General features: G+C 43.0%; 41 protein-coding genes and 1 pseudogene (1 of these 42 cut by a window edge). 25 read left to right on the top strand and 17 right to left on the bottom strand.

All coding sequences use genetic code 11. From position 1 onward, the window contains the following. The 3 genes from pnp to menD form a co-directional block, all read left to right on the top strand. Positions 1 to 896: the final stretch of a polyribonucleotide nucleotidyltransferase gene (gene pnp, locus M1L62_RS14415; RefSeq protein ID WP_254560287.1), read on the top strand. It extends 1,240 nt beyond the left edge of the window; 896 of the gene's 2,136 nt are visible here — the last part of the coding sequence; the start codon falls outside the window, past its left edge; its stop codon occupies positions 894 to 896. A 68-nt stretch (positions 897 to 964) separates the two neighbouring features. Then, positions 965 to 1,828, top strand: coding sequence for a sigma-70 family RNA polymerase sigma factor (locus tag M1L62_RS14410; RefSeq protein ID WP_015810559.1), 864 nt, complete (start codon positions 965 to 967; stop codon positions 1,826 to 1,828). Positions 1,829 to 1,941: 113 nt separating this feature from the next. Then, positions 1,942 to 3,663: a 2-succinyl-5-enolpyruvyl-6-hydroxy-3-cyclohexene-1-carboxylic-acid synthase gene (menD, locus tag M1L62_RS14405; protein ID WP_254560286.1), complete on the top strand. Its 1,722-nt coding sequence runs from the start codon at positions 1,942 to 1,944 to the stop codon at positions 3,661 to 3,663. Between the two features lies 1 nt (position 3,664). On the opposite strand, the gene M1L62_RS14400 is transcribed toward menD, so the two are convergent. Beyond that, positions 3,665 to 4,657: a tetratricopeptide repeat protein gene (locus M1L62_RS14400; protein WP_254560285.1), complete on the bottom strand. Its 993-nt coding sequence runs from the start codon at positions 4,655 to 4,657 to the stop codon at positions 3,665 to 3,667. A gap of 81 nt (positions 4,658 to 4,738) precedes the next feature. On the opposite strand from M1L62_RS14400, the gene M1L62_RS14395 reads away from it, so the two are divergent. The 7 genes from M1L62_RS14395 (at position 4,739) to trmB (ending at position 14,044) form a co-directional block, all read left to right on the top strand. Further along, the gene (locus M1L62_RS14395) at positions 4,739 to 4,990 is read left to right on the top strand and encodes a hypothetical protein (RefSeq protein ID WP_254560284.1); all 252 of its coding nucleotides are present in this window, start codon (positions 4,739 to 4,741) and stop codon (positions 4,988 to 4,990) included. A 168-nt stretch (positions 4,991 to 5,158) separates the two neighbouring features. Next, positions 5,159 to 8,176, top strand: a complete 3,018-nt coding sequence (locus M1L62_RS14390; RefSeq protein WP_254560283.1) for a tetratricopeptide repeat protein — start codon at positions 5,159 to 5,161, stop codon at positions 8,174 to 8,176. 38 nt (positions 8,177 to 8,214) lie between these two features. Beyond that, positions 8,215 to 9,885 carry a TonB-dependent receptor gene (locus M1L62_RS14385; RefSeq protein ID WP_254560282.1) on the top strand — a complete coding sequence of 557 codons (1,671 nt, stop codon included), beginning with the start codon at positions 8,215 to 8,217 and terminating at the stop codon, positions 9,883 to 9,885. 30 nt (positions 9,886 to 9,915) lie between these two features. Continuing rightward, positions 9,916 to 11,013, top strand: a complete 1,098-nt coding sequence (locus M1L62_RS14380) for an HU domain-containing protein (protein WP_254560281.1) — start codon at positions 9,916 to 9,918, stop codon at positions 11,011 to 11,013. A 114-nt stretch (positions 11,014 to 11,127) separates the two neighbouring features. Next, entirely contained in the window at positions 11,128 to 12,054 is a 927-nt protein-coding gene (locus M1L62_RS14375) for a hypothetical protein (RefSeq protein ID WP_254560280.1), read from the top strand. A 6-nt stretch (positions 12,055 to 12,060) separates the two neighbouring features. Beyond that, entirely contained in the window at positions 12,061 to 13,362 is a 1,302-nt protein-coding gene (locus M1L62_RS14370; RefSeq protein ID WP_254560279.1) for a bifunctional folylpolyglutamate synthase/dihydrofolate synthase, read from the top strand. 19 nt (positions 13,363 to 13,381) lie between these two features. Beyond that, complete coding sequence (gene trmB / locus M1L62_RS14365) at positions 13,382 to 14,044, top strand: tRNA (guanosine(46)-N7)-methyltransferase TrmB (RefSeq protein ID WP_254560278.1); 663 nt, start codon at positions 13,382 to 13,384, stop codon at positions 14,042 to 14,044. Between the two features lie 126 nt (positions 14,045 to 14,170). On the opposite strand, the gene gap is transcribed toward trmB, so the two are convergent. Then, positions 14,171 to 15,184, bottom strand: coding sequence for a type I glyceraldehyde-3-phosphate dehydrogenase (gene gap / locus M1L62_RS14360; RefSeq protein ID WP_254560277.1), 1,014 nt, complete (start codon positions 15,182 to 15,184; stop codon positions 14,171 to 14,173). 438 nt (positions 15,185 to 15,622) lie between these two features. On the opposite strand from gap, the gene M1L62_RS14355 reads away from it, so the two are divergent. Then, positions 15,623 to 16,438 carry a 2,3,4,5-tetrahydropyridine-2,6-dicarboxylate N-succinyltransferase gene (locus M1L62_RS14355; RefSeq protein WP_254560276.1) on the top strand — a complete coding sequence of 272 codons (816 nt, stop codon included), beginning with the start codon at positions 15,623 to 15,625 and terminating at the stop codon, positions 16,436 to 16,438. 295 nt (positions 16,439 to 16,733) lie between these two features. Then, positions 16,734 to 17,165, top strand: coding sequence for a helix-turn-helix transcriptional regulator (locus M1L62_RS14350; protein WP_254560275.1), 432 nt, complete (start codon positions 16,734 to 16,736; stop codon positions 17,163 to 17,165). Positions 17,166 to 17,229: 64 nt separating this feature from the next. On the opposite strand, the gene M1L62_RS14345 is transcribed toward M1L62_RS14350, so the two are convergent. After that, positions 17,230 to 17,787 carry a hypothetical protein gene (locus M1L62_RS14345; protein ID WP_254560274.1) on the bottom strand — a complete coding sequence of 186 codons (558 nt, stop codon included), beginning with the start codon at positions 17,785 to 17,787 and terminating at the stop codon, positions 17,230 to 17,232. A 117-nt stretch (positions 17,788 to 17,904) separates the two neighbouring features. Here M1L62_RS14345 and M1L62_RS14340 point away from each other — a divergent pair, with 117 nt between their 5' ends. The 13 genes from M1L62_RS14340 (at position 17,905) to M1L62_RS14280 (ending at position 41,780) form a co-directional block, all read left to right on the top strand. Beyond that, the gene (locus tag M1L62_RS14340; protein WP_254560273.1) at positions 17,905 to 18,783 is read left to right on the top strand and encodes a LysR substrate-binding domain-containing protein; all 879 of its coding nucleotides are present in this window, start codon (positions 17,905 to 17,907) and stop codon (positions 18,781 to 18,783) included. 865 nt (positions 18,784 to 19,648) lie between these two features. Further along, a complete protein-coding gene (locus M1L62_RS14335) occupies positions 19,649 to 22,885 on the top strand; it encodes a SusC/RagA family TonB-linked outer membrane protein (protein ID WP_310589975.1) in 3,237 nt (1,078 codons plus the stop codon). Between the two features lie 11 nt (positions 22,886 to 22,896). After that, a complete protein-coding gene (locus M1L62_RS14330; protein ID WP_254560272.1) occupies positions 22,897 to 24,405 on the top strand; it encodes a RagB/SusD family nutrient uptake outer membrane protein in 1,509 nt (502 codons plus the stop codon). Positions 24,406 to 24,649: 244 nt separating this feature from the next. Further along, positions 24,650 to 26,947 (top strand): DUF1549 domain-containing protein, encoded by a 2,298-nt coding sequence (locus M1L62_RS14325; RefSeq protein WP_254560496.1) that lies wholly within the window; start codon positions 24,650 to 24,652, stop codon positions 26,945 to 26,947. A 352-nt stretch (positions 26,948 to 27,299) separates the two neighbouring features. Then, on the top strand, positions 27,300 to 28,727 hold the full coding sequence (locus tag M1L62_RS14320; protein ID WP_254560271.1) for a DUF1501 domain-containing protein: 1,428 nt from the start codon (positions 27,300 to 27,302) through the stop codon (positions 28,725 to 28,727). A 174-nt stretch (positions 28,728 to 28,901) separates the two neighbouring features. Next, the gene (locus tag M1L62_RS14315) at positions 28,902 to 29,483 is read left to right on the top strand and encodes an RNA polymerase sigma-70 factor (RefSeq protein WP_254560270.1); all 582 of its coding nucleotides are present in this window, start codon (positions 28,902 to 28,904) and stop codon (positions 29,481 to 29,483) included. 123 nt (positions 29,484 to 29,606) lie between these two features. Continuing rightward, complete coding sequence (locus M1L62_RS14310) at positions 29,607 to 30,659, top strand: FecR family protein (protein ID WP_254560269.1); 1,053 nt, start codon at positions 29,607 to 29,609, stop codon at positions 30,657 to 30,659. A 576-nt stretch (positions 30,660 to 31,235) separates the two neighbouring features. Further along, positions 31,236 to 34,316: a SusC/RagA family TonB-linked outer membrane protein gene (locus M1L62_RS14305; protein ID WP_254560495.1), complete on the top strand. Its 3,081-nt coding sequence runs from the start codon at positions 31,236 to 31,238 to the stop codon at positions 34,314 to 34,316. Between the two features lie 41 nt (positions 34,317 to 34,357). After that, positions 34,358 to 35,866: a RagB/SusD family nutrient uptake outer membrane protein gene (locus M1L62_RS14300; RefSeq protein ID WP_254560494.1), complete on the top strand. Its 1,509-nt coding sequence runs from the start codon at positions 34,358 to 34,360 to the stop codon at positions 35,864 to 35,866. A 331-nt stretch (positions 35,867 to 36,197) separates the two neighbouring features. Continuing rightward, positions 36,198 to 38,897: a PQQ-dependent sugar dehydrogenase gene (locus M1L62_RS14295; protein ID WP_254560268.1), complete on the top strand. Its 2,700-nt coding sequence runs from the start codon at positions 36,198 to 36,200 to the stop codon at positions 38,895 to 38,897. A 124-nt stretch (positions 38,898 to 39,021) separates the two neighbouring features. Further along, positions 39,022 to 39,930: a ThuA domain-containing protein gene (locus tag M1L62_RS14290; RefSeq protein WP_254560267.1), complete on the top strand. Its 909-nt coding sequence runs from the start codon at positions 39,022 to 39,024 to the stop codon at positions 39,928 to 39,930. A gap of 43 nt (positions 39,931 to 39,973) precedes the next feature. Then, positions 39,974 to 40,870, top strand: coding sequence for a hydroxypyruvate isomerase family protein (locus tag M1L62_RS14285; protein ID WP_254560266.1), 897 nt, complete (start codon positions 39,974 to 39,976; stop codon positions 40,868 to 40,870). Between the two features lie 58 nt (positions 40,871 to 40,928). Then, a complete protein-coding gene (locus tag M1L62_RS14280; RefSeq protein WP_254560265.1) occupies positions 40,929 to 41,780 on the top strand; it encodes a hydroxypyruvate isomerase family protein in 852 nt (283 codons plus the stop codon). A gap of 372 nt (positions 41,781 to 42,152) precedes the next feature. Here the strand turns inward: M1L62_RS14280 and M1L62_RS14275 are convergent, their stop codons facing one another. From M1L62_RS14275 to gyrA, 14 genes and pseudogenes are all read right to left on the bottom strand, one after another. After that, the gene (locus tag M1L62_RS14275) at positions 42,153 to 42,743 is read right to left on the bottom strand and encodes a hypothetical protein (protein ID WP_254560264.1); all 591 of its coding nucleotides are present in this window, start codon (positions 42,741 to 42,743) and stop codon (positions 42,153 to 42,155) included. A gap of 315 nt (positions 42,744 to 43,058) precedes the next feature. After that, positions 43,059 to 43,427 (bottom strand): annotated as a pseudogene (locus M1L62_RS14270) (efflux RND transporter permease subunit); the annotation flags it as partial. Between the two features lie 23 nt (positions 43,428 to 43,450). After that, positions 43,451 to 43,744 carry a type II toxin-antitoxin system RelE/ParE family toxin gene (locus tag M1L62_RS14265; protein WP_254560262.1) on the bottom strand — a complete coding sequence of 98 codons (294 nt, stop codon included), beginning with the start codon at positions 43,742 to 43,744 and terminating at the stop codon, positions 43,451 to 43,453. Then, positions 43,737 to 43,988 (bottom strand): type II toxin-antitoxin system ParD family antitoxin, encoded by a 252-nt coding sequence (locus tag M1L62_RS14260; RefSeq protein WP_254560261.1) that lies wholly within the window; start codon positions 43,986 to 43,988, stop codon positions 43,737 to 43,739. The genes M1L62_RS14265 and M1L62_RS14260 overlap by 8 nt, the downstream gene beginning before the upstream one ends. Before the next feature lie 15 nt (positions 43,989 to 44,003). After that, positions 44,004 to 44,231: a hypothetical protein gene (locus M1L62_RS14255; protein WP_254560260.1), complete on the bottom strand. Its 228-nt coding sequence runs from the start codon at positions 44,229 to 44,231 to the stop codon at positions 44,004 to 44,006. A 16-nt stretch (positions 44,232 to 44,247) separates the two neighbouring features. After that, a complete protein-coding gene (locus M1L62_RS14250; protein WP_254560259.1) occupies positions 44,248 to 47,394 on the bottom strand; it encodes an efflux RND transporter permease subunit in 3,147 nt (1,048 codons plus the stop codon). Continuing rightward, complete coding sequence (locus tag M1L62_RS14245) at positions 47,395 to 47,697, bottom strand: DUF190 domain-containing protein (RefSeq protein ID WP_254560258.1); 303 nt, start codon at positions 47,695 to 47,697, stop codon at positions 47,395 to 47,397. Between the two features lie 15 nt (positions 47,698 to 47,712). Beyond that, the gene (locus M1L62_RS14240) at positions 47,713 to 48,723 is read right to left on the bottom strand and encodes an efflux RND transporter periplasmic adaptor subunit (protein WP_254560257.1); all 1,011 of its coding nucleotides are present in this window, start codon (positions 48,721 to 48,723) and stop codon (positions 47,713 to 47,715) included. A gap of 4 nt (positions 48,724 to 48,727) precedes the next feature. Further along, complete coding sequence (locus tag M1L62_RS14235; protein WP_254560256.1) at positions 48,728 to 49,987, bottom strand: TolC family protein; 1,260 nt, start codon at positions 49,985 to 49,987, stop codon at positions 48,728 to 48,730. A gap of 163 nt (positions 49,988 to 50,150) precedes the next feature. Continuing rightward, positions 50,151 to 51,518 (bottom strand): HAMP domain-containing sensor histidine kinase, encoded by a 1,368-nt coding sequence (locus M1L62_RS14230; RefSeq protein WP_254560255.1) that lies wholly within the window; start codon positions 51,516 to 51,518, stop codon positions 50,151 to 50,153. A 3-nt stretch (positions 51,519 to 51,521) separates the two neighbouring features. After that, the gene (locus M1L62_RS14225) at positions 51,522 to 52,262 is read right to left on the bottom strand and encodes a carbon-nitrogen hydrolase family protein (RefSeq protein WP_254560254.1); all 741 of its coding nucleotides are present in this window, start codon (positions 52,260 to 52,262) and stop codon (positions 51,522 to 51,524) included. Between the two features lie 16 nt (positions 52,263 to 52,278). Further along, a complete protein-coding gene (locus M1L62_RS14220) occupies positions 52,279 to 52,965 on the bottom strand; it encodes a response regulator transcription factor (protein WP_254560253.1) in 687 nt (228 codons plus the stop codon). 434 nt (positions 52,966 to 53,399) lie between these two features. After that, positions 53,400 to 54,839 carry a tetratricopeptide repeat protein gene (locus M1L62_RS14215; RefSeq protein ID WP_254560252.1) on the bottom strand — a complete coding sequence of 480 codons (1,440 nt, stop codon included), beginning with the start codon at positions 54,837 to 54,839 and terminating at the stop codon, positions 53,400 to 53,402. Between the two features lie 70 nt (positions 54,840 to 54,909). Further along, positions 54,910 to 57,537, bottom strand: coding sequence for a DNA gyrase subunit A (gyrA, locus tag M1L62_RS14210; RefSeq protein WP_254560251.1), 2,628 nt, complete (start codon positions 57,535 to 57,537; stop codon positions 54,910 to 54,912). Positions 57,538 to 57,671 lie beyond the last annotated feature (134 nt).

Genomic DNA, 57,671 nt, shown 5'->3' with positions numbered 1-57,671 from the left:
CTTTGAAAAAAGTATTGCCTGGAGCAGAAGACAATCCATACACAATCCGTATCGTTTCTGATATCCTTGAATCAAATGGTTCGTCATCTATGGCAACGGTTTGTGCGGGTTCTTTGGCCCTTATGGACTCAGGATTGAAAATTAAGGCTCCTGTGTCAGGAATTGCAATGGGATTGATCTCGGATGAAAAAACAGGTCAGTATGCCGTTCTTTCGGATATCCTTGGGGATGAAGATCACCTGGGTGACATGGATTTCAAGGTTACGGGTACTGAAAACGGTATCACGGCCTGTCAAATGGATATTAAAGTAAATGGTCTTTCGTTTGAAGTGTTGTCAGAAGCGTTGTTACAGGCCAAAGCCGGACGTCTGCACATCCTTGGCGAAATGAATAAAACGATTAAAGAATCACGTGCTGACCTGAAACCACACACACCTCGCGCTGTCATTATCAAAATTGACCGTGAGATGATTGGTGCTGTAATCGGGCCGGGCGGTAAGGTTGTTCAGGATATTCAGAAAGAATCCGGTGCCACTGTTTCTATTGAAGAAAAAGATGGTGCAGGATATGTAAGTATATTTTCGGCAGACAAGACTTCCATGGATAAAGCGGTTGCAAGAATTCGCGGAATTATCCTTGTTCCTGAAATTGGCGAGGTTTATTCAGGAAAAGTGAAGTCCATTATGCCGTTTGGTGCGTTCGTAGAATTTTTACCAGGTAAAGACGGATTGCTTCATATTTCGGAGATCAAGTGGGAGCGTATTGAAAATATGGATGGTGTTCTCGAAGTTGGAGAGGAAGTTCAGGTAAAATTGGTTGAAGTTGACAAGAAAACAGGTAAGTACCGCTTGTCACGCAAAGTATTACTTCCAAAACCAGAGAACAAAAACGCATAAAAATGTGTTTTCATCAACAAGGGCATTTGTAAATGTCGTTATTTATACATATTAATATTTGAATTTAGATGAGACAGCTAAAGATCAGTAAGCAAATTACCAACCGTGAAAGTCAGTCGTTAGATAAATACTTGCAGGAAATCGGGAAGGTAGATTTGTTAACGCCGGATGAGGAAGTGACGTTAGCTCAGAAAATACGGGACGGTGACCAACTTGCGTTGGAAAGGTTGACAAAGGCGAACTTGCGTTTTGTGGTTTCGGTTGCGAAACAGTATCAGAATCAAGGGCTTTCTTTGGGTGACCTGATCAATGAAGGTAACCTGGGTTTGATTAAAGCTGCGCAGCGTTTCGACGAAACGCGTGGTTTTAAGTTCATTTCCTATGCCGTGTGGTGGATTCGCCAGTCTATTCTTCAGGCGCTTGCTGAGCAGTCACGTATTGTACGTCTTCCGTTAAACCGTGTAGGTTCTTTAAATAAAATATCAAAGACTTTCTCTGAACTTGAACAGCGTTTCGAGCGTGAGCCTTCTCCTGAGGAGCTTGCCGAAGTGCTTGAAATCTCATCTTCTGAGGTTGTTGATACCATGAAAATCTCGGGACGTCACGTATCCATGGATGCGCCTTTCGTTCAGGGAGAAGAAAACAGCTTGCTTGACGTTCTTGAAAATGATCTGGAAGACAAACCTGACTCCGGTTTGGTTAACGAATCATTACGTAAAGAGGTACAGCGTGCACTTTGCACTTTGACGCAGAGAGAAGCAGACGTTATCGCCCTTTATTTCGGCCTAAATGGCGAGCATGCGATGACTTTGGAAGAGATTGGGGAGAAGTTCAACCTAACCCGTGAACGCGTGCGTCAGATCAAAGAAAAGGCTATTCGCAGATTACGTCATGTATCAAGAAGCAAGGCTTTGAAAACTTATTTAGGATAAGTTAAAGAAAGTTAAAAGTGAATACCGGGATTATCATCTGTTTTGAAAATCACCGCTTATATCAGAAAATTTAAAATGGCCTCTTTTTGAGGCTATTTTTGTATACAAACGAAATGGCATTATTACAGCCCTTAACAGATTTAGCCGAAATATGCTACGCCCATGGCATGCGGCACGTAGTGATATCCCCCGGATCCCGAAGTGCGGCGTTAACGCTCGCTTTTGTGCGCCATGACGGCTTTAAAAAGCACGTGGTGATGGATGAGAGGTCTGCGGGTTTTATAGCCCTTGGAATGGCTCAGCAATTGAATATGCCGGTGGTGTTGATCTGCACTTCCGGAAGTGCGGCCTATAACTATGCGCCGGCAGTTGCCGAAGCGTTTTTTCAGCAAATTTCTTTACTGATATTAACCGCCGATCGCCCTTCGGAATGGATCCATCAGCTGGATGGACAGACGATTTATCAGGCCGATATTTATGGGAAACATGTCAAGAAATCCTTTACATTTTCGTCCGATTATACGCACCAGGATGCCCGTTGGATGATCAACCGGACCGGCAATGAAGCTGCAATTCTTGCGCAGTCAAAACCTTTCGGTCCGGTACATATCAACGTACCGATACGCGAGCCTTTTTATCCCTCAGGGGAGGAAATAATTTCGGTTTCTCAGGAAGTAAGGGTGGTCAGAAAAACGGAATCGGAAGCGACTTTGTCCGTTGAAACCTGGCACGATTTATTAAATGCCTGGGATAGTTTTGACAGGATTTTAATAGCCGGCGGACAGCACCGAAGCAGCGAAAGGCTTAGTCATGCACTGGCCAAAATCTCTGAAGAGCTGGATGTTCCGGTGCTGGGCGACAGTCTGACCAATCAAAAGGGATATCAGGACTTTTTAACTTATCAAGATGTCTTTTTGCCCCATGCTAACACTGATAAGTTACGACCGGATTTGCTCATTACCTACGGGTTGTCTTTCATCTCCAAGGCCTTCAAACAATTTTTGCAGAAAAATCCGGCTATTCAGCACTGGCATATCAGTGAAGATAGCCATTTGGTTGATACATTTTACTCCCTGAACCGTCAAATTCCCGTTTCTGCTGAATATTTTTTCGAGAATTTGTTTGAGAAGATTGATTATCAGCTGTTTGTCCAGGGCTCGGATCCTGAAAACGATACCTCTTATAAGGCGCACTGGAAAGCAAATGATTCGAACGCAGGCGTTATTTTAAGGCAATATCTCGATAATCTATCAGTGTTAAATGATCTAACATCTGTTAATTTACTCATTAATTCAATTCCGGAAGGAGCTCAGCTTCACATTGCCAACAGTATGCCGATCAGGTATGTTAATGCATTGGGAAATCATGTTTCTCACGTCGAAATTTTTGCAAATCGTGGGACAAGTGGTATTGATGGCTGCGTAAGTACGGCCATTGGTGCGGCCATGGTAACCGCTAAACCGGTATTTTTACTGGTCGGTGACGTTGCATTTTTATATGACCGGAACGGGTTGTTGATCCAGCCGTTACCAGACAATTTAAAGATTGTTGTGCTCAACAATAGTGGCGGTAATATATTCAGGATGATCGACGGTCCGGCCGCTCTGCCTGAGCTTGAAAATTACTTTGAAACGAGACATAATTTTACCGCAAAACGCACGTCTGAAGATTCCCATATTACCTACTTCGAAGCAGATAATATGGAAACATTAAAGGACGTATTAAGTGTCTTTTTGCAAACGGATAAAACAAGTCTGCTGGAAGTATTTACAGACCCGGTTGAGAACGCGAAAACCTGGAAAGGACTAAAATCCTACGTAGGTGAAAATTGGTAAATTAATTGCAGTTTTTAGCCAGTTCTTGTATCGCAACTGAGTCTTTAAGTACTACCCCTTTTTTCCATATCTCACAGGCCTTGGTCTTGTTATTCTGACTGTAATAAAGGCGCCCTGTAAAGCCATAGAGCAACTCCACCGGTTCGGCGAGCTCTATGGCTTTATTCATTTCGACAAGGGCCTTCTCTGGCTCGTTGCTGGCCTGGTAATAAAGCCCCAGATTACGCAGCGCATAGCCATTATCAGGCTGGGCTTCCAATGTCCTGTCTATGAGCTTTTTTGCCTCGTTTAAGGCGCCCGTTTGAATCAGGACGTACCCTTTGTTATTTAACGCCAAAGGATCGGCAGGATTGAAATTCAGGATCCTGTCAAAATAGAAAACCGCATCTTTCCAGTTCCTGTTGTTTGTGGCAATCAGACCAAGGTTATTGAGGGCTTCCGGCTGAGCAGGGTTAAGTTTAATCGCAGCTACAAAATCCTCCTTCGCCAGTGGATAGGAGTGGAGCTTGTAATAGACCGCACCCCGGTTTACAAATGCCTCGACATTTTTCGGATCAAGCGAAATGGATTTGTCAAAATCTGCAAGTGCTTCCGATGTCCGGCTGACGGCGTCCATGAGATTGCCCCGGATCAGAAAATATTTTGACGAGTCGGCGTAATCTTTCGTAATCTTTTTCAAATCTTCTTCCGCCCCTTTAAAATCGCCCAAACGGAGCAAAGATTCGGATCTGACGAGATTTGCCTGTACAAGTGTAGGATCAAGGTTAATTGCTTCTGTCAAAACCTCGCGGGCATCACTTATTTTGCCTATTTTCATTAATGCGATGCCTTTGTTTAGGTAAGCATCCGGGAAATCGTGATTTTTGGCAATGGCTTCATCGTAGAGTCGAATGGCCTCGGTATAATTGTTTTGTTTTAAAGCTACATTCGCTTTTAAAAAAAAGTCTGCCGAATCTTTTTTATCCTGACCACCGCAAGATAAAAATATTAGCACTATATAAATTAGTAAACTATGTTTTAGCAATGAATTCATCCCAATTTTCTATTGATTACTTTTGCAAAAATTTTTTTACCTATGAGATATATTAAAGATATTCCCCATCAACAATTCAAGATCAGTATTTACCAATGGAACAATAAGTACATTATCAAGATCGAAGCCGGTATGTTCGAGCAAACTTACAAAATCGATGAATACGAGATTACAAACCTCGAAGAAATCGAAAAGTGTATGGATGTCCCGTTTCTCGAGAAAGTCTCCGGCAGATTTGAGGCTATGCAAGGCGATTTTGGTGATACATTGCAGCGTAATGATGTTGTATTCTAGTCGTTACAGCGCCGGAGAAAATATCATTTAACATCAACTATACGGTTTTTAAGCCCTTTACGTTAAGTACCAAATAATATCAGCAGGTAACAGCCGAAGGGCTTTGTCTTTACATTATTTATGATTAAACAGATTAAATCACCTCAGAAATCCACAAAACTAACCCCTATGCTTTTAAAACATGGCACTTACGCGCTCGGTTTAGGCTTATGTGTGGGTTCGTATTCGGTTAATGCTCAGAGCACATTGAGTTATACGGAACCGGAAGCGCACTTTCGCAATGGTCTTGAATATTATGAAAAATCAAATTTCGTCGCTGCCAGACAGGAATTCGGAGAATATCTGAATACTAATGATAAACTCCTTAGTACCAGTGATTATAACAAAGTCACGGCAGAATATTACGTGGCGGTCACCGGCTTGTACCTTAATTATCCGGAAGCGGAAGTTCAGGTAGACCGTTTTGTAAGAAACCATGCAGAACATCCGAAGGCGCAGCAAATCTACGGAGACCTTGGCCGTTATTATTACGAGGCAGGGCAGTATGATAAAGCGATCACTTATCTTGAAAAGGCTGTAAAGCTGCCTGGTAACGGCGGCAGAAAGATGGAGAGCACTTATCAGCTTGCCATGGCCTATTACAATACCAAACAGCTGGACGCCGCTTTACCGCTGTTTAACGAGGTTAAAAAAGATCCATCCTTTGCCAACTCAGGAGACGCGGCATACTACGCCGGGGTGATCAACTATCAGAAAAACAATTTTGAAGAAGCCTATCAGGATTTTTTACAGGTAGAAAACCATCCCTATTACAAAGAGGAAGCGCCAAACTGGATCATTTCTTCTCTGTATCAGTTAAAACAATACGATAAGTTACTGGCATACGGTGAGAAAATTCTTGCACAACAACGGGGTGGAACGAAAATTGCCGAAGTAGCATTGTATGTAGCAGAAGTCTACTATGAAAAAGGAGACTACGCTGCGGCTGTAAAAGCATACGAGCGATATAATAAAATGAAAGCCGGATCTGTTCCTCCATCCGTTGCTTTACACTACGGACACTCTTTGTTTCGTACAAACAATTATCAGGGAACAATTTCCACACTTAAGGGAGTTTCTGCTGGCAAAGATTCTGTATCGCAGTACTCTTCATATCTATTAGGAATCAGCTACTTAAAGACTAGTAATTTAAGTTATGCTTTAACAGCATTGGACAACGCAGCGCGGTTGGATTTCAACCAGGTGGTGAAAGAAGAAGCTGCTTACAATCATGCGAAAGTGCAATTGGATCTTGGCAACAATAATGACGCTGTAAAAGAATTCAACGCATTCATTGCTAAATACCCCAATAGCAAACACCAGGAGGAAGCGTCAGAGCTTGTTGCGGAAGGTTATTCAGGAGCAAGCAATAATCTTGGCGCGATCACGTACATCGAAGGCCTTTCAAAGAGGAACACGAAAATCAACACCACCTATCAGCGGTTAACTTTTAACCAGGGTGTTGTCGAGTTTAATCAGGAACGCTTCGAACAGGCGCTGGCTCTTTTCAATAAGTCGATCAAATTCCCGATTGATGAAGACATTTTCCTGGCAGCAACTTTTTACAAGGCAGAAGCGAATACCGGATTGAAGAAAATGGATGATGCGGTTTCCATTTACACGCAGCTCTCTAAAAATCCGAAAGCGGGTATTTATGCAAGAAAGAGTTTGTACGCGTTAGGATATGTTTACTACAATCAGAAGAAATACAGCCAGGCGCTGGGTTATTTCAAGGATTTTGTGAGTAACACTGAAGGGATGGAGGCAAGCATTATCGAAGACGCTCACGTTCGTCTGGCCGACTGTTACCTGGCTGCCAAAAATTACAATGAGGCGATCAGTGTGTATGACAAGGTTTCAGCGAAAGGGAAAATCGATAAGGACTATGCATTGTTCCAGAAAGCGCGTGCCTATGTGTACATGAACAAGGAGCAGGATGCACGCCGTCAGTTTGAGCAGATGATCAGCCAGTATCCTGGTTCGCGTTATCTGGACGACGCTTATTTCCAACTGGCCGATATCGATTTCAAAAACGGAAGTTATTCGGCTGCTGTAAAGGGCTTTACCCGTATGATCAACGAAAAACCGAAGAGTTACCTGATCCCGGCCGCTCTTTTACGTCGTGCGCAGTCTTACTATAACCTGCAGGTTTACGAGCAGGCGATTGTCGATTTCCGCAAAATACTTTCTGAATACTCTGATTCGCCATCGGCAAGCAGTGCACTGGAAGGTATCCAGGAAAGTTACACTGCGGTAGGCCGTCCGGAGGAATTTACGCAGGTCCTTGGCGTTGTCAGAAAAAATAATCCTGGTAACGACAAACTCGAAGAAGTTGAATTCGATAACGTTCGGAACCTCTATTATGCTGAGAAATACGAAAATGCAAAACAGGCGTTGCTTGAATTCCTGAACAGTTATCCTTCCAGCAAACATCAGTATGACGCCCGTTATTTTGTAGCTGCGTCCTTCGATAAAACCGGAAATGTGGCCGAAGCTTTGCAGTATTACGGCAAGGTGGTTCAGGAAAACCGTTCACAATATGTAGCAGCAGCCGCGCAGCGTTCGGCGGAACTGGAAATCGGACGTGGCAACTTTAACAACGCCGTTACCAATTTCAGAGTGCTTTTGCGCAATTCTGAAAACAAGAAAGAACAGGCGCAGGCATGGATCGGTCTGATGGATACCTACTACAACTTAAAAAGCTACGATTCAACATTGTATTATGCCAAAGAAGTTGTGAATGCAGGAAATGTCGTTCCGGGCGGACTGGGTAAGGCGCAGCTTTATCTGGGCAAGGTTCCTTATGAAAAAGGAGATCTGAACAAAGCATCGGAGGAATTCAAAAAATTGGCCAGTACTTCAAAAGATGAGTACGGAGCCGAAGCGAATTACATGGTTGCGACGATTTTATTTAAAAATAAGAAATATAAAGAGGCCGAAACAGCTATTCTGGATATGAGCAAGACCTTCGAAGGTTTTGACTTCTGGCGGGTTCGTTCGTTTATATTGCTTGCGGATGTTTACATGGGTATGAAAGAAGTTGGACAGGCAAAGGCAACGCTGACCTCCATTATTGAAAATTCAGATGATCAGGAGGCTGTGACACTTGCAAAAGCGAAACTGGCCCAGTTTGAAAAACAAAAATGATAAAATCCTGTCGAAGCAAACAGCAAAAAATATTTCTTATGACGCATTCAAGAACCATTCGTACATCCATATTTTTATTGACACTGGGTTTTTCCGGTCATCTGGCAATGGCCCAGAGAGGAGAAATCGAGAGCCAGACTTATGAAATCGTAAAGGAAAAGAGCATTGAGTTTGCCCCCGCAAACCGCCTTTTTGATAAAGTGCAGCCTTTTCCCGGGACTACAAAAGAGAAAAAAGTTAACTATCAGATCCTGGATCCGCAGATTAACATCGCTTCGCCGAAGCTGACACCGACTGTGGCCACGTCATCCGATGAAAAGGAGCGTCAGGATAAGCCTGATGTTTTGAACAATTACATCAAGCTGGGTGCTGGCAATTATGGCCGGTTTCTGGGCGAAGCTTTCGTAAGCGGTAAGCGCGCGGAAGATCTCGTTTTCACAGGGCAGGTGAAACATCTTTCGGCTGGCAACGGTCCGGTAGACGGTAAAAATTCTGCGAATGCGGCCACGAATATCAAGGTGGGAGGGAAATATATCATGAGCACCTACAAAGTGGACGGATCGCTCGAGTATGACCGTAAAAACTATTACTTCTACGGGTATAAGCCACAGCCGGAATCATACGTGGTGAACCGGGACAGTCTGCGCCAGACGATCAACCAGTTTGGTTTTAGTCTGGGTTTTGAAAATACAGACCCTTCGGTTGCTGTGGATTATTCGGTAAAGACGAGCCTGAATACGCTGAAAGACCGCTATGATGCGTCTGAGCTTGACTGGGGAACAACGCTGAATGCCTCTGTTCCGATCTCAGAGTCATTTTATGCGCAACTCGAAGCTGGCGCGTTTATTTCACAAAGGGTGGATGCTTTAACATACAACCGGAATTTATACCGTGTTAAACCGACCTTTAAATATACTTCTGATGTATTTACTGTAACGGCCGGGGTAAACGCTGTGAACCAAACGGACAATCAGCTGAACATTAACAAGACGAAAGCATATCCGGTACTGAACATCGATGTAAACCCGATCAGCGGGGTACATATCTTCGGGGGCTGGAATGGTGATGTAGTCCGGAATACGTTAAAGAGTATGCTCGGAGAGAATCAATGGCTGGGGTCTAACGTGTTGATTGTAAACACCGAAAAAACGGCTGATTTGTTTGCCGGTGTAAAAGGAGAAGTTGCCGGAGGATTTAATTATGAGGGCAAGGTATCTTATACGCATTACCGTAATTTTTACAACTTTAACAACGCGTTGGTCGACACCTCCAAGTTCTCAATCATTTACGATCCTGCTAAGACAAAGGTGTTAAATATTTCAGGACAAGCAGGTTATGCTTTCAATGATTTGTTCAAAAGTTCGTTGAAGATTAATTACTATGACTATGCGATGGGTTCTGTGGAAGAAGCATGGCACCGTCCGGACCTTACGTTAAACTGGTTTAACGCTTTGACGATTAGCAAAAAATTATTCGTCACTGCCGATTTTTATATGCTGAGAGGAATAAAAGCGAAAAATTTTCAGACGGGAGTTGTTACAAAATTGCCTGTCATTGCCGACCTGAATTTGAAGATTGATTATCTGTTAACCAGGAACTTCTCCGCCTTTGTAGCCATCAATAACCTCTTTGGAAAGGAGTACCAGCGTTACCAGTACTACCCGCAGCAGGGTTTGAACTTTGTTGGAGGATTGTCTTTTTCTTTTTAACTTCGCTGTGTTCATCACAAAATACTCTTCATGATCGCTGTTGAAACTGTAATAAGAAAATTGGTAAGTGACTACGAATTCGTAATCATACCAGGCTTTGGGGCGCTGCTTTCGCACCAGGCTCAGGCATTTTATAATGCCGAGACGGGTGTATTCTCTCCTCCTAACAAGAGGTTGGCATTCAACGAGTTCCTTAAACTGGATGATGGATTACTTGCTAATTTTATCTCCCGTCACGAGCAGATCACGCACTCAGAAGCGGTGGCTCATGTAAGGAATTATACAGATAGACTTCGTACTTCTTTGCAGGCAACGGAACGTGCGATCATTGAAGGCATCGGTGAATTCAGGATGAACATCGAAGGTAAACTGGTTTTCGAGCCTAATACTGAAAAGTACTTTAAGGACGAATGGTACGGTTTCAGAAGCACAACAGCGAAATTTGCTGAGAAAAAGGCTTCTGTTATAACCATGCCGGTTGTCGATGTACACGATGATCACGTTGAAGTACTGGAAGAAGAAGAAGTTAAGCCATTCAGGACGAACTGGATAGGGTGGGCTTCTGCCGCGATGATTGCGGGTATCATGTGTTATTTCAGTCTGTTCTTTGTTTCATCGAATGGTGAAAACAAGAGTACGTTAAACCCTTTTACGAGCTTGTTTGAAAAGATGAGCTACACTTCCGCGGAGAAAACGGTGAAAAAAGCCGCTCCGGTTGTCGAACGTAAAGTGGTGTATGTGGTTAAGAAAGCTCCTGTTCAACCTGTCGTTGTGGAAGAGACTCCGGCAGTGAAGGAGCCCGTAGCCGCCGAGAAAACAGCACCGGCGGTTGAAATTAAAAAAGAAACCGTGGCACCGATCGCAGCAGCTGCGCCGGTTGTTTCTGCCAGCAAGCAGTATTTTCTGATCGCCGGAACTTTCAAGGGAAGCAAACAAGCCAATGTGTTGCTGGAAGATTTGAAGAAAAAGGGATTTACCGAGGCAGTGGTGATCGATGCTGATAAGTACAGCAACAAGTACAAAGTTGCTGTTGAAGGTTTCGAACGCGAAGGTGATGCTTACCGCGCTTCCTCAAAACTGAAAAAGGTGATTGGAGAAGAGGGCTGGGTTTTCAGAAAGAGACAGTAAAAATTGACGATAGAAAATAGAAAGAAGGAGCCCCGAAAAGGCTCCTTCTTTTGTTATTATACGAAAATGACATAAATTTACGTTCAACAGAAAATCACAAACGAATCAAAATCAATGTTTGAATTACAAGCAGAAGATCGTCAGCGAATAGCAATATCCTGGGCTATGTCTTTTGGTATCACCATTGCTTTGCTGGGTATATTTTTCTTTATACGCCTGAGCAGCTCGGTACCCAAGGTTGAGCCAATGGAGCTTTTTGTTGAAGTTAATTATGGTACCAGTAAAGTGGGAAAAGGGGATATCCAGACCTACAACAAACCGAGCAATTCCAAGGTGCGGGAAAATATGCGTGCGGAAGCGGAAGAGACAAAGGAAAGAAAATCTGTCGCTACGCCAAAGCCAACCCCTCCGACACCACCCAAAATAGAGTCTGTTAAGCCTACCAAAACGGTTGCTGAAAAACCTGCGATCACATCAAAAGTGGAAAGCCCGGTGGAAGCGCCTGAAAAAACAGATGTTAAAAAATCAACAGGAAGTGTGTCCTCCTCGACACCTGTGGCCAAGCCTGCGCCTGAAAAAGCTGTTAACAAAGACGCTCTTTTTACGAAATCTTCCGGAAGTAAATCTGGCAGTAATGGTACCAATGGGACTAAAAGTGGGGTGGGCGGAAACAACAACGGTGACGATGCAGAAGGCCTTGGTGATAAAGGAGCGAAATCAGGCAGTTTATTTGCAAAAACATACAAAGGTGAAGGCGGCGGTGGCGGAACGGCTGTGGGGCTAAGTTTATCGGGCTGGAAGTGGTCCAGACGTCCGGTTGTGAATGACAAATCTGACGCAACAGGATCAATCACTTTTAAAATCACGGTTGACAAAAATGGCCGGGTTAAAAATATCATCACGCAAAGCACCACAGTGACTGACTATGCGGTGGTCAACCAATACCGTAGTGCAGTTCGTGAGCTTACATTTATTTCCCAATCATCTAATGTTCCGGAAGAGTCAACAGGAACGATCACTTTCAAAATCAGTTCGCAGTAATAAGTAATGAATTATCAGGAAACAATCGACTATCTGTATAGTCGTTTACCAGTCTTTCAAAATATCGGGGCCCGTGCTTTTAAGCCGGGCCTTCATACTACCCTCCAACTCTGTAAACATCTGGGAGATCCACAGGAAAAGTACAAAACGATTCATGTGGGCGGTACCAATGGCAAGGGCAGCACATCCCATATGCTGGCTTCGGTTTTGCAGGAAGCCGGTTATAAGGTCGGTTTGTACACATCCCCTCATTTAAAGTCATTTACCGAACGTATAAAGGTCAACGGGACTCGTGTCGATGAAGATTTTATTTGCGAATTTACCGCTGTTAATAAATCTTACATTGAGAGTTTAAGTCCGTCTTTTTTCGAGGTAACGGTGGCAATGGCTTTCGCTTATTTCGAAAAGTGCAATGTAGACATTGCAGTGATTGAGGTAGGGATGGGCGGAAGATTGGATTCGACCAACGTAATTACACCGGTTTTATCCGTGATCACCAACGTCAGTTATGACCATACCCAGTTCCTGGGAGATACGCTTGGTAAAATTGCTTTTGAAAAATCGGGAATTATTAAACCCGATGTACGAGCGGTGATCAGTGAGCGTCAGGATAAAGAGATCACAGACGTATTTGATCAGGCTTCTTCGGAAAGAAATGCGGGAATTCGTTACGGATCTGATTTATTCGAAACCGTTAATGCCCGTCATGACAATGGAAAACTTTCTTTGGATATCCGGGACAGAGCGACAAATGTGACGGTATATGAAGATCTGAAACTGGATCTGGCTGGGATTTACCAACTCAAAAATATTTGTGGGGTCATTACAGCTATCGATTCATTGCGGAAGACTGGTCTTCAAATTTCGAAGGAAGCTGTTTTCCAGGGTTTGTCTTCGGTGGTGGCCAATACAGGGTTAAAGGGGCGCTGGCAAAAATTGAGTGACAGTCCGCTGGCGTATTGTGACACTGCGCACAATTATGCAGGTGTAAGTTATACCATGCAGCAGTTTAAGAGCATCCCGTCAAATCAGAAAAGGTTTGTAATCGGTTTTGTGGCCGACAAGGATATTTCGGCTATTTTAAAACTGTTTCCAACGGACGGGAAATATTATTTCTGCCAGCCGTCCAATATGCGTGCATTAAATGCGTCAGATTTGCAACAGGAAGCACTTAAAGTGGGTTTGTATGGGTCAGTTTACCCCGACGTTAATATCGCCCTGGAGACCGCAATTTTAGAATCAAATCCGGATGATACGATCTACGTGGGTGGGAGCACTTTCGTGGTGGCAGATCTGAATCAGTTATAGTTTGTTGAATTAATTTAAGATGTCGAGAAGAAAATTACACCATTACGAGTTCAGTGCCCAGGCAGTCAATGTCATTGAAAAAGGGAAACCGTTATATACTTCGGTTAAAGGTAAGTGGAATGAATTGTACTTTAACAACGAAAATCCGATCGTACTCGAACTAGCTTGTGGAAAAGGAGAGTACACGATTGGGCTTGGTCAGGTTTTTCCGGATAAGAATTTTATCGGGATGGATATCAAGGGAGACCGCATTGCCAGAGGAAGCCAGTCGGCCAGTGAAGCAGGGTTAACCAATGTAGCTTTTTTAAGGGCAGGAATTCAGTATTCAGACGAGTTTTTTGAGGAAAATGAGCTTGATGAGATCTGGCTTATTCACCCGGACCCGCAGGTTCGTGACAGGGATGAAGCGAAACGATTGACAAATCCTGACTTTTTAAGCAATTATGCGAAGTACTTAAAGAAGGATGGGTTATTTTGTCTGAAAACGGACAGTACTTTTTTGTACGAATATAGTCTGGAAACGATAAGTAATTCGGGGAAATACGAAATTGTAGAACATACAGATGACTTATATCATTCTCCGCTTCTCGAAGAGCACCACGGTGTGAAGACGCATTACGAAAAGATCTTCGTCGCGAAAGGGTATACGATCAAATTCATTAAGTCTGTTATGATCGCTTAGCATGTACGTTCATGATCCTGGAAATTGAACGTGCGGATCATTTTTAGGGGTAATAAGTTCTGAGGCAAAAAAAATCCCGGATTGTCATGACGACGATCCGGGATTTTTAGTATTTAGCAATACTAATTACTTACTCAAAAGAGTAGCAAAGTAGTTTACAGTACGAACCAATTGTGAAACGTATGACATTTCGTTATCATACCAGCTTACAGTTCTTACCAATTGAGTATCGCCGATTTTCTGAACTTTCGTTTGTGTTGCATCGAATAGAGAACCGTAGCTGATACCGATAATATCGCTGCTCACGATCTCATCTTCTGTATATCCGTAACTTTCGTTCGCAGCAGCCTTCATAGCAGCGTTGATCTCTTCTACGCTTGTTTCTTTACCCAGGATTACTGTTAATTCAGTAAGAGAACCTGTAAGAGTTGGTACACGTTGTGCTGATCCGTCCAATTTACCTTTCAATGAAGGCAATACAAGACCGATTGCTTTTGCAGCACCAGTACTGTTAGGTACAATGTTTTGCGCAGCAGCACGTGCTCTTCTCAAATCACCTTTTGGGTGTGGAGAATCTTGTGTATTCTGATCGTTTGTATAAGCGTGGATTGTTGTCATCAACCCGTTCACGATACCAAATTTATCTTCAAGAACCTGTGCCATTGGAGCAAGACAGTTCGTTGTACAAGATGCTGCACTGATAATTGTCTCAGAACCGTCCAAAATGTCATGGTTAACATTAAATACGATTGTTTTAAGATCACCCGTTGCAGGAGCAGAAATAACAACTTTCTTAGCGCCAGCCTTGATGTGTCCTTCTGCTGATTCTTTGCTTGTAAAGAATCCTGTACATTCAAGAACTACGTCAACATCATGAGATCCCCATGGAATTAGGGTAGGGTCTTTCTGAGCATATATTACTACGTTTTCACCGTTTATAACGATAGAATTTTCCGTAGAAGTTACTTCTGCATTGAATCTGCCTTGTGCTGTATCGTATTTAAGTAGGTGAGCTAATACTTTAGGGCTAGTTAGGTCATTGATGGCTACGATATCGATGCCTTCCATGTTATAGATTTGGCGATAAACAAGACGGCCAATACGTCCAAAACCATTGATTGCAACTTTAACTTTTGACATGTGCTTATAAGGATTATGTTATTACAGGGCAATATTAAGAAAAATGAGCGCGGATTTAAAGGATTTTCGAGAATAATTGGAAAATCGTAAAGTATTAAAGATAGTCTATTCACAGTAGTTAAGTTAAAGATATTAACTACTTAATTTAGTAAATTACTAATCTAATTATTTTAGTAATTTCGATTAATTGCTAATTTATGTAGTTAGTATTGCCGATACTTATTAGTTTTCCTATTTAATTCTCTGATGAATTTTCATTTTATTTACTGCCTGTAATCCTATATATTTGTCGGTAGTCATTGCGATTGGACCTGTGTTTCTCTTCATGCTATTGTTTAATTATTTATATTCAATAGGAGGGAGTGAAAATTTCTAAACAAATCGTAACTATCTATATTACAATACTTTAAATACTTTTAATTAATTAATTACTTTAACATGAGCCTTAACACTCAAATTGAACAGTTCTGGTCGAACCGCGAATTATTGAAAGACCCAGCTAACATTGAGATCATTAAAAACATTATAGAAGAAGTTGACAAGGGGAGGCTTCGTGTCGCAGAACCACAGGAAGACGGCTCGTGGTTAGTAAACGAAGCGTTGAAAAAAGCCATCATCTTGTATTTCCCAATCCAGCAGATGGAAGTAAGTGAAGTTGGTATTTTTGAATATCACGACAAAATGAAACTTAAAACAGGTTATGATAAGCTGGGTGTTCGCGTTGTGCCGCCAGCAGTTGCCCGTTATGGCGCATATATTTCAAAGGGAGTTGTATTGATGCCATCTTACGTAAACATCGGTGCGTACATAGATGAAGGAACGATGGTTGATACCTGGGCTACGGTGGGTAGTTGTGCGCAGATTGGAAAGAATGTACACCTAAGCGGCGGCGTAGGAATAGGCGGCGTTTTAGAGCCGGTACAGGCTGCTCCGGTAATCATCGAGGACGGTGCATTTATTGGTTCTCGCTGTATCGTTGTGGAAGGTGCTCACATTGGTAAAAGGGCCGTTCTCGGCGCTGGTGTAACCATCACAGGCAGCTCTAAAATCATTGATGTAACAGGTCCTGAACCTGTCGAATATAAGGGTTTTGTCCCTGCTGATTCTGTTGTTATTCCGGGAACATTGCCTAAGCAGTTTGCGGCTGGAACCTACAATGTTCCATGTGCATTGATCATTGGAAAGCGTAAAGCGAGCACAGATTTGAAGACTTCTTTAAACGAAGCACTTCGCGAAAACAACGTTACAGTTTAACTTTCTGTATAATATTAATACCATAGTTAACATCCAGGTATTTAATTTATTAAAGTGCGATATCCGTCAAGGGTATCGCACTTTTTTTATTTACTTAATTAACTCTGAGATTAAATACATAAAATACACGTAATCAACAAGTTTACAATTGTAAATAGTAATGTAAATTCACAATTGTGTTCGTAATTTACATTCTTAAATTATAAAATTTACTTTTGTATTGTTTACAAAAGTAAATTTATTTATTTTTGTAAGTAGTGATTTACAAATGTGCAGCTGTTTAATATTGTATACTATGGATTTGAACGAGAAAATAAAGCAAATACTGGTTGACAAAAATATATCACCTTCTCACTTTGCTGATGAGATCGGAATACAGCGATCAAGCATTTCTCACATCATTGCCGGTAGGAATAAACCAAGTTTGGACATTGTTCAGAAAATCATACGAAGATTCCCGGATTTGGGTATTAATTGGATTTTGGAAGACGAAGATTTACCGGAATCTATCAGTGAAATAAAACCTTTTAAAGCAGATAATTACACCCTTTTTAACGGTCAGAAAAGTGGTATTTCCAGCCACTCAGAATCCCGTAGAAATAACGGCGCCCATCAGATTCCCACACATGAAAATCTCAGAGGAGACAAATACCCGGCTCCGGAAGAAAAAAAAGTCGAGCGGATTCTGATCTTCTATTCCGACGGAACATTTCAGGAATTCAAGTAGAGCCGCCCAATTGATCCCGGATATTTATCTTATCTCTTAATCTGACAAAGCCATAACACCAGGGTTAAAATGGCTGATTGTATTTTCCGGTCAATGCTTTGTTTTCAATACTTTTGGCGAACAAGGGAGTTTCTTCGCGATTATGTTCGTCGGAGGCCAGTTGCCTTGATTCTTGTGCTTTTCCCAAACTGATGTTGTGCTCTTTGATGAAATCGAAAAATTCAGGGGTGGCTGTTGCATGAATTGTATTGCTGTATTCACAGGTATCTTCATCAATTTTTGTAGCACGAAGTTCCCATAAAACCTGCACCTTGGTTCTCCCGTTTGAGCTGATCGCGTCAGATACCGACAACATTTTACAATAATCAGGCTGATGTACCAGGGCAACATAATGCTGCACCATCAATGCGTCTCCAATTGTTTCAACATTAAGCGAAACAGGCTGGCCGTCGAAAGTTGCCGAAATTGCCGCGCCAATGTGTTTAGTAGAACAACGCTGATACTCGGCATCGGGAAGGTTTAGCAACCAATCGGCAATATTTACTTTCTCGATTGGGGCGTTGATAATCGCTTTTACCTCTGATTGGGAGAGTGCATTTTCTAGTGTTTGTATGATTTCCATAAAGTTTTGTTTTTGTTTCTCCAAAAGTCCGAATGAAAAATCAATCGTCTAAACTCTTTTTTTCGATTAGATTGATCGAAATTTCCGATAACAAGTATATTTTCGCTACATTCGAAAATGGAATTAAGACAACTTAAGTATTTTATCAAGGCAGCAGAGCGGTCGAATTTTACCGAAGCTGCGGCAATTTTGAACATCAGCCAGAGCACACTGTCGCAGCAGATTAAACAATTGGAAGATGAATTAGGGATTCCACTTTTTGATAGGATTGCTAAACGGGTATTTTTGACAGAAGCGGGCAGATTATTTTTGCCACACGCAATTCATACCGTGCGTAAGTCGGAAGACGGGCGGGCAATGATCAGGGAACTTAGTGATATTCAGGCCGGTTCCTTAACGATCGGGCTGACTTATGGCCTTTCTCCATTGCTCACCCGAGCCTTAATTCGTTTTTCCGAAAAATACCCTAAAATTAAAATCACTATTGAATTTGGTACTTCAGATGCGCTGCTAAGATTAATTTCGGAGTCGAAACTGGACTTCGCATTGTCTTTTGTATCAGTCCGACAGACCCAAAGTTATGTTTCTTATCCGCTTTTTAAATCCGTGTTATCTCTGATCGCCCATCAGGATCATCCTTGTGCCGCCCACCAAACCACGACTATCGCTGATTTGGCTAAACTACCACTTGTTCTGCCGGTTAAAGGATATAGTATTCGTGCATTTTTAGATAAAGCACTTTCGGAGGTGAATGTAATTCCTGATATCGTTATGGAAATGAACGATATCGACATGCTGCTGAAACTTGTAGATACAGGAAAGTGGTGTACGGTTTTGATGAAAACTTCTTTATTCAATTATCCTTCGCTTGTTGCAGTTCCGATCATTGGGGACGAAATGGAAAGACAGGCGACAATTACCTGGCCAACTGATGTTTACAGAAAAAAGTCAGCAATCGAATTTGCCGCTTTTTTGGAAATGGCAGCTCTCTCTTAATTGAAAATACCCAACCTCAACGACAAGCCTGATCACCACAATGATCAGGCTTGTCTTTTTTGATACCGCTGGTATACCTGGCCAGGGCTTAACCGCCTTGAATTATCCGGTCACCTATAACCTTCGTTATAGATAATATCAAAAAATGCATATTTAATATCAAATAAAATATGTCTTACCGTAGTACAATACCTTTACTTTGTTGCACTATAATTGAAAAGCAATTACACCTAACTGACATTCAATTCTTTACCATCGTTGTCCGTCTCAGCAATCAATATATCCTGAATACTCTGTAGATATTCCTTTTTGGAGAACAAGAAAATCGCCGGTCCGTATCATGTATAAATTCTTAGCTGATGATTATAAATTTTACTAAAAACTTCGTTCGATTTCCCGCTTTACTATTTTTTGACACTTGTTTTCGAAGCGTCACGAAATGTTTTACCGGTGAAGTTCATCTTGATAAGTCAGATCTTTTAACACCTTCTGATCCGGTTCAGAGTGGTGTTTTTTGGCATATAATGAGTCGTCCCGAAACAACCAGCTTCATTGTCAGAGCTTTACAGGATAACAAACCCTTCACATTCAATTACTCAACTTCTTGCAAAAAACATCGTGTTCACGAATGCTAAATTGATTTACTAAAACAACCGCGAGGTACCCAGGCATTACAATTCCCTTTACATAATCTTTCATTTAACCACTAACTCAGCCTATATGATATAAACAAAAACGAAGAAAATCGGGTGATGATTAGCCACAATTCAGCACCGGCACCTCCCTTTTATCTGCTAAAAAAGACCTTTTACATAACAGTGAAGCGTGCAAGTTTTATTATTCCATCTCTTAAAATTTCATTTTTATGAATCTAATTCGACTAAAAATGTACTTTGTCAGGCCGTGCAATCCACTTGGATCTATGGTATCCGGGGCATTGCTTGGTATTTTTTTATCAACTACCATCCTGACCAACAGTAACGCAACGCCGAATTCCGGCACTTTATCCGATGTTTCTGCCGAACGAAACCTTAAAGGAAAAGTTACCGACGAAACCGGCCAGGGCCTTCCAGGAGTAAGTGTTATCATCAAAGGAACCAGTACCGGAACCGTTTCGGACAGCGAGGGCTCTTACGCGATCAACATTCCTGACCAGGGAAATGCAATACTTGTATTCTCGTTTGTCGGTTATATTTCAAAAGAAATTCCGGCAGGCAATCAGTCCACTTTGGATGTGAAACTTGTAGTAGACTCCAAAGCTCTGGAAGAAGTGGTTGTTGTGGGTTATGGTACCCAGCGAAAACGCGACATCACTTCCGCTGTTTCCGTAATCAGTATGGACGACATCGGAGAAGTTCCTAAGTCAAACGTAACCAGAATGTTACAGGGACAAGCACCTGGCGTAATCATCAAACAAAAAAGCGGAACACCCGGTCAGCAGTTTGAAGTAAAGGTCCGCGGGATCAGCTCATTGGGCGCTGGCAGTGACCCCCTTTACGTTATCGATGGCTTTCCGGTTGGTATCTCGGTTGGACAAAACCTGAACCCTAACGATATCGAAACAATTTCCATCCTGAAAGATGCCGCTTCAACGGCCATTTACGGTGCAAGAGGCTCCAATGGTGTGGTTTTAATTACAACCAAAGCTGCGAAGGAAGGTAAAACCAGCCTGAATGTATCGTTTGATTATGGTATCCAGAATATACCGGACGCCAGAAAGACCCACGTTTTAAACGGCAAAGATTTTGCGCAGTTTAAAAAGGAAGTTTTTATTGGACGCTACGTACTCGCAAATGGGAAACAGCCTACTAATGAGGACATTCCGGTAGATTTTCGAAACCCTGAAAATACCAAGTATTCAACCAACTGGTTTGATCTGATTCTGCACAACAATGCTCCGTACAAAGATGTGAACGTGACTTTGTCTTCCGGAAAAGGCCCGATAAAATCAGTGGTTTCTGTGGGTTATTACAAAGAAGATGGTTCGCTGCAATACACTGGATATGACCGTGCTTCGGTACGTACCAATCTGGCTGGCGATATTAACAAGTTCATAACCATGGGTTTCAACGTTGCCGGCAGCTACTCAAAATCAAATCTTGCCAGTACCGACGGACGCAGTGCTTTGGTTGGATTGACGTTAATCAGCGATCCAAGATATCCTGCTTACGACGAAAAAGGAGATTTGATTCCTTACTACAACGGTGTTGGAGACATCTTTGGATTTCCCAATCCATTGTATATGCTCAAAAACATCAAGCGGAGCCGTAACATCGCCGACATCCTTTCCAATGGTTATATCGAGTTGAATCTTGCGAAAGGGTTAAAATTCAGATCTTCGTTAAATGCAAAAATCAACTACAATACCTACAAGGAGTATGTGCCTTCCACAATCGGGTTGGCTATTGCCACAGGAAGTGCAGGAGCGCCGCCAAGGATCGCTTCGGAGCGTGACGACTCTGAGGAGCTAAGAAACTACGCTGCGGATCAGCTTCTTACTTACAATAAAAACTTTGGCGAGAACCATCATTTTGATGCCATGTTAGGATATAGTGCCCAACAGGAAACGACAAAGGGATTGTATGGTTCTGCCAACACTTTCCCGGATGACCTTGTTCCATATTTAGGAAGTGGAACAATTCGTTCGTCCAATTCCATTGAAAGAAAATGGACGATGATTGCTTATCTGGCCAGGTTAAATTATTCATTCAAAGACAAATACCTGTTCTCTGCTACAATGCGCCGCGAAGGCAGTTCCAGGTTCAGCGAAGGACATCAGTATGGTAATTTCCCGGCTGCGTCTGTCGGATGGAGAATTTCAGAAGAGCCGTTTATCCCAAAAACGCCCTGGTTAACTGACCTTAAATTACGCGCCAGCTGGGGTAAAACTGGAAATAACACCTATCGCGTGACCGCCAACAACAATTTTGGTGTGGGACAAAATACCGGAGACGATGGTAACTATGCCAGCTTAGCATTTCTGGGATTAAATAACTATGTGTTTAACAACACCTTATCATCCGGAAAAACGGTAATCGGCTTCGCGAACTCTGATCTGACCTGGGAGAAATCAGATCAGCTGGATATCGGTTTCGACCTTGCAACGTTCAACAACAAGTTGATTTTCACCGTTGAGTATTACAAAAAAATAACGGATGATATGTTGTTAGGTTATAATATCCCGGCGGTCTCAGGTTTTACTACAACTTTAAAAAACCTTGGTAAAGTACAAAATAAAGGTGTCGAAGTGGCGGTCAATTACAGGATCAAAGTAGGGCAGGTGAATATCAGAACCAATGGTAATATCACCTTTAACAGGAACAAGGTATTAGCAATCCGTGGCCAAAACGACTTCATTTTACAGGGAAGCCAGTATGGTGGTTATAATATTCAGCAGGTTGGCAGACCGATCGGGATGATCTTTGGTTATCGCAAACTCGGAATTTTCAACACCAAAGCTGAGATCGATGCAGCACCAAAACAAGATGGAGCTATTCCCGGTGCCATGAAATTCGCGGATTTGCACGGTGGACCTGATGGCGGACCTGACGGTATTGTTTCGTACGATACCAAGGATATGACTGAAATTGGTAACCCAAACCCTAAGTTTAACTGGGCATGGACCGTTGGTGCTGACTATAAAAGATTCGATGTGAGCGTGTTATTGATGGGTGCTTACAAATTCGACGTCTACCGTAACATTGAGGCTTCAACGATGAATATGGATGGCGTTTTCAACGTACTGGAAAAAGCAAAAGACAGATGGAGATCTCCTGAAAACCCAGGGCCTAATCCGAACGACAAACATTCACAGGGCGGTACAGACTATTTCAAATGGTCCCGTGAAAGTAGTGAGCGTTACGTGTATGACGGAACGCACATGTGGGTAAAAAACGTAACGATCGGCTACACACTTCCAAAGATCAACGGGATTTTATCAGATGCGCGCATTTTCATCAATGCAGCCAACCTGCTGATTGTCACCAAATATCCCGGAAACAACCCGGATGCGGGCGTAAGAGGTGGAACGGAGCTAAATAATGACGATGAGTCATATCCTGTTCCGAGAACATTTTCTGCGGGTCTTAAAGTTAACTTCTAAAAACGATGAAAATGAAAAATAAAGCCATAATCGCTATCATAGTCCTGGGTCTTTTTCAGTCTTCATGCAGCGAAGATTTCCTGAATCAGACCGACCCAACGAAAGTAGGCGTTGATGTTTTCTATAAAGACGAAGCTCAGGTAAAACAAGCCCTCAGCGGTGTATACAGCCAGGTTCAGTCGCTTACGAACACCGCCTACATATTCGGAGAGTTTCAAACCGACAACACCACCATTGACCTGAACCCCTCTGACCGCGGTGGGGCCGGTGGTTGGGAAGCCTTCGAGTTCTCGACAGTCAATTCCGGAAACGGCGAAATTGCCAACCTTTGGAACGGCTATTATGCAGCGCTTTACAACGCCAATCTGACGCTTGAAAAAATGGTGAACGCTACCATTGCCGATGCGCCGAAAAAGGAAATCGAGGGCCAGTTGAAATTCCTTCGTGCCTATATGTATTTCAATCTTGTTCAGTATTTCGGCGATGTGATCATCGTTACCTCAACACTGGCGACGCCTGATCCCGCCTTTGACCTGGTAAGATCACCGCAGGCTGATGTATGGGCGCTGGTTGAAAAAGACCTGAAAGAAGCGGTAGCCCTTCTGCCAGCGGCTTATGCAGCTGCTGGAGACAAGGGTAGAGCGACCAAGGGCGCAGCACTTAGTTTATTGGGTAAAACTTACCTGATTAATAAGAAATATGCTGACGCTATAACAACGTTAAAACAAGTAACAGCGTTAAATTATGCCCTTAATACCAACTATGCGGACAATTTCGATCCTTCACCTTCGAAAAAGAACGGTATCGAATCAGTGTTCGAAATCCAGTATCAGGGTGATAATGACCTTGGGGAATGGAGTACTTTCGAGTATGTTTTCGCTCCAAGGGTTTCGAAAGGTGCGGTTACGGGTTTCTCAGCAGGCTCCAACGGCGGTAGAAATGTCCCTACCAACGACATTATGGCGACCTACGAAACAGGCGATCTAAGAAAGGATATTTCTTTGAAACCAAGTTTCACGCTGGATGGAAAAGTTTATCCGGTTCCCTTCGTAAGCAAATACAATTATCCGCATACGATTGTAGGGCGCACCAATACCAACTGGCCGATCCTTCGCTACGCAGATGTGTTATTGATGCTGGCTGAATCGATCAATGAGCAATCAGGGCCAACGGGTGAAGCTTTGGGCTATGTTAACCAGATCAGAAAACGTGCAGGCCTGACCGACCTTACCGGACTGGATAAGACTGCTTTCAGAACAGCGGTTTTAAAAGAACGTCGTCTGGAACTTGCCTTTGAGAACCAACGCTGGTTTGACCTGAAACGTACCAAAACGCCGGCCGAATGGGCTACATTTATGAATGCTCACGGTGCTGCGGAAAGAGCCAAACCGACAGTAGACAGGGGAAATGTTCCTTTCAATTCAACGGATTATGTTTACACGGAAAGTGAATATGTGCTTCCTATTCCTGCCCCGCAGATTCTGATCAATGCAAAACTGACGCAAAATCCGGGCTACTGAGCTGCTTATGCGTTGATATTGGTCTAAATCCTTTTAAATCTGAGAGATATGCATCCAACGTTATGCATATCTCTCTTTCAAATTATAAATATTAAACGAGTTGTTCGTTATTGATAACAATAGGTTTTATGCGAAACAGGCTTATTGAAGATAATTCCTAACTCACAAATTCTTTACAACCGTGCTATTACAAACAGTAGAAACCTTTTGGCTTTGGCAATTTCTGGGAAGACTTCACCCGCTCATGGTGCATTTCCCGATAAGCTTACTCTGCGTTGCCCTTCTTTTAGAAATTATTGACTGGAAAAAAAAGTCGGACAAACTCCGTGCAGCCATTTCCATATTGATATGGATCGGAACCATCAGTGCTGTGGTGGCCGTTGGGCTTGGCTGGCTGCTTGCCAGCGAGGGCGAATACGGAGGCGACAGCCTCGAAATACACCGCTGGGCGGGCATAACGACCATGTTACTGGCATCCCTGGCGCTGATTTGCCTGCAACGCAACAAATTACCGCTTTACCGGACCCTATTAATTATTACAGTCTTCGGTGTGTCATTCGCAGGCCATTATGGGGCCATGTTAACGCACGGAGACGATTATCTTTCCAGCGTACTGCCATTTAATCAGACACCACAACTTGCGGCCTCAGAAACGCCGGATTTCCTGTTAGCAAATAACGGGCAGACCTTAACACCCAAACAGGTAGAAGACCTGAATATTGAAGTACGGACCATTCTGGCCCACAATTGTTACAGTTGTCACGGGGAAGCCAAGACAAAGGGTGACTTACGCCTCGACAGTAAAGAGGCCATGATGAAAGGTGGAAAAGATGGTGTGGTGGTTATTCCAAATCATGCGGACAAAAGTGAACTGATCAGACGCATTTCGCTGCCAGCCGGGCATAAGGAAGCCATGCCAACCAAAGGAAAGAGATTAACCGAAAAGGAAATTACCATACTTCGTTACTGGATTGAAAAAGGAGCGCAATGGCCGGAAGGAAAAATGAAATCCATTTATCGTGTAGCGGCACTGGAACCACGCACGCCTGCCATTCCCGCAGCCACCGGAGATCTTACCAAGCCAATCGATTTATTCGTCAACAATTACTTCCAAAAGAACAAACTGGCCTGGACCAAGGTCGTGGACGATCGCATTTATATCCGCCGCGTTTATCTGGATATTATCGGCTTACTTCCGCCTCCTGAAAAAATTGACGCATTTGTCCAGGATTCACGCCCTGATAAAAGAGAAATTCTGGCAAGGGAATTGCTAAACAGAAATGATGATTACGCACAACACTGGATGTCGTTCTGGAACGATGTCCTGCGCAACGATTATTCAGGAACCGGCTACATCACCGGTGGCCGCTTTGATATTACCAAGTGGTTGTACACATCTTTGCAGGTCAATAAACCTTACAACTGGTTTGTCAAAGAATTGATAAGTCCGGGCAAAGGTTCGGAAGGATTTATCAAGGGGATCAAATGGCGGGGTACAATCAATTCCAGTCAGCGTACTGAAATGCAGGCTGCGCAAAATGTCTCTCAGGTTTTTCTCGGACTTAATTTAAAATGCGCCTCTTGCCACGACAGTTTTATCAGTGACTGGAAACTTGAACAGTCGTATGCCTTCGCCAATATTTTTGCCGATACACTTCTTGAAATAAACCGCTGTGATAAACCCACCGGAAAAATGGCGGGCAGAAAAATTCTTTTCCCGGAACTTGGCGAAATAAGTGTTGATGCGAGTACTGAAAAGCGCCTGCGCCAGCTTGCCGATTTCCTTGTCCAACCGAAGGACGGCCGGCTCTATCGCACGGTGGTTAATCGCATCTGGGCACAGCTTCTGGGTCGTGGTATTGTCGAGCCCGTGGACATGATGGATAACGCTCCCTGGAGTGAAGATCTGCTTGACTGGCTGGCGTCAGATTTTGCAGCAAACGGTTATGATATGAAAAAACTTATTTTCACAATCGTCACTTCAAAAACCTACCAGCTGCCATCTACTTCGGTGAAGGAAGCAGGAGATATCATGGCCAATAATTACAAGTTTACAGGGATGGTCCGCCGCCGGCTTTCGGCTGAACAATTCTCAGATGCGATCAGCACATCCTTCAATCCCATGTACGCCGACTCGGCCATTGTTATCAAATTACTGACTGAGGATATTAAGAAAAAGCTTCCGTTTGCCCGCGCCGGGTTTGTGAAAAATGACCCTTTCCTGACCGCACTTGGTCGGCCGAACCGTGAAACTGTCAGCACCAGCCGGACTTCGCAAGCCAATTTATTGCAGGCATTGGAACTGACGAACGGAGAAAAGTTTACAGAAACGCTGAAAAGAGGCGCCAAGGAATGGCGGATAAAATACCCGACATCTGATTTATTGGTTACAGCATTATACCGAAATGCGTTGGGAAGAGCACCAATGCCCAAGGAATTAGTTGTAGCGAAGAAGATTCTGGGAGCCAATCCAAGCGAAGAAAGCATCCAGGATCTCGTTTGGGCAATAGCCCTTATTCCAGAGTTCCAATTGATTTACTGAGTGTTACAAACTAAGTTATTACTACACATTCAGAAAGCTCGATATTTTAAATATTTAACTTATGAATAAACCAATTAATAATCTTAAACATATTATACATTTTAATAAAAATAATAATTACAAAAAGTATGATATGTTTAAAATGTATAATTCTCTATATAATTACGATATTTTTAAAACATTAAATTAGCTTGATAAGTATAGTATTAATTGTAATAATCAAAAATACTATATAATTAAAATGAATAGAAAAATTAAATAGTTTCAAAAATACCATTAGTTAAATATTACGATACAATTAATTATTATCAAAAGACAGATACTAACTATTCTTTTAAAAAATATTAATACCATGAATAAGAATTGGAATAGAAGAGAATTTTTACAGCGTGCCAGTGCCGCGACGATGGCTGCCTTGGCAGCGGGAGCCCCGGTTTCAAATATACTTTCAAGCTGCAAAGGTTTGGGCGGACCTGATTCCAGTGCGGACACGGTGATCCTGTTATGGATGGCTGGTGGCATGGCGCATACCGAGACATTCGACCCGAAACTCTACACGCCTTATGCTACCGGCATGGAGGGAAACAGGGTATTGAGTACCTTCAAATCAGTGCCGACTATTCTGGATGGAATTCATTTTTCCGAGGGCCTGGAATCGATTGGAAAGGTAATGGATAAAGGTACCCTGATACGATCTTACGTAGCTGCGGATATGGGCCATATCCTTCACAGCCGGCACCAATACCACTGGCATACCTGTTATGAACCGCCACAGACAGTAGCTGCGCCACATATGGGCTCCTGGATAGCGAAAGAACTTGGCCCTAAAAACCCCGTGATTCCCGCATTTATTGATATCGGCCAGCGCTTTACCGTCGGTGAAGCAGAAGAACTGAAAGCATTTCACACGGCAGGATTTCTCGGCAATGAATTCGGTCCGTTCTTTATTCCGGATCCCAGTCAGGGACTGGAAAGCGTACGCCCGCCGGTAGGTATGGATGCAAAGAGATTTGAGAGACGTAATCAGCTTTATAATGAACTGATTAACAACAGTCCGGTAGGCGAATTTGGCAGCGATTACCAGCGTGAATCTTTGAAACGATCGATGGAACAGGCTTATACTTTGCTGAATTCACCCGAATCAAAAGCATTTGACCTGAGCACGGAACCCAAAGAAAGTTACAACATTTATAATACCGGACGTTTTGGTCTGGGATGTCTGCTGGCCAGGCGATTGACCGAACAAGGCGCCAGGTTTATTAGTGTAACCACTGAATATGAACCTTTTAAAGGCTGGGATACGCACGAAAACGGCCACACCCGTCTGAAAGATATGAAAAAACAGATCGACGGGCCGATCGCCCAGCTGATCAAAGACCTTGATAAATCAGGTCATCTCGACCGCACGATTGTCGTGCTGGCAAGTGAGTTCAGCCGGGATATGATGGTAGAAGGCAGGCCAGACCAGAAGGTTCAGGAGCAGGTAAATCAGCCCGATATCTTAAACGATCTGAAATTCTACGGCATGCATCGTCACTTTACGGACGGCTGCTCCATGCTGATGTTTGGAGGCGGTATCAAAAAGGGTTTCGTTTATGGCAAAACTGCCGATGAACGTCCCTGTAAAACGATCGAAAACCCGATTAAAATAGATCAGGTTCACCAGACGATTTATCAGGCATTGGGTATTTCGGCGGATACTCAATATGAAGTTGAGAAGCGTCCTTTTTACACAACACCCGATGGTAAGGGAAAAGCAGTGCCGGAGCTGCTAGTATAACTAGACAAAGTATAAATTTTAATATTACCAGACACAGCAGGATAGTTGGGGCTTTGACGAATGCTACTATTGTATAAATTATCTATTTAGTATAACTATTTACTACTAGAAGACAATCGAATAGAATAGTAAAAAGTACAGGCATTGTACCAGTATTCAGAAAATATTTTACCTATGAGCTCATCTGCCCTTGCTGTGTCTGAAATGCAACTCATTGAAAATTTTATTCAGGGAGACAGAAGTTCATTTACGACGATTTATAAGAAATACTGGTATAAACTTTTTCTCATTGCACAGAGGCGCTTAAACGATAAAGCAGTTTCCGAAGAACTCGTTCAGGAAATATTTGTGCAGCTTTGGGAAAAACGTGAGTCGCTTCAAATCCAGTCCTTGGAAAACTACCTCGTCCGCGCCGCGAAATATGCGGTCATTGACTACATACGGACACAAATCGTCAAAAATAATTATATCCATTATTACCGTTCGTTCATCGAACAGGAAGATTTGCAGACGGAAAATATCGTTGCTGTCAACGACTTAACCTCATTGATGGAGAAAGGTCTCAAAACGCTGCCCGAGAAATCACAGGAGGTTTTCAGGTTAAGTCGTATGGAAAACTGGCCTGTTACAAAAATCGCTACACACCTTCAGCTTTCTGAAAAAGGAGTTGAATATCACATTACCAAATCCATCAAAACGCTCAGGATTTATCTGAAAGACTTTGTTGTGATTCTGCTCGCATTTTTCCTGATATAACTATTCAGGGAAGATAAACGTCATTCAAGACAAAAAATATAAACATTAAAAGAATTTTTATAATCTGTCTAGGGAATTTTATTCCTGAAACGACTTCGCTGTATAATTAATAATTTCTCTTCTATGACCAGGTCCGATTTTGAAAAATTACTTCAACGCTACACGCGGGGCGAGTGTACAGAAGAAGAGAAAATCAGTATGCAAATCTGGTTTGACAAAATTGAGTCAGAACCGTATTTCACCCTAAATGAATTTGAAAAAGCTGTAACGGAGGAAAAGCTATTCGCTGATATTGAAAACAGAATCAATACAGGCACCACTGAGCAGGAGGACGAAAAGCCATTTCGTAGCCGTCTCAACTCTTATCTGATTTACGGAAGCGTGGCTGCCTCGCTGATACTGGCGGTTTTCATGATGAGAAGCGACTGGACGACGGTGAGATACATGCTATCACAGCAGATCGATGTTGTGGAAAATGATGATAACAATTTCATCAGGAAAGTCAACAATACGGATAAATGCAAGTCTGTAATGTTCGAAGACGGCAGCACCGTTCATATGAAACCTGGCAGCAGCGTCACCTATAAGACTCACTTTGAGCACGATAAAAGGGTCGTTACGCTAAGAGGTAACGCCTTCTTTAATGTAACCAAAAACAAAAAACGTCCTTTTTACGTACTCTGCGAGGGCACGGTCACGCGGGTAATTGGAACAAGCTTTTGGGTTCATACAGACAAAAAGACCAGGTCTGTTGAAGTGGGTGTAAAAACCGGTCGGGTTTCCGTGATTGTTAACAACGACACTAAAAATACAGAAGCAAATGGCGGCCCGAAAGAAGTTTTTCTTACTCCGAACCAGCGCGTTGTTTTTTCAGAAGAGAAAAAGAAAATAGAAAAAATGCTTGTACCTCAGCCGATTTTGCTTGAAACACCGGAAGTCGCGAGGATGAAGTTTGTCTATGACGAAGTACCATTATCCACAGTAATGGAAGAATTAGGACAGAGCTACGGGGTACAAATCAGGATGTCCAATGACAGATTGAAGTCATGCACTTTCACCGGTGATTTGACCGGAATGACATTCGACGAAAAATTTGATCTTGTCTGTGAGTCGGTCGGAACAAAATATAACATTCAGGGAACCAGCATTATACTGACCGGACAGGGATGTAAATAACGTAAATCTATTTTCTCATTTTAAACCACATCTTATGATATAATTAGACCCAGCTCATTTTTTTCAAAAAAAGGCCGGAAGTGAGCCACCACTTCCGGCCGGGAATAACGCCCCATCACTACGATAGTTCATCTGTTTCCAGATGTTGACGGGAGCTCTATGTTTTATTTTTTCCATCTAATAAAACCACTCAAATTTATGAATCAACCGCGACAATTACAATTGTACGCTTCGCTGTACAAGATTATGAAAATATCTCTGGCGCAAGTCTTAATCGGCCTTGTCTTCGGCACAGTATCATTCGCTCATGATATTCATGCTCAGGAATTGCTGAACAAAAACATTTCGCTGCAAATGGAAAACGTTGACCTTAAAAATGCTCTGAACAAAATTGAAGAGCTGGCCAAGGTAAAGTTCGTTTACAGCAAGGAATCAATCCAGGCCAACAGGACGGTATCAGTAAGCGCTGCAAACCAGCACCTGTCGGCAACGCTTGATGCTCTTTTATCTCCGCTGCATATTTCATATCGTGTTGTTTCCGGTCGTATTCTCTTACAAAACGAAACGCCTGCTGATATGAAATTACCGGCAGTAACTGCGATAGCAGACCGTGCGGTGAAAGGAACTATTAGCGATGAAAACGGCCAGGGACTTCCGGGTGTCAGCATCGTTGTTAAAGGAACGTCTACGGGTACAGTTTCAAATGAAACGGGTGCCTACACGATCAATATTCCCGACGCTGGCGGTACGCTGATCTTTTCCTTTCTGGGATATATTTCTCAGGAAATTGCGGTGGGTACCCGTACTTCTGTGGATATTAAAATGGAAGTCGATTCAAAAGCTCTTTCTGAAGTGGTCGTTGTAGGTTATGGTAGCCAGATCAAAAAAGAGATTACCGGTGCTGTTCAAACGATCAAGGCAGAAGAGATTAAAGATATGCCTGTTTCACAGATAACCCAGAAATTACAAGGAAAACTTGCCGGCGTGCAGATCAACCAGACTACGGGAAAACCGGGGCAGGGTATGTCCATCCGTATTCGCGGGCAATTGTCTGTTTCTGCGGGTAGCGATCCGCTTTACGTTGTTGACGGTTTTCCTATCACGGGAAGTATCGGTAACATGAACCCGGACGAGATTGAGGACCTCACCATCCTTAAAGATGCTGCCTCTACCTCTCTTTATGGTTCACGTGCGGCCAACGGTGTTGTGTTGATCACTACGAAGAAATCAACTACCGGAAAAACCAATATCGGTCTTAACGTTTACGTGGGTACGCAAAAAGTTCCGGATCGCGGGCTGGTCAAAATGTTGAATGCCGAAGAATTTGCGCAGTTCAAAAAGGAGTATTATGAAGATCAGAATCAGGCCGTTCCTGACGAATTCAAAGACCCTTCAATATACAGAGGCAAAAACAACGACTGGTATGGTGCATTACTTCGACGGGCTCCGCTTCAAAGCTACAACCTGACTGTAACAACCAACACTGAAAAATCAAGCACATCGGTGGTTGCCGGAGTTTTCACCCAGAAAGGCGTTGTTTTGAACAACTCATACAAGAGATACTCTTTGCGTATCAACAACGAATACCGTGTGAGCGACAAAATAAAACTGGGCTTCAACATTGCTCCCTCTTATATTTTTGACAACACACCAAAATCGGATGGTGACCGTGGTACAGGTATCCTTTTCAACGCATTGCACACCTGGCCGGTAATGCCGATTTATGATGCAAATGGAAATCTTACGACTTATAACACTTTCCCCGGTAGCACAGGTAACATTTTCAACTATCCAAACTGGGTACGTGCTGCCAACCAGTTGACTAATGAAACCAAGAAAACAGGGTTCCTTGGTAATGCATATGCGTCGTATTCGCCGATCAAAGGGTTAACATTCAAAACCTCTTTCAATACAGAGTTCAGGATGGAGAAATTCTTCTATTTCAACCCGTCGACTGCGACATACCAGATTAACGTACCAATTCCCACAACAGCATCCTCGATCCGTTCTGATCAACAGGATTTCAGCTGGTTGAACGAAAATACGGTTACTTACAATAAATCATTGGGTGATCACAATTTCGAAATACTTGCGGGTTTCACACAGCAGAAATACCGTCGGGAAGTACTGGTAGTCTCTGCAAACACTTATCCAGATGACCGCGTTTCGACTCCGCAAAGCGCAATCAATCTCTCAAGAAGCGGAACTGCCAGTGGTGTAGATCAGTTTACGTTGTCGTCTTACCTGTCGCGTTTGACCTATAACTTCAAAGGCAAATACCTTTTCACCGCAGCAATACGTGCCGATGGTTCTTCACGTTTCGGTGCTAACAACCGCTGGGGAACATTTCCGTCCGCTTCTGTGGGCTGGGTAGCCTCAGACGAAGAGTTCCTGAAAAATGTAAGACAAGTATCCTTTGCTAAACTTCGGGCTAGTTATGGGGTGATCGGTAACAACAACATTGGTAACTATACGCAGTACGCTTTGGTAAACAATACCATTAGCTCCGTTTTCGGAAGCACAGTGGCACCGGGCTCAGCCGTAACTTCACTTGCCAACCCGAACCTTGGATGGGAAACAACCAAGCAGTTTGACCTTGGTCTTGACCTTGGTTTATTCAACGACCGCATCACCTTTGTGTATGACTTCTATACCAAAAGAACAACGAACCTGCTTTATAGCGTACAGATCGCGCAAGAGGCAGGGTTTAGCAACTTCAATGACAACATCGGTGAGATTAAATTCTGGGGAAATGAATTTTCGCTAACAACGCGTAACACGGAAGGTCAGGTTAAATGGACAACCAACGCCAACATTTCATTCAACAGAAACAAGGTTATGGCGCTTTCCGAAGGTGTTGACCGTGTATATGGTGCTGTCAACATTACGCAGGTAGGTAAGCCTTTTGGCCAGTTTTATGGTCTGGTAAAAGACGGGTATTACACCAGTGCGGAAGAGCTTAAAAACCAGCCTGTTGTGCCGGGACGTTCTGCTATCGGGGTTATCCGGTACAAGGATATTAACGGTGATGGTGTAATTACGAACGGTGGGGATAAGGATGACAGAACCATTATCGGTAATCCATTCCCGAAATTCACCTATGGTATCACTAATAACGTATCGTATAAGAACTTCGACCTTTCTGTTACAGGTTCAGGATCACAGGGCAATCAACTTTATGTTACCCATTTGTACAGCACAGCCAACCTGGATGGAGTATTCAACATGGTTGCAGATGTAAAAGATCGTTTCAGAGTTAAAAATACCACAGATCCGGTAACTGGCAACCCCGTAGCTACTACTGTTATTACACAAGGAAAAGGGAAGTTTGGCGCCTCTAACAACGGGGGAAATTACACAGGACTTGAAAGAGACTGGGCCAGTACGCAATTCCTTGCAGATGCATCTTTCTTTACCATTAAAAACGTTACGCTGGGCTACAATATCGGTGTAAAGAATAAAGTGTTTAAGTCTGCCCGCCTTTATGCTTCCGTGCAAAATTTATATGTATTCACGAAATACTGGGGCGGGCCTAACCCTGAAACCAGTGGCGAAGGCGGTGGTACTGGCGATGGTGGTAACCTGAGTCAGGGACGTGACTTTTCAAACTACCCGATACCACGTACCTGGACAGTGGGTTTAAACCTCAATTTCTAAAATACCGTAGCCAGCTATTTAACATTTTATTGATATTGATGATGAGAAAAAAAATAATTATTGCCTGTCTTGCCACTATGGCATTTACAAGCTGCCAGGATAATTTCCTGACCGTAATACCGGAGACGTCGCTGAGTTATGGTATTTTCTTCAAAACCCAGGCTGACTTTGAACAAGCGGTAAATTCCACTTATGCACCGTTGAGATCCATTTTCAACGACCGTGCCTGGAAATTGGGAGAATTGCATTCTGACAATACTTACTATGCCAGAAACCCGCTTTTCGGTGCCGTAGATGCCACTGAAAACATTGCAGATTTTGCAATTCCTACGGCCAATGGTGTCACCGCTAACGACAATGTATTGCAGCAATGGCGCCAGGACTACCTGATCATTTCGAGGGCAAACCAAGTGTTGGTACTCATTGATGGCGTAGACTTTGATCCAGCTGTTAAAGCCAATCTTAAAGGTCAGGCTTTGTTTTTGAGAGCCTTCGCATATTTTGAACTGGCCAGATATTTTGGAGCTGTTCCGCTTCACCTGGTGCCGGTTACCAATCGTCAGGAAGCTCCGCTGCCATTGTCAAAAGTGGAAGACATTTATGCACAGATTGAAAAAGATGCCAAGGAGGCTTCAACCTCATTGTTGTCAAAATCAAAACAAGAGGCAGGAAGAGTAACCTCCGGTACTGCTAAAATGTTGCTTGCAAACCTTTACATGGTTCAGAAGAAGTGGGCAGAAGCATCAACATTACTGAGTGATGTAGTAAAAAGCGGTGAGTATTCGCTGATGCCTAATTATGACGATGCGTTTACAGGAACCTCTGCAAACAAAAACAATGCAGAATCGGTTTTCGAAGTGCAATACATGGAAGGCGCGGCAGGATACAATGGAAATCTGATCTATCAGATCGTTCCTTCCCCGATCACTGCGGCAGAGTTATTACCAATCACAGGAACAAGCAATCCGCAGTCCATCTCTGGTGAAAACAACAACATTCCGACGCCGGACATCATTGCTGCCTATGAAACGGGTGACAAAAGAAAGGATGCATCTATTGGGTATGTTACTTTAAGCCAAAGCCTGAGAGCGGATAAAAAATATCCATACATTAAAAAGTTCGCTCGTCCGCATGCACAACAGGGTAACACGGGCCAGAACTTTCCGGTTTACCGCTACTCCGAAGTACTTCTCTTCTTAGCAGAAGCGCTGAACGAACAAGGGAAACCGTCTGATGCCTTACCTTATTTAAACCAGGTGCGTACCAGGGCAGGGCTTGCAGCAACGACAGCTACTTCTCAGGCAGAGCTTCGTGAAGCAATTTTCAAAGAAAGAAGAGTTGAACTGGCTTTTGAAAACAAACGGTGGTTCGACATCGTAAGAACGGGCAGAATCCAGGAGATTATCGTGCCTTATGGCGCAAGAGTTAAAGCAAATCCGGCTAACTATTATTTCCCTGCCGGGTCTGTTCCCCCAAACAATGCCTTTACTGTGCTTGGACAGTATTATGGATTACCGGCCGTAGAATCGGCGTTAACGCCAAATTTCTAGCAGTTTAGAAATTGTAATAGCCTGTAACCAGATAAAAAGTGTAGTAAGTAAAGTCTTATTACACTTTTTATTTTTTCAAAAAGAATTAAATATTTAGAATGTATTAATAGTTTATAACTTTTTATATTAACTAAACATATTATACTTTTAATTAGGCTGTTAGAATTTGCTTAATTTCGGGTATAACCCGACACAGCAGGATGGTGAGTTCACTCATTCGTTTTATACTTGCAAAATCAGATTTTTCAAAGTTTTAATTTGCTTTATTTAAGTCTGTTTTCTATTCATCATAATCTTAAAATTTATAATTACTTAAACTCTGAGCTGTAAAATGTACACAAAAAAACAATGGTCCAGACTTCCAATCACGCTTGCAGTACTAATTGCTGTAGGTGCTTTTTGCGGGGTTTTAATAAGCAACCGGTCAGCCAAACACCGGCCGCCAGGCTCCAAAGTGGACAAACTTAAACTAGCCGACGGGTTCGTTGCAGAGCATCTTTATAGCCCATCAGAAGAAATGAACGGCTCCTGGGTTTCTATGACCTTTGACGACAAGGGCCGGATGATAACCAGTGACCAGTACGGCGGACTGTTTCGTCTTGAATTGCCACCCATCGGATCGACTGAAAAACCAAAGGTTGAAAAACTGGTGGTTGAAGGCGATACCGCCAAGGTTGCCATGGGTTATGCGCATGGTCTGCTTTACGCGTTCAACAGTCTTTATGTGATGATCAACAACCGCGAAAGCACCCGGTTCCCAAAAGGTAGCGGTCTTTATCGTTTGCAGGATACCGACAATAACGACAAGTATGACAAGATCACTTTGCTTAAACCATTGGTGGGCGAAGGCGAACACGGTCCGCATAGCATTGTACTTTCGCCAGACAAAAAATCGTTGTACGTCGTAGCAGGTAACTTTACCGATCTGCCTAAAATGGATTCTTATCGTTTGATGCCAAACTGGAAAAACGATAACCTGTTTCCATGGATCAAGGATCCACGCGGACACGCCAACGACCGTAACGCGCCGGGTGGCTGGGTAGCACACACGGATCCGGAAGGAAAAACCTGGGAGTTGATGGGTGCTGGTTTCCGTAACTCTTACGATATCGCATTCAACGAAACTGGTGATCTTTTCATTTATGACTCGGATATGGAATGGGATTTCGGTACACCATGGTATCGCCCGACACGTGTTTGCCATGTAACAAGCGGCGCTGAATACGGATGGAGAACTGGTTCTGCCAACTGGTCGCCAACATTTGCGGATAACCTTCCGCCAATCATGAACATCGGACAGGGATCTCCAACAAACCTGATCTATCTGAAAGACGCTCGCTTCCCGGCTAAATACAAAAATACGCTTCTGGCATTTGACTGGAGTTTCGGTATCGTGCATGGCCTTCATTTGAAACCAAGCGGATCAACTTACACGGCTGATCACGAAGAATTCCTTTCGGGTGCTCCGCTGCCTTTGACGGATGGTGCTATTGGACCTGACGGTGCCTTGTATTTCCTGACTGGTGGTCGTCGTCTTGAATCCGATCTTTATCGTGTTTATTACAAGGATTACAAAAACATCCCCGCAGGTTCTAACGCGGCAACGGTAACGATCACGCCGGAACACAAGCAGCGTACCGACATTGAGCAATATCACACGAAAAAGGATCCGAAGGCAATTGATGCGGCATGGCCATATCTGAAAAGTCCTGATCGCTTCCTGCGTTTCGCGGCACGTCTGGCGATCGAACATCAGCCGGTTGCACAGTGGCAGGCCAAAGCACTGGCAGAAAAAGATCCACAATCGCTTATCTACGCGTCGCTTGCATTGGGACGCCAGGGAGATGTAGCCGTGAGAAGCCAGTTGTTGAAAGCCATGATGGGTATTGATCTTAAAAAATTGACAGATGCCCAGAGACAAGATTTATTACGCACTTTCGAAGTGGTATTCTATCGCATGGGTCAGCCGGACGCAGCGCAAAGAGAGCAGCTTATCGCATACCTCAGCCCGAACTATCCATCGGCTAATGCCGGACTTAACCGTTTCTACGCGAAACTTCTGGTATTCCTGGAAGCACCGAAAGTGGTTGACCGTACGCTGGCTCTTTTAGAAAACAACGAGAAATTCGTTGACAAAGACAATGAAATGGTGACTGCCTCAGCGGATCTTATCCTTAGAAATCCTCAGTATGGTCTGGATCTGGCTGGACTTCTGGAAAAAATGCCGCCTGCGCAGCAGATGTTCTACGCGATTTTGTTGAGTGCTGAGAAAACAGGCTGGACTCCGGAAACCCGCGAGAAATATTTTAACTGGTACAAAAAAGCATTCAGCTACCAGGGTGGACGCAGCTACATCGGTTTTATCGACAAAGCACGTCAGATGGCGCTGCAAAACGTACCGAAGGATAAGTTTGAATATTACAACAAACTATCGGGAGCAGATCTTTTGACTAAAAACGGTAACGATCTTGTTAATTTGTATTCACCAAAAGGCCCGGGACGCGGCTGGAAAATTGACAACGCCGTAGCATTGGTTCAGGACAGCCTGCAACACAGGGATTTCGAGCGCGGAAAGCTGATTTTCTCTGCCGTGTTATGTAGCCGTTGCCACATGATCCAGGGAGAAGGCGCTGACGTAGGCCCGGATCTTACGCAGCTTGGAACCCGTTTTTCTCCAAAAGATATGCTTGAAGCGATCATCGAACCAAACAAGGCGATATCGGATCAGTTTGCTTCCATTGCCTACGAGCTGAAAAGCGGTGAATCGGTTGTCGGCCGTCAGGTGAATGAAGATGCTAATTTCTATTACATCGCTCAGAACCCGTTTGATTCCAAAACCGTTCGCAAGATCGCTAAAAAGCAAGTGAAGTCTTCGAAACTGTCGACGGTTTCGATCATGTTGCCAGGTTTGATCAACGGTTTGAACCCGGACGAACTGAGAGATCTGGTTGCCTACCTGATGTCGGGAGGAAACAAAAACAACCCGATTTATCTTGAGTCGGCGGGTTCTCAAAAGAAGACCGGTAAATAGGAGTAGAATAAAATAATTCAGTCTTAAGTAGTGGTGTCACAGGAACGGCGTTTAGCTTTGTAAAGAAGCAAATTTCGTGATCAGTGACACCACTGGTTTTTTACAGTAATTGAATAAAATCATAATGAAACGATTAAAAGTAGTACAACTGTTTTTCTGGCTGGTTATCATCGGTTTGGTATTTACCCAGGCAAAAGCCGATACACCCATTGCAAAAAAGATTTACAAAGTATTAATTATCGATGGACAGAATAACCATAGAAATATGGCTGACGGTACCGTGATGATGAAGAAATTTCTGGAAGAAACCGGTCTGTTTACTGCGGACGTGATTACGACGCCAAAAAAAGGCGAAAACATGGAAAGTTTTAATCCTGATTTTTCCAAATACGACGTGGTGTTATCGAACTACAATGGAGATTCCTGGTCGGAAGCGACCAATATTGCTTTCGAAAAATTTGTAAAAAATGGCGGCGGACTGGTTGTCGTGCATGCGGCGGATAACGCATTCCCGAAGTGGCTCGCTTACAACAAGATGATCGGAATTGGCGGCTGGGAAGGGCGGAATGAGAAATCAGGACCGTACCTATATTTCGATGAAGCCAAAGGAAAAATGGTAAAGGATACAACAAAAGGTGTTGGCGGGAGTCATGGTCACCAGCATGAATTTGCCGTCACCACAAGAGATGCAAAACATCCGATCATGAAGGGTTTGCCAACAACGTGGCTACACCAGAAAGATGAACTGTATGATCGGTTGCGAGGACCGGCAGAAAATGTAAACGTACTTGCAACAGCATACAGCCCCAAGGAACAAAGAGGATCAGGACGCATTGAACCGATGCTCATGACCTTACAATATGGCAAGGGAAGAATTTTCCATACCACTTTGGGCCACGAAACCTATTCGCAGAAATGTGTCGGATTTATTACCACGTTACAGAGAGGAACCGAATGGGTGGCCAGCGGAAAAGTGACACAAGCAGTGCCAGCCGACTTCCCGACGGCAACAAAGGGGAGTGCCAGGCCTTAATAAAACTGAATTACCAGATTAACCATAACTTATAACCAGTTAGATGAAAAGTACATCCAACAGACGTACAGCACTGAAAAATATTGTCGCCGGAGCAGGGGCTTTGGGTTTACCGCTGTCTATGACCAACGTCATGGCTGCTTCCGAAAAAGCGCTTGGCACAAAACTGAACGGTAAAATCAATCACTCGGTTTGCCGTTGGTGTTACAGCAAAATTCCTTTGGAAACACTTGCGCTGGAAGCCAAGAAAATCGGACTTACTTCCATAGAACTTTGCGGACCGGAAGAATGGCCGATCCTGAAACAACACGGTCTTACCTGTGCGCTGCCATGGGGCGAAGGTCTCACCAGAAGTTTGGATAAGGGCTTTAATGATCCTAAAAATCATGAGGAACTGATCAAAGGTTTCACCGATATTATTCCCAAAGTACAAGCCGCGGGTTACACACAGATCATTTGTTTTTCGGGCAACCGTCGCGGGATGAGCGATGTGGACGGGATGATGAATTGTGCCGTTGCGCTCCGTAAGCTGATGCCACTTGCTGAAAAACACAACGTTACGCTGGTGATGGAATTGCTGAACAGCAAGGTGAATCACAAGGATTATATGTGTGATCGCACGGAATGGGGCGCGGGGTTATGCGAGATGGTTGGATCGGAAAAATTCAAATTGCTTTACGACATTTATCACATGCAGATCATGGAAGGTGACGTAATTGCCACCATCAAAAAGTATCATAAATACATCGCTCATTACCACACTGGCGGTGTTCCTGGCAGAAATGAAATTGATGAAACGCAGGAGCTGTATTATCCGGCCATCATGAAAGCCATTGCAGAAACAGGCTATAAAGGTTTTGTTGGCCAGGAATTTGTACCAAGCCGCAAAGACGATATCGCGTCTCTGAAACAAGGAGTTACCATTTGTGATATAGCTTAACCGTCGACGCTCACTGAACATGAAGACAACTACCAACAGGCGTACAATATTGAAAAAAATGGCAGCAGGAGCAGGGTTATCCGCCTTGCCATTAACCGTAACCGATATTTTTGCAGCTTCCGACAAGGCCCTTGGCCCTGAGCTCAAAGGAAAGATCAATCACTCGGTTTGTAAATGGTGTTATTCAAAAATCCCATTGGAAACCTTTGCCCAGGAATGCCAGAAGATCGGGTTAAAATCAATCGAACTATTGGGGCCTGACGAATGGCCGATCCTGAAAAAATACGGACTGACCTGCGCGCTGCCTAATGGTGCGGGCATGGGAATCGAAAAAGGATTTAACGATCCGGCCAATCACGATGCGCTGGTTAAAAGTTATGAAGAGATTTTCCCGAAACTTCAGGCAGCCGGTTACACCACGGTGATCTGTTTTTCAGGAAACCGTCGTGGCATGTCCGATATTGACGGAATGCGTAACTGCGCCGAAGGACTTAAACGTCTGATGCCATCGGCGGAAAAGTATAACGTGACCATGATTATGGAATTGCTGAACAGCAAGGTCAATCACAAAGACTACATGTGCGACCACACGGCTTGGGGCGCGGGACTTTGCGAAATGATCGGATCGGAGAAATTCAAGCTGCTTTATGACATTTACCACATGCAGATCATGGAAGGCGACGTGATCGCGACCATCAAAAAGTATCACAAATACATCGGTCACTACCACACAGGCGGCGTTCCGGGCAGAAATGAAATTGACGAAACGCAGGAGTTGTACTACCCTGCGATTATGAAGGCCATCGTGGATACAGGATTCAAAGGCTTTGTCGCCCAGGAATTTATCCCAAGCCGCAAGGACGATATTGCTTCTTTAAAACAAGGGGTTACGATTTGTGATATTGCTTGATAAAGCATGCGTGCTGATATAGAGAAAACCCCGTTTCTTAGCTTTTGCGATGGAAATGGGGTTTTTACTTATTAATGGATTACGTTCATTATGAAGGAATATACTTAATACATTAAAAGTGCGTCTTTCTTGGACTTTCTCAGGAACTAACCCAAATATCGATCAGGCCATGTGTTTTGTTGGTTAATATAAAGAGGGTTATGAAAACTTGCGATCCCCGTTCTTGGACTAGTTATGGTTTTAAAAACAAAAGGGAGAGTAATGGATGGCATTTTTCACGGTTCGGTACTTGCCTGGAAGTGGATTTGATGCACAAATTTTCACATAAGTATCGGTCCCCGCTTTTTCTAACGCTTGCCGGTAATAGCTTATCTACTCTTTTTGTTTATAGTAATCTTTTTTAGCGCAGTTCTTTTCTGCCTGTTCTACAATGTTCTTAAATAGGCTTCCTTTTGCATAAATTGTCATCCATTCGAGTCCGTTTGATGCAGGTAGACAAATTGCAATATTTCCCCTTTCCGCTTCTTCTCTACATTTTTTTGTCGCTGATGCAGTATTACCTGAATTTGGGGTTGCTGATATGCCTGGTCCATATGTGTTTTTAAACAATTCAGAAAAATTGATTTGTCCATCTTTCAGTATGAATATTATAGAGCCACGTTTCCAAGTTGTCGCATTCCATAAATACTCATTTCCTTTGATGCATTCTTTTCTCTTATCAAATTTAAACTTCCCTCTATCTTTAATTAAAAAGTCAATTTCTTCGAGCTTTATAGGAGTCTGCATTTTACCATAAAGAAAAAAACCATCCTTCATACCACGATAAACGAAAGCATCTATTGATTTTTCCAAAAGCGGCCTAACTACTAATTCGTGGGCTGGCAAAACACTTTTTTCATCATAATTGTGCCTGATATCGCCAGTTAAGTTAACGTTCAAAGGTTTAAAATAATCATTGTTCATGGTTTATGCCTTATCGGGTTAAATTAAAATTATGGTGAGATGTGTGCTGCAGGCAAATCCAGGCACCATCTTTGAATATTGAAGGGTTAATAAATGTTTTGTCTTATCAAAGATAAAGTTACCAATTTTGGTTAATCAAAATTATCTAAACATGCACTTCCAAAAGCTTTTTTTCTCTTCTAATTGATACTTCAAATCTTCCTTATGAGCTGGCAGAAATTTAAGCGCTCTGCTTTCTTCTCTTAAACTCCGATTTTCTACCTTTAAATAATAGATTTCCCTCTCGGTTTTTATCATTGGTTTTATTCAGGTTATTTATTCCAGATTATCATCCTCCTTCACCGGTTTTACCTTCCTGCGTTTTTCTGCCCACAGGTAAAGTGGTGGTAAAAGGATAGGTGCGAAAATTAATGTACTTGTTAATCCGCCGATGATTACCGTTGACAAAGGTCTTTGCACATCCGAGCCGATTCCCGAAGAAATAGCTGCTGGTACGAGACCGATAATCGCTACGACAAGGATAGATAACAACGCTCTGAGCTGTTCTGTCGAAGCGGATAACACATTGCTTCTGAGATCATTTTCAGTGTTCAACACGGCACGGTTGAGTGCTGAAACAAGCAGTACGCCTGCCATTACCGAAATTTCGAAAATACCTACAAAATCAACGCCCGAGAAAACATTAAAATGATAGTTTCTCGGTAAGTCTAAAGGTGCCTCTCTATATCCATGGTAACGTGAAGAACCCGAATAATTTCAGCCACATTATCAGGTGAAAAACGAAAGAATATATAATGCTTCCCGTGCAGAGCTTTCTTATAATCTCTCCGGACTGAATCGATTGCTTTGCCCTTTATCTTACCTTCTCCTATTGCTTCAAAACTAGATAACAGACCATCAATGTACTTTTCTGCTTGGTTAATTGACCATTCATTAACTGTATACTCCCAAATTTTCACCAAGTCGCGCTCTGCAAGCCTGGTAAGCCTATAATTACTCATTGGCTAAAATATTTTTCTTTAATCTAGCCTTGAAATCTATTGGATTGAAGTTTTCCACCCAACCACTCTCTTCTCCTTCAATGAGTGCCTGTCTCAATAATTTAAGCTTTTCTTCTTCTTGCTCTAATAATCGTAGTCCTGCCCGAACAACTTCACTGGTTGAAGCATAACGGCCAGTATCTATCTGATTTTGAATAAACGAATCAAAATGATGGCCTATTGATATGGATGTATTTTTGCCCATTTTCTAGCTGTTTTGTCAAATTAAGGATAAAGTTACCAAAAAATGGTAACTATCTAAATATCCGCTTCCAGAAGCTTTTTTCTCTTCTAATTGATACTTCAAATCTTCCTTATGAGCTGGCAGAAATTCAAGCGCTCTGCTTTCTTCTCTTAAACTCCGATTTTCTTCCTTTAAATAATAGATTTTCATCCCGGCTTTAAAACGATAAAAACCGCACACGAGATCATGGCGGTTTTTATTCATTTTTCATCTATTTCATTTATTCCAAATTATCATCCTCCTTCACCGGTTTTACCTTCCTGCGTTTTTCTGCCCACAGGTAAAGTGGCGGTAAAAGAATAGGTGCGAAAATTAATGTACTTGTTAATCCCCCAATAATCACAGTCGACAAAGGTCTTTGCACATCCGAGCCGATTCCCGAAGAAATAGCTGCTGGTACGAGACCGATAATCGCTACGACAAGGATAGATAACAACGCTCTGAGCTGTTCTGTGGAAGCCGATAACACATTGCTTCTGAGATCATTTTCAGTGTTCAACACGGCACGGTTGAGTGCTGAAACAAGCAGTACGCCTGCCATTACCGAAATCCCGAAAATACTTACAAAACCAACGCCTGCGGAAACATTAAAGTAATAACCACGCATCAGCAGCGCGACAATTCCTCCGCCGAGAGCAAAGAGTATACAGCTCATCGTCACCATGGTATGTGGCAGATTTTTGAACAACATAAACAGGAACAGAAATACCATCACGATGGTCAGCGGAATTGTAAAGGCGAGTTGCTTACCTGCACGTTCCAGGTTTTCATACTGTCCGCCGTACACGATGCTATAACCTTTCGGAACGTGAATTTTAGCATCCAGTTTTTTCTGTAATTCAGCTACGAAACCGCCCTGGTCACGTCCGCGGATATTGGTACGGACCGTCACCATTCTTTTGCTTCCGTAACGGTAAATGTTCGTCTGACCTTCAATAAAATGAATATCGGCCAGCTGGTTCATTGGGATTAACGCACCGGTCAGCGATGGTATTTGAAGGTTTTTGATGGCATCAATCGAGTTTCTATATTCTGGCAGGAATCGTACGACGATGTCATAACGTTTGGTACCGTCATACAACGTAGAAATGGTTTTACCGCCAATGGCCGCTTCAATCATGTTTTGAATATCCGCAACATTGATCCCAAAACGTGCCGCGTTCTGACGATTGATGTTGATAGCAAGCTGTTCCTGCGGGCCTTCCTGCTCAATGTTGACGTTTTCTGCACCTGTTGTAGCCTTCACAATTTTAGCGATACTGTCGGCTTTCATACGCATCATGCCCAAATCGTCACCGACAATGGATATGGCAAGGTCGGCCGCGCTACCTGTTACAATTTCCATCACCTGGTCAATAATTGGCTGTCCGGACGAAAAGGCAACTGAAGGTAACTGCGCTTCCAAATCGGTCTTAATTTTTTGTACCAGTTCCTTTTTAGTGATGGTTTTGCTCCAAAGATCATAGTCCTTCAACCCGATCAGGATTTCATTTCTGTTCGCCGGGAAGGGATCCGTCCCGTCATCATTACGCCCCGACTGGGTAATTACAAAGGATATCTGCGGATATTTTGCGATGATCTTTCTGATCTTGGGCGCATAACTTGCATTTTCCTGAATGGTGATACCGGCAGGGAAATTACCCCGTAAAAAGATTGACCCTTCATCCAGCGTGGGTAAAAACTCTGAACCCAGTTTAGCACCAAACAGCACCAGAACCATCACAATACCGAAACCAACCAGTACCGTAGTTTTGTAATAACTAAGGAAAATCGCGACTGTTTTAGCATAAATTCTGGTCAATCCATCCAGAACAAAATTCTTGTGTTCCTTCATTGGTTTGTCCGGATTTGCCAGTTGCTTCTTGTATGCGAAGGAAATTAACACTGGTATAAAAGTTAACGCGGCTATCATAGAGCCGATTACAGCAAAAGCCAGGGTTAAAGCCATTGGAGAGAAGAGTTTACCCTCCACACGTGTCATCAGCAAAATCGGCATGTAAGCCAGAATGATAATGGTCACGGAGAAGAATATTTCTCGTCCAACTTCCTGTGCTGCAAGCAAGGTAATCTTTACAATGCCCTGTTGTTTTTCCTCGGCCGTCGCCGTTCTGTACTTCCGGATCAGGTGTTCCGCCATCACACAGGCACCATCAACGATGATACCAAAATCGATCGCACCAAGCGAAAGCAGGTTGGCAGGAATACCTGTCAGACGCATTAAAATAAAAGCAAAAAGCAAAGAGAAGGGTATCGTCAGAGCCACAACCAGCGCACTTCTGACGCTTCCCAAAAAGAAAATCAAAAGAATAATAACGATTGAAATCCCTTCAAAAAGTGTATGTGCAACGGTTTCAAGTGAGTGATCGATCAAGAAACTTCTGTCGTAGAGCGGACGTAAAGTCACGCCTTCCGGCAATTCGCTTCCCTGTAATTCGGTCATACGTTCCTTTAAAACTTTCAAAACCTCACTCGGGTTTTCATAACGACGAAGCAAAATAATACCCTCAACGCCACCGCTTACATCCACACTATCCTTTGTAATGGTATAGCCCATCACACCACTTGGCGGTGGCGGGGTAATTTCGACAGTCGCTACATCGCGAAGAAATACAGGAACGCCGTTTTCAGATTTCAACACAATGTTCTGAATATCCTGTTCGGTTTTGATCGCGCCCAAACCGCGTACAGCAAAACCCTGGCCACCACGGGAAATAATATTACCACCGGTATTTTGGTTATTCTTATCCACCGCGTCCATTACGTTCTGTAAGGACAAACCGTACTTAACCAGTTTCTGAGGCGACGTCAGAATATGAAACTGTTTCAAAGGCCCTCCAAAAGTTGTAACATCTGCTATACCAGGAACTTGCAACAAGGCCGGTTTAATAACCCAATCCTGCAAATCTCTGAGTTGGGTAGGACTGAACGTTGGTGGTGCCTCCACTACATAACGCAGGATCTCGCCAACAGCAGTTGACAGAGGAGCCAGTTCAGGCGCGACACCAGCTGGCAGTTCAGCCGCAGCGACGCGTTCCAAAACCTGCTGTCTCGCAAAATAATCGTCCGTTCCGTCTTTGAAAGTCAGCTGTACAACGGATAATCCAAAAATGGTACGGCTTCTGCGGTCCAGTACATTAGGCGTATTTTGCAAAGCGCGTTCGATCGGGACAGTCACCTGTTGTTCCACTTCTTCGGCCGCACGACCGGGATATTGTGCAATCACAATAACGTTTGTATCCGCTATATCGGGATAGGCTTCTATTTTGAGCTGGGTAAAACACCAGTAACCGATGCCCATCAATACAAAACTGATGGAAATAACCACCCATCGGTTTCGTAAACTAAAAAAAAGCAAGTTCTTAATCATCTAATTCCACTTGTCTACGTGATGTGTAATAATAAATCCGCTTTTCACTTCCTTGCGTAGTACTGTCAAAGCCGCTTTTACTTTTTCCTCTTCATCAATGAATGTGATCATAATGGGCGTTTCATCGAAACTGAACAAATCATACGGTCGGTTTATATGTTTGCTTTCGTCATAACCCAGCCGGCCGATGAAAACAGTCGCACCCCTGATTTTCTCTTTCATGAGCAGCTGCATCATGTATTCGTACAATGGCTGCTCGCGGAAAAACTGATCTTTTCCGATAAATATCTGTGCTTGTAACATGCTCTTTATTAAGTGTTAATATCCAAAAGAGAGTCCTTTCAACTGCATTACACCTTTGATTGCTACGGAGTCACCGTTATCCAGTCCGGAGAAAACAATGATCCTGTCACCAACCTGGTCGCCGATATTGACTTCTTTACGCTGGAACCCGTTTTCACCGCTTTTCACAAACACATAATTTTTCCCCTGGATCGTGATGAGCGCATCTTTATTTACGCTGATATTTTTACCTTCACTGACGCCAAATCCAACCGTGCCAAACATCCCGGCTTTCAGTTTTCCGTCTGCGTTGTTCATGCTGACCCTGAGTTTTACCATACGTGTTGTAGGGTCCACCATGTCGGCTACGTTATCGATTCTGCCATTGAATTTTTCATTGGGAAAGGCCGTGAACTGCATCACACACTGGCTTCCGCTTTTGATCTTGCTGATATCATTCTCTGGAATATCACAGGTAACATAAGCTGTCCCGGCTTTGGCGCGGCGAAGAATTTCGGCTTGAAAACCGCCTTCTTTCAGCTTTGTCTCATGCTCAATAAGGGCTGCTCTTTCGTTATTAAGATTGGTCTCTTCCATCGCCATAGCAGTCTGAGCATCAAGCAAATCCTTCCCCGTAGCGGCACCGTGCTGTTGCAGATCCTGCACACGGCTCAACTCGATTTTCCGTTGTTTGATGTTCACATTTTGTATCTGATTGATCGTAATCAGATGCTGGATCAATTGGGTATAACTGCCGGCCAGATCAGGATTTTGAAACAAAACGATGTTCTGAGAGGCTCCTTCATTGGACTTAACCACCGTGGCCGAAACCGTTGCGGGAGCCGCAATATCTGCGGTCAGTGCACTGCTTCCGATGGTTTCCGTCTGAAAAAACTTAACACTTTCAGCCTTCGGAAAATCGATTTTGGCACCATTGTCAGTAATTTTCGGCTCAATATTTTCTACTTTGGCAGATTTCTCCTCTTTTTTCCCGCAGGAAACAAGCAGTATTCCAAAAACCCAGCCGTACTTCAATAAATTCTTCATGATGTTATTGCGCGATTTGATTAATTATGCCAGAAGCGTACAAAAGTTTGATGTAGCTCTGACGGTATAGTTGTAAGGTTTCGTAGTATTGCTGTTGGGTGTCAAGCCAGCTGCGTTGCGCTTCCAGAAAGTCGATAATGGTTGTGCCACCGCGCAAATAAGAATATTTCACGTTATTCAAAATCGTCTGAGACTGAGTCAGTAAGCCCGTAAAATTTAGGAGATTTTGTTTCTGCGTCTGATAGCTGCTATAAGCTGTGGAAATCTCGCTTTGCACCAGTGATTGAGTTGCCAGTAAATCCTGTTCAGCCTGTTGTTTCAGTACATGTGATTTCCGGATTTCTCCCTGGTTTCTTGAAAAAATCGGGATTGCAATAGTCCCGTAAACGCCCATGTAAGGCGCGCCATTTTGTGGGTTAAAAATTGCTCCCAATTCCGGTACCGGCAAAGCCATCGATTTTTGAAGTTTGATATTTGAGTTGGCTACATCAATGGTTGATTTCAAAGTCTGGATATCACTGCGCGACTGCAAGGCCTGTCGAAGCAGATCGTCTACGTTTGCGGGAAATGCAAACTGAAAATTATCAGTCGTGTCTACGCTAACGTCGTCCTGAATGCCTATCAGGTATTTCAGGTTAGTAATTTCATTTTTATAATTCTGATCCGCGGATTTCATCTGAACGGTATACTGGTTAGCCAGCAGTTCTGTTCTGGCAAGATCCGTCGTCGTGATCACCTGGTTTTTCAAACGCACTTTATTGATATTCACCAGGCTGTCAATATTACTTTTGGCAATATTTAAAATATCCAGCTGCTTCCGTGCCGACCACACATTCAGCCATTTGCTTGCCACGTCCTGAAATAAATTCCTTTCTGTTTCCGTGTAAGCTTTCTGAGTGAGGATCACATTCTGGTTCGCAAAGTCAATTTTGTTTTTACGCAGTTCGGGCATTTGAAAAGGCTTGGTAACCTGCCACCAGACTTGCCGGTTCAGATGGTTTCCCCAGCCGGTATTATCCGGAAATTTCGAAGTTTTAACCAGTTGTAACGACTGATTGTTCAGGATAGGATTGGGGCGTAAATTCGCTGTAACGATATCTGTTTCAGCAATATTGACATTCAATTGTTCCTTTTTCAGGATCGGATTGTTCGTTTTGGCTGCCTGCAGCGCTTGCTGCAAACTGTATTTGGTTTGAGCAGAAACCGGCTCAAAAATCCAAATCGATGTAACGATGGCGGTGATTATTAATACTCTGAAATGCATTGCCTTCTTATTAGTTGCTAATATGATAGCAAAAGTGCATTTACTATGTAACAAGTACCGTTAGAGACCTTATAGAAAATTATTAGAAAAACATTAGAGCGTAATAAACCGTCCTGGAAGCGTAGGGGAGTACTTCCAGGAAATTCCGGTGGTCTATATACTTTTATAAATGGGGGAGTACTACCGTAAAAACAGTGCCCTTATCAATTTCAGATTCAACGGAAATGGAGCCCTTATGAAGTGAGATAATTTTCTGAGTGAGGGAGAGGCCAACGCCGTTTCCCTCGGCAAATTTTTTATTATTTCCCCTGAAGAAGGGAGTAAAAATTAATTTTAAATCTTCTTTAGATATACCTATTCCACGATCACAGAAATTCAAAATTAATTTTTCATTTTTAAAACTGATTTTAATCGTCATCACCGGCTCCTTCGAAAACTTCCCTCCGTTCTCCAGCAGATTGGCAAACGCCACATTCAGCAGATACTCATTCCCTATGACCGATATCTCTTCATCGGTATCAAACTCATTTTCATAATGTATATCGATCAGATAATCCGGATGCTCCTTCTGCACCTTCTGTCTCGCATCCAAAAGAATTTCGTCTATCCTCACCTCTTTAAACCCTATCTCCGACGGGTCATAACTTGCCTTGGCAAAGTCAAGCAGACTGTCTGAAAGTTTGGATAAGCGGTGCGCGTCGATCAGCGTATTGGAGATAACTTTCTTATATTCAGCTACACTACGCTCCTTATACGTCGACAATTCAAGCTCAGTAATCAGTACAGCAAGCGGCGTCCTCACCTCGTGTGATATGTTCGACACAAATTGTTTCTGTGCATCAAATGAGTTTTCCAGCCTGTCCAGCATCTCATTAAACGTCGCGGCGAGCTCGGCCAGTTCATCCTTTCCTTCCGCATGGCCCAATCGCAGATCCAAATTAGAGGCTGTGATACTCTTCACCTTCCCAACAATTTCTGTTACCGGCAACAAAGCTTTTTTTGAGAAAAAACGACCCGCCGCATAAATCAGCACAATCGAACAGAAAAAGACAAGCCAGATGGTTTCGCTGAGATGTCGTAATTTGCTATAACCATATTCATCATAGGCCGACGCCGTCAAAACATAATTTTTGCCCTGATATGGAAACAGCAGCCCGACAACCTGCCAGTCTTTCTGATAAAAACGTATGTATTTTTTTGTCCTGATCCGGTTAATCATCTGCTCCGTTTCCTTTACTTCGTCAATGTCGGCGGCATCATGATAAAGCAAATTGAAGGAAGTATCATAAATAGCCACCTGCACTTCACTAAGCGTTTCACGGTTATTCTTATAGATAGTCTGAAGGGTATGCGCGTCTACTTTTGCTTCAAAAAATAGTTTAGCCTTCGTGATTGTCTCCTGATGCAGCCTTTTAAAGAATTCAGTTTCTCTACTTTGATATGCAGAATAATACACCAGCGCCGCAAAAACTAAAAGTATAGTTGCGGTCAGTACCGTGAAAAGAATACTTAATTTACTCCGGATTTTCATAACTCAGCTAACTTTCAATATTTCAGATTTCCAGGTATTATTCAATTTTTTCATGAGTAGTAATCCTTCTCCGTCACCATCCGTATGTCCTGCAAGTTCGCCATTATTTGTCCAGAAAGAGCTTTCACCAGCCGCTTCAAAGCCGTATGAAGGACCTCCAAAATTAGACATCAAAACACTCATGGATAGATTTTTAGCATACGATTGAAGATCATTAAGGCCTTGACCGATACCATTGGGCGTATAGAAAATACTGGCGATATAGAGACTGGTTTTCAATTCGGCGGCGCGTGCCGGGTGTATGGGATTTGTTATATCCGCACATATGGCCAGCGAAACAATTTCACCGTCAAGTTCAAATTGAAGATCATCCTTTGCACCGGGGACAAAATAGCTTTCTTCGCCGTCATGAAGAAACTGTTTGGTGTATATCATATCCGGAAAACCGGGACGGATTACAAACATACCAATGTGTAAACCAGTGACAAGCAGGATAGGGGCTCCGGCCAAAATAACAATGTCTACGGCATTAGACAGAGCCCTAAGTGGTTCCAGACGCTTATCATGCGGGAAAAAGGCAAGCGATTTTCCTAGCTCACGTTCATATCCCGTAAGTGACATTTCGGGAAAAACTATAAGCCTGGCACCATGATCTGCCGCCATAGTAACCAGCCGAATATGGTCATCAAGATTTCCGGCAATGTCATTTCTTTTAGGAATTGTCTGTGCTGCGGCAATGATCATGGCAAATTTTTAATTTCTACAATCCTTCATTTCTTAAAATAAAACCCATCCCGGCCTTGGTATGAATCAGTTTTGGATCAAAGTTCTTGTCAACTTTCTTTCGCAAATAATTGATATACACATCAATAAAGTTGGTTCCTGTGTCAAAATGCGTATCCCATACCTTGTCGGCAATTTCGGTTCTTGACAAAACACGTTCCTTATTCTGCATCATGTATTCGAGCAGCTTGAATTCCTTTGGCGTCAGAACGATTTCAATACCCGAGCGTTTTACAATTTTCGTCTGATCATTCAATTCCAGATCTGCATATTTCAGAATATAATCTTCACGTTTCGCTGTGTGCCCGCTACGTTTCGTTAGCGCGCGCAACCGGACATGTAATTCTCTAAAATCAAATGGCTTGACCAGATAATCATCAGCACCGGCGTCGAAAGCTTCCACTTTATCGTTGGTAGTCCCCAGGGCTGTAAGCATTAAAATGGGAATATCCGGTTTCACCGCACGAACCTCCTTACACAAATCTATTCCATTGACACCCGGTAAAATAATGTCCATGATGATCAGATCATAGTCATTTTCAAGTGCAAGATATTTCCCGGTCAAACCATCGAACGCAAGGGTAGCCGTGTAGCCATTTTCTTCCAATCCCTGTCTGACAAGGACCGCCAATCTTTCTTCATCTTCGATGATCAGGATATTCATAAACGCGTATTTGTAACTTTTACAAACATACTACGATTCAGCTAGTAAATCACAAATATCTGAGCTTCGGATGATCAATTTCGCGAATCATTACACTGGCAAATCAACTTCGCAGCGATAATTGCTATATTTTTCTAGTAAAATCCTAATATCAATTCAATATTGGAATTAAACCCGTCAGATATTGAACATTAAAATATTGATCTAAATACATGAAACTGAATATATTAAACACCAAATTTAGATATTCATACCGCACGAGGTTTAAACAAACAATTCAACCCGGCCAGATGACCAGTACAGACAAATGTCGCACTGATTTTCTCATACCCATTTGTTGTATAATTTATATTATGTTAAATAGATATTCTCACAAAAAAGAAGATACCTATACAGGTATCTTCTTTCATTTATTGTATTTCTTTATTAACTTCTTATTCTTCTACACAAGTAACTCCTTTTCCAGAGAATTGTTCAAGAACGTTATTTACTGTTGCAAGGTTTTCCTTAGCATCAGCTTCGTCTTTTACCTGGATAGCTTTTTCGAAGAATGGCTTAGCCTTTTTGAAACGACCGCATACACGTCCTTCAACTTCTTTACCGCGAGCCTGGTAATCTGTCATGCTCATGTTGTCAACTTCACGTTTCAATTCAACAGCTTCGTTGAAATAGAAAACCCCAAGGTTATACAAAGCATCGTAGTTTGCAGCGTCAAGTTCCAAAACTTTCTTGTAGGCACTGATCGCTTCTGTGTTTGCAGTTGCCTTTTTCGCTTTCAAGTCTGCAAGTTCTTTTTCCAATGCAGCATTATCGTTTCCTTTTGCAGCATCTTCGGCAGCTTTGATTTCAGCCTGAATTGAAGCAACAGCGTCAGTAGCCTCTTTTTTCTTAGCAGCCGTTTCAGTTAATTGGCGCTTCAAGTCCGCAGCATTTTTTGGAGCTTTCTTCAAAAGACCAGAGATACGTTTTGTTTCACCATCGTAGATCTCAATCTTACCTTTTTCAGCTTCAAGTTTTTTGCCCAGCTCGCCAGCCTTCGTTGTTCCCGATCCTAATTTACCCTGAACTTCTTTGATCTTCCCACCCAATTTGGTGTTCATGTTATCATAAAGAATACCAAGGTTAACAATGTTCTGAACATTTGTCGGATCAGATTTCGTAAGGTTAGTCAACTCAGTAATCGCCTGATCTTCTTTACCAGATGCCAATAAAATGTTAACAACCTCCGATTTCAAATCTTTGTTATTTGGAGAACGCTCCAAACCTTTATTCAAAGTTGCAACCGCTTTATCGAAGTTATTTTCAGCGCGGTACAATTGTGCAAGTCCGTAGAATACGCTTGGGTCTTTCCCACCGTTTTCTGCATACTTTTCAAACTGAGCTTTTGCTTCGTCTTTCTTATCGATTTGCTGAGCAGCAATACCACCGTACAAACTTGCAAGTGTATCTTTCTTATTGATTTCCTGAGCTAACTGGAACATCTCCAAAGCACCGCCAAGATTTTTACCCTGATATTTTTCAGCACCCTGTTTTACAAATGCGTTGAATAAAGTAACATCTTCACCACTCAAAAATTTCTGAGCGTCTTTACCTTTTTTAGTCGGTTCAAGTTCTACTACTTTTTTATATGCTTCATAGGCAGTTTTCGCAGCACTTGAATCTATTTCAGATCCCTGGGCAGCAATATCCGAATATGTCTTTGCACGATCCATCCAGAAACTTGCCTTCGCACTTGCCTTAGCATCTTGTAAACCTTTATCGCTTTTCTCTTTATCCTTGCGGAGCTGATCTACCATTGCCTTGTTCACAGCATCCTGCGAGTAAGCAGAAAAGCTAAGAAGGCCAAGTGCAGAAACAAAAAACATTTTTTTCATAGATCTCAATTGGTTGTGAATGATAATTTCAAAATACAAATATTAATAATTAAGCTAATTATTACAAAAATCATGCCTCTGGCGTCTCAGAATCGTCATTTTCAACCTCCTCGTCATCATCATCGCTTTCGATTGCATCTACAATTTCATCTTCCACAGCTTCTGCATCATCAGCTTTAATGATCAGTGAATCAGTTGCTTCATTCACGATTACATTTCCGTCTTCATCCAGTTCCTCCAATTTTTCATCCGGATCTTTAAGGATACGGGTTACCGAAGTGATTTCATCTGAATTGTTCAAACGGATCAGTTTAACACCCTGCGTATTACGTCCGGCCTGACGGATATCCAGAACACTCATACGAATGGCGATACCATTACGTGTGATGATCATCAAATCATCCTGTTCGGTTACTTCACGGATTGCAACCAGCTTACCAACTTTGTCAGTCGCATTCATGGTCGAAACACCCTTACCACCACGATTCGTTACACGGTAACTATCAATAGCTGAGCGCTTTCCAAATCCATTTTCCGAAACAACAAGCAGCTGCGCATCTTCACGATTGATACAAACCATACCGATCACTTTGTTCTCAGGATCGTTCAGGTTGATACCACGAACACCGGCAGCCGTTCTGCCCATTGGCCTCACTCCTTTTTCGTTGAAACGAACCGCACGGCCGGCGCTTGATGCAATAACGATATCGTTGTCCCCGTTCGTCAAAGCTACATCCAGCAGACGGTCACCTTCATTGATCGAGATTGCAATTATACCATTTGTACGTGGACGGGAATATGCTTCCAGCAAAGTTTTCTTAATTGTTCCTTGCTCCGTACACATAATGAGGTAATTATTGTTGATATAATCCTCATTTGTCAAAGTACGAACATTGATCACCGAACGGATCGAATCTCCGTTTTCAAGACTGATCAGGTTCTGGATCGGTCTTCCTTTCGAAGTTTTGCTTCCTTCCGGCACTTCATACACTTTCATCCAGAACAATTTACCAAATTCGGTAAAGATGAGCAGATAGTTAAGCATCGTCGCCGAGAACAAATGTTCCGTAAAGTCAGCGTCCTTGGTTTTCACACCACGGGAACCTACCCCACCCCTTGTTTGTGTCCGGTACTCCGCCAAAGGTGTACGTTTGATATATCCTTCATGAGAAATGGTAATAAGCATTTCTTCATCCGGAATCATATCTTCGTCGCTGAATTCTTCCGCAGCAAATTCAATTTGCGTACGACGTTCGTCACCGTAGCGATCTTTGATATCCCCAAGTTCTGTTTTGATTATTTCGAACTTACGGTACTCGTTTGCAAGAATGTCCTTCAAGTCAGCAATGATCAGCATGATCTCTTCAAACTCCTTAACAATCTTGTCTCTTTCAAGACCTGTCAATCTTTGAAGACGAAGTTCAAGAATCGCTTTGGCCTGAATTTCGCTCAACGCAAAGTTCTCCATCAAACCGTTTTTCGCGATTTCCGGATCACGCGCGCTACGGATCAAAGCAATCACTGCATCAAGATTGTCCAGTGCAATAATTAAACCCTGCAAGATATGCGCTCTCTTTTCAGCTTCACGTAATTCATATTCCGTACGACGCGTAATCACGATGATACGGTGGTCAATGAAATGCTTGATAAGGTCTTTCAGGTTCAACATCACCGGGCGGCCTTTTACAAGCGCCACGTTGTTTACACTGAAAGATGACTGAAGCGGCGTGTACTTATAAAGGTGGTTAAGAACGATATTGGGAATAGCATCTTTTTTCAAATCGAAAACGATCCGCATCCCGTCTCTATCCGATTCATCACGGATATCAGAAATACCGTCAAGTTTTTTGTTATTGATCAAACCTGCAATTCCTTCGATCATGGCCGCTTTGTTAGTCATGTAAGGAATCTCAGTCACAATAATCTGCTCGCGGCCTGTTTTTGTTACGTCAAAAGAAGCTTTTGCACGAACGATGATACGTCCACGGCCCGTTTCCATTGCAGCACGCACACCCTGGTAACCGTAAATAATACCTCCCGTCGGGAAATCCGGTGCCTTGATATGCTGCATCAGCTCAGGAATCGTAATTTCATTATTGTCGATATAAGCCATCACACCGTCCACAACTTCTGATAAGTTATGTGGTGCCATGTTTGTAGCCATACCCACGGCGATACCTGACGACCCGTTTACAAGTAAATTTGGAAATTTAGCAGGAAGAACCGTTGGCTCCTCCAAAGAATCATCAAAGTTGGGCTGAAAATCAACTGTATCCTTACCCAAATCATTTAACAATTCATCTGCAAGACGTTTCAATCTTGCTTCTGTATAACGCATCGCGGCCGGTGAGTCACCATCGACAGACCCAAAGTTTCCTTGTCCGTCAACAAGCATATAACGCAGTGACCATGGCTGAGCCATACGCACCATTGTATTATAAACCGAAGCATCACCGTGCGGGTGATATTTACCTAAAACCTCCCCTACTATACGAGCTGATTTTTTGTGTGACTTATTGTAATTCACACCCAAATCAGACATACCATACAACACGCGTCTGTGCACCGGTTTCAAACCATCGCGAACGTCGGGTAAAGCGCGGGAAATAATAACTGACATCGAGTAATCGATGTATGCTCCTCGCATTTCATCCTCAATATTAATGGGGATAATGTTTTCACCTGAAGATTCTGCCATAAACAATTAGAAAAGAATCAAAAATTTAAAATGAGAGATTGATTTTATACAAATACTCACTGGATTATTACAATACTGTAAATACCAAAAAGTCAAATTTCGCTATTTTTAGGCATTCTAACAAACTTCTTGGA

Source organism: Dyadobacter diqingensis (assembly GCF_024220585.1).
Lineage (GTDB): Bacteria > Bacteroidota > Bacteroidia > Cytophagales > Spirosomataceae > Dyadobacter > Dyadobacter diqingensis.
This window is presented reverse-complemented; position numbering and strand designations above follow the sequence as displayed.

What these genes read in the sequence shown, in the direction of transcription:
- M1L62_RS14230 (WP_254560255.1), bottom strand. Translation starts at nt 51,518, where the DNA reads ATGAAAATCCGGAGTAAATTAAGTATTCTTTTCACGGTACTGACCGCA.
- M1L62_RS14335 (WP_310589975.1), top strand. Translation starts at nt 19,649, where the DNA reads ATGAATCTAATTCGACTAAAAATGTACTTTGTCAGGCCGTGCAATCCA.
- M1L62_RS14215 (WP_254560252.1), bottom strand. Translation starts at nt 54,839, where the DNA reads ATGAAAAAAATGTTTTTTGTTTCTGCACTTGGCCTTCTTAGCTTTTCT.
- gyrA (WP_254560251.1), bottom strand. Translation starts at nt 57,537, where the DNA reads ATGGCAGAATCTTCAGGTGAAAACATTATCCCCATTAATATTGAGGAT.
- M1L62_RS14285 (WP_254560266.1), top strand. Translation starts at nt 39,974, where the DNA reads ATGAAAAGTACATCCAACAGACGTACAGCACTGAAAAATATTGTCGCC.
- M1L62_RS14395 (WP_254560284.1), top strand. Translation starts at nt 4,739, where the DNA reads ATGAGATATATTAAAGATATTCCCCATCAACAATTCAAGATCAGTATT.
- M1L62_RS14350 (WP_254560275.1), top strand. Translation starts at nt 16,734, where the DNA reads ATGGATTTGAACGAGAAAATAAAGCAAATACTGGTTGACAAAAATATA.
- M1L62_RS14375 (WP_254560280.1), top strand. Translation starts at nt 11,128, where the DNA reads ATGTTTGAATTACAAGCAGAAGATCGTCAGCGAATAGCAATATCCTGG.
- M1L62_RS14225 (WP_254560254.1), bottom strand. Translation starts at nt 52,262, where the DNA reads ATGATCATTGCCGCAGCACAGACAATTCCTAAAAGAAATGACATTGCC.
- M1L62_RS14235 (WP_254560256.1), bottom strand. Translation starts at nt 49,987, where the DNA reads ATGCATTTCAGAGTATTAATAATCACCGCCATCGTTACATCGATTTGG.
- M1L62_RS14250 (WP_254560259.1), bottom strand. Translation starts at nt 47,394, where the DNA reads ATGATTAAGAACTTGCTTTTTTTTAGTTTACGAAACCGATGGGTGGTT.
- M1L62_RS14260 (WP_254560261.1), bottom strand. Translation starts at nt 43,988, where the DNA reads ATGGGCAAAAATACATCCATATCAATAGGCCATCATTTTGATTCGTTT.
- M1L62_RS14280 (WP_254560265.1), top strand. Translation starts at nt 40,929, where the DNA reads ATGGCAGCAGGAGCAGGGTTATCCGCCTTGCCATTAACCGTAACCGAT.
- M1L62_RS14295 (WP_254560268.1), top strand. Translation starts at nt 36,198, where the DNA reads ATGTACACAAAAAAACAATGGTCCAGACTTCCAATCACGCTTGCAGTA.
- M1L62_RS14380 (WP_254560281.1), top strand. Translation starts at nt 9,916, where the DNA reads ATGATCGCTGTTGAAACTGTAATAAGAAAATTGGTAAGTGACTACGAA.
- M1L62_RS14355 (WP_254560276.1), top strand. Translation starts at nt 15,623, where the DNA reads ATGAGCCTTAACACTCAAATTGAACAGTTCTGGTCGAACCGCGAATTA.
- M1L62_RS14315 (WP_254560270.1), top strand. Translation starts at nt 28,902, where the DNA reads ATGAGCTCATCTGCCCTTGCTGTGTCTGAAATGCAACTCATTGAAAAT.
- M1L62_RS14300 (WP_254560494.1), top strand. Translation starts at nt 34,358, where the DNA reads ATGAGAAAAAAAATAATTATTGCCTGTCTTGCCACTATGGCATTTACA.
- M1L62_RS14330 (WP_254560272.1), top strand. Translation starts at nt 22,897, where the DNA reads ATGAAAAATAAAGCCATAATCGCTATCATAGTCCTGGGTCTTTTTCAG.
- M1L62_RS14255 (WP_254560260.1), bottom strand. Translation starts at nt 44,231, where the DNA reads ATGAATAAAAACCGCCATGATCTCGTGTGCGGTTTTTATCGTTTTAAA.
- M1L62_RS14325 (WP_254560496.1), top strand. Translation starts at nt 24,650, where the DNA reads ATGGTGCATTTCCCGATAAGCTTACTCTGCGTTGCCCTTCTTTTAGAA.
- M1L62_RS14390 (WP_254560283.1), top strand. Translation starts at nt 5,159, where the DNA reads ATGCTTTTAAAACATGGCACTTACGCGCTCGGTTTAGGCTTATGTGTG.
- M1L62_RS14340 (WP_254560273.1), top strand. Translation starts at nt 17,905, where the DNA reads ATGGAATTAAGACAACTTAAGTATTTTATCAAGGCAGCAGAGCGGTCG.
- M1L62_RS14240 (WP_254560257.1), bottom strand. Translation starts at nt 48,723, where the DNA reads ATGAAGAATTTATTGAAGTACGGCTGGGTTTTTGGAATACTGCTTGTT.
- trmB (WP_254560278.1), top strand. Translation starts at nt 13,382, where the DNA reads ATGTCGAGAAGAAAATTACACCATTACGAGTTCAGTGCCCAGGCAGTC.
- M1L62_RS14410 (WP_015810559.1), top strand. Translation starts at nt 965, where the DNA reads ATGAGACAGCTAAAGATCAGTAAGCAAATTACCAACCGTGAAAGTCAG.
- gap (WP_254560277.1), bottom strand. Translation starts at nt 15,184, where the DNA reads ATGTCAAAAGTTAAAGTTGCAATCAATGGTTTTGGACGTATTGGCCGT.
- M1L62_RS14275 (WP_254560264.1), bottom strand. Translation starts at nt 42,743, where the DNA reads ATGAACAATGATTATTTTAAACCTTTGAACGTTAACTTAACTGGCGAT.
- M1L62_RS14370 (WP_254560279.1), top strand. Translation starts at nt 12,061, where the DNA reads ATGAATTATCAGGAAACAATCGACTATCTGTATAGTCGTTTACCAGTC.
- M1L62_RS14220 (WP_254560253.1), bottom strand. Translation starts at nt 52,965, where the DNA reads ATGAATATCCTGATCATCGAAGATGAAGAAAGATTGGCGGTCCTTGTC.
- M1L62_RS14345 (WP_254560274.1), bottom strand. Translation starts at nt 17,787, where the DNA reads ATGGAAATCATACAAACACTAGAAAATGCACTCTCCCAATCAGAGGTA.
- M1L62_RS14305 (WP_254560495.1), top strand. Translation starts at nt 31,236, where the DNA reads ATGAAATTACCGGCAGTAACTGCGATAGCAGACCGTGCGGTGAAAGGA.
- M1L62_RS14320 (WP_254560271.1), top strand. Translation starts at nt 27,300, where the DNA reads ATGAATAAGAATTGGAATAGAAGAGAATTTTTACAGCGTGCCAGTGCC.
- M1L62_RS14265 (WP_254560262.1), bottom strand. Translation starts at nt 43,744, where the DNA reads ATGAGTAATTATAGGCTTACCAGGCTTGCAGAGCGCGACTTGGTGAAA.
- M1L62_RS14290 (WP_254560267.1), top strand. Translation starts at nt 39,022, where the DNA reads ATGAAACGATTAAAAGTAGTACAACTGTTTTTCTGGCTGGTTATCATC.
- M1L62_RS14310 (WP_254560269.1), top strand. Translation starts at nt 29,607, where the DNA reads ATGACCAGGTCCGATTTTGAAAAATTACTTCAACGCTACACGCGGGGC.
- M1L62_RS14385 (WP_254560282.1), top strand. Translation starts at nt 8,215, where the DNA reads ATGACGCATTCAAGAACCATTCGTACATCCATATTTTTATTGACACTG.
- menD (WP_254560286.1), top strand. Translation starts at nt 1,942, where the DNA reads ATGGCATTATTACAGCCCTTAACAGATTTAGCCGAAATATGCTACGCC.
- M1L62_RS14245 (WP_254560258.1), bottom strand. Translation starts at nt 47,697, where the DNA reads ATGTTACAAGCACAGATATTTATCGGAAAAGATCAGTTTTTCCGCGAG.